At 67.8% G+C, this 57,671-nt stretch carries 30 protein-coding genes and 1 pseudogene (2 of these 31 only partly in view); 14 read left to right on the top strand and 17 right to left on the bottom strand.

Annotated features, from left to right (window positions below; all coding sequences use genetic code 11):
- The 3 genes from IX761_RS04985 to IX761_RS04975 all read right to left on the bottom strand — a co-directional run.
- On the bottom strand, nt 1–4,101 hold the 5' portion of the coding sequence (locus IX761_RS04985; protein WP_194788520.1) for a non-ribosomal peptide synthetase. It extends 7,260 nt beyond the left edge of the window; only the first 4,101 of its 11,361 coding nucleotides appear in the window; it begins with the start codon at nt 4,099–4,101; its stop codon lies beyond the left edge, outside the window.
- On the bottom strand, nt 4,098–17,009 hold the full coding sequence (locus tag IX761_RS04980) for a non-ribosomal peptide synthetase (RefSeq protein WP_194788519.1): 12,912 nt from the start codon (nt 17,007–17,009) through the stop codon (nt 4,098–4,100). Before IX761_RS04980 ends, IX761_RS04985 begins: the two co-directional genes overlap by 4 nt.
- 620 nt (nt 17,010–17,629) lie before the next feature.
- Nucleotides 17,630–23,947 carry a non-ribosomal peptide synthetase gene (locus tag IX761_RS04975; protein WP_228533234.1) on the bottom strand — a complete coding sequence of 2,106 codons (6,318 nt, stop codon included), beginning with the start codon at nt 23,945–23,947 and terminating at the stop codon, nt 17,630–17,632.
- Between the two features lie 424 nt (nt 23,948–24,371).
- On the opposite strand from IX761_RS04975, the gene IX761_RS04970 reads away from it, so the two are divergent.
- The 5 genes from IX761_RS04970 (at nt 24,372) to IX761_RS04950 (ending at nt 29,403) form a co-directional block, all read left to right on the top strand.
- Nucleotides 24,372–25,154, top strand: coding sequence for a helix-turn-helix transcriptional regulator (locus IX761_RS04970; RefSeq protein WP_194788517.1), 783 nt, complete (start codon nt 24,372–24,374; stop codon nt 25,152–25,154).
- 19 nt (nt 25,155–25,173) lie between these two features.
- Nucleotides 25,174–26,562: an efflux transporter outer membrane subunit gene (locus tag IX761_RS04965; protein ID WP_194788516.1), complete on the top strand. Its 1,389-nt coding sequence runs from the start codon at nt 25,174–25,176 to the stop codon at nt 26,560–26,562.
- A 212-nt stretch (nt 26,563–26,774) separates the two neighbouring features.
- Nucleotides 26,775–27,845 carry an enoyl-CoA hydratase/isomerase family protein gene (locus tag IX761_RS04960; RefSeq protein WP_194788515.1) on the top strand — a complete coding sequence of 357 codons (1,071 nt, stop codon included), beginning with the start codon at nt 26,775–26,777 and terminating at the stop codon, nt 27,843–27,845.
- A 16-nt stretch (nt 27,846–27,861) separates the two neighbouring features.
- Nucleotides 27,862–29,013: an acyl-CoA dehydrogenase family protein gene (locus tag IX761_RS04955; RefSeq protein WP_194788514.1), complete on the top strand. Its 1,152-nt coding sequence runs from the start codon at nt 27,862–27,864 to the stop codon at nt 29,011–29,013.
- Between the two features lie 15 nt (nt 29,014–29,028).
- Nucleotides 29,029–29,403 (top strand): DUF2784 domain-containing protein, encoded by a 375-nt coding sequence (locus IX761_RS04950; RefSeq protein WP_194788513.1) that lies wholly within the window; start codon nt 29,029–29,031, stop codon nt 29,401–29,403.
- On the opposite strand, the gene tam is transcribed toward IX761_RS04950, so the two are convergent.
- Nucleotides 29,380–30,156: a trans-aconitate 2-methyltransferase gene (gene tam, locus IX761_RS04945; RefSeq protein WP_194788512.1), complete on the bottom strand. Its 777-nt coding sequence runs from the start codon at nt 30,154–30,156 to the stop codon at nt 29,380–29,382. The genes IX761_RS04950 and tam overlap by 24 nt on opposite strands.
- A 252-nt stretch (nt 30,157–30,408) precedes the next feature.
- On the opposite strand from tam, the gene IX761_RS04940 reads away from it, so the two are divergent.
- Entirely contained in the window at nt 30,409–30,588 is a 180-nt protein-coding gene (locus tag IX761_RS04940; protein WP_194788533.1) for a hypothetical protein, read from the top strand.
- A 3-nt stretch (nt 30,589–30,591) separates the two neighbouring features.
- Here IX761_RS04940 and IX761_RS04935 read toward each other — a convergent pair whose 3' ends face one another.
- A complete protein-coding gene (locus IX761_RS04935) occupies nt 30,592–32,001 on the bottom strand; it encodes an amino acid permease (protein ID WP_194788511.1) in 1,410 nt (469 codons plus the stop codon).
- A gap of 440 nt (nt 32,002–32,441) precedes the next feature.
- Between IX761_RS04935 and IX761_RS04930 the strand changes: the two genes are divergently transcribed.
- Nucleotides 32,442–33,896, top strand: a complete 1,455-nt coding sequence (locus tag IX761_RS04930) for a PLP-dependent aminotransferase family protein (protein WP_194788510.1) — start codon at nt 32,442–32,444, stop codon at nt 33,894–33,896.
- A gap of 271 nt (nt 33,897–34,167) precedes the next feature.
- On the opposite strand, the gene IX761_RS04925 is transcribed toward IX761_RS04930, so the two are convergent.
- The 3 genes from IX761_RS04925 to IX761_RS04915 are packed head-to-tail and all read right to left on the bottom strand — an operon-like array spanning nt 34,168 to nt 37,763.
- Complete coding sequence (locus IX761_RS04925) at nt 34,168–35,190, bottom strand: histone deacetylase family protein (RefSeq protein ID WP_194788509.1); 1,023 nt, start codon at nt 35,188–35,190, stop codon at nt 34,168–34,170.
- Complete coding sequence (locus IX761_RS04920) at nt 35,190–36,431, bottom strand: Zn-dependent hydrolase (protein WP_194788508.1); 1,242 nt, start codon at nt 36,429–36,431, stop codon at nt 35,190–35,192. The genes IX761_RS04925 and IX761_RS04920 overlap by 1 nt, the downstream gene beginning before the upstream one ends.
- Before the next feature lie 27 nt (nt 36,432–36,458).
- Nucleotides 36,459–37,763 carry an MFS transporter gene (locus tag IX761_RS04915; protein ID WP_194788507.1) on the bottom strand — a complete coding sequence of 435 codons (1,305 nt, stop codon included), beginning with the start codon at nt 37,761–37,763 and terminating at the stop codon, nt 36,459–36,461.
- A 289-nt stretch (nt 37,764–38,052) separates the two neighbouring features.
- Between IX761_RS04915 and IX761_RS04910 the strand changes: the two genes are divergently transcribed.
- Nucleotides 38,053–38,964, top strand: coding sequence for a LysR family transcriptional regulator (locus IX761_RS04910; protein ID WP_194788506.1), 912 nt, complete (start codon nt 38,053–38,055; stop codon nt 38,962–38,964).
- 253 nt (nt 38,965–39,217) lie between these two features.
- Here IX761_RS04910 and IX761_RS04905 read toward each other — a convergent pair whose 3' ends face one another.
- The 8 genes and pseudogenes from IX761_RS04905 to IX761_RS04870 all read right to left on the bottom strand — a co-directional run bounded on the left by IX761_RS04905 (nt 39,218) and on the right by IX761_RS04870 (nt 51,696).
- Nucleotides 39,218–40,378 carry a GGDEF domain-containing protein gene (locus IX761_RS04905; RefSeq protein WP_194788505.1) on the bottom strand — a complete coding sequence of 387 codons (1,161 nt, stop codon included), beginning with the start codon at nt 40,376–40,378 and terminating at the stop codon, nt 39,218–39,220.
- A gap of 146 nt (nt 40,379–40,524) precedes the next feature.
- The gene (locus tag IX761_RS04900; protein ID WP_194788504.1) at nt 40,525–41,226 is read right to left on the bottom strand and encodes a DNA-binding domain-containing protein; all 702 of its coding nucleotides are present in this window, start codon (nt 41,224–41,226) and stop codon (nt 40,525–40,527) included.
- Complete coding sequence (locus tag IX761_RS04895; RefSeq protein WP_194788503.1) at nt 41,219–42,052, bottom strand: DUF692 domain-containing protein; 834 nt, start codon at nt 42,050–42,052, stop codon at nt 41,219–41,221. The genes IX761_RS04900 and IX761_RS04895 overlap by 8 nt, the downstream gene beginning before the upstream one ends.
- A 188-nt stretch (nt 42,053–42,240) precedes the next feature.
- Nucleotides 42,241–42,453 (bottom strand): annotated as a pseudogene (locus tag IX761_RS04890) (EF-hand domain-containing protein); the annotation flags it as partial.
- 169 nt (nt 42,454–42,622) lie between these two features.
- Nucleotides 42,623–43,177, bottom strand: coding sequence for a DUF4174 domain-containing protein (locus IX761_RS04885; protein ID WP_194788502.1), 555 nt, complete (start codon nt 43,175–43,177; stop codon nt 42,623–42,625).
- Between the two features lie 328 nt (nt 43,178–43,505).
- Entirely contained in the window at nt 43,506–47,999 is a 4,494-nt protein-coding gene (locus tag IX761_RS04880) for an NEL-type E3 ubiquitin ligase domain-containing protein (protein WP_194788501.1), read from the bottom strand.
- A gap of 76 nt (nt 48,000–48,075) precedes the next feature.
- Complete coding sequence (locus IX761_RS04875) at nt 48,076–50,436, bottom strand: DNA polymerase II (RefSeq protein WP_194788500.1); 2,361 nt, start codon at nt 50,434–50,436, stop codon at nt 48,076–48,078.
- Between the two features lie 63 nt (nt 50,437–50,499).
- On the bottom strand, nt 50,500–51,696 hold the full coding sequence (locus IX761_RS04870; RefSeq protein ID WP_194788499.1) for an MFS transporter: 1,197 nt from the start codon (nt 51,694–51,696) through the stop codon (nt 50,500–50,502).
- A 115-nt stretch (nt 51,697–51,811) separates the two neighbouring features.
- Here IX761_RS04870 and IX761_RS04865 point away from each other — a divergent pair, with 115 nt between their 5' ends.
- Nucleotides 51,812–52,723, top strand: a complete 912-nt coding sequence (locus tag IX761_RS04865) for a LysR family transcriptional regulator (protein ID WP_194788498.1) — start codon at nt 51,812–51,814, stop codon at nt 52,721–52,723.
- Here the strand turns inward: IX761_RS04865 and IX761_RS04860 are convergent.
- The gene (locus IX761_RS04860; RefSeq protein WP_194788497.1) at nt 52,704–53,624 is read right to left on the bottom strand and encodes a LysR substrate-binding domain-containing protein; all 921 of its coding nucleotides are present in this window, start codon (nt 53,622–53,624) and stop codon (nt 52,704–52,706) included. The genes IX761_RS04865 and IX761_RS04860 overlap by 20 nt on opposite strands.
- A 171-nt stretch (nt 53,625–53,795) precedes the next feature.
- Here IX761_RS04860 and IX761_RS04855 point away from each other — a divergent pair, with 171 nt between their 5' ends.
- The 5 genes from IX761_RS04855 to IX761_RS04835 all read left to right on the top strand — a co-directional run.
- On the top strand, nt 53,796–54,572 hold the full coding sequence (locus tag IX761_RS04855) for a YqcI/YcgG family protein (protein ID WP_194788496.1): 777 nt from the start codon (nt 53,796–53,798) through the stop codon (nt 54,570–54,572).
- 2 nt (nt 54,573–54,574) lie between these two features.
- Complete coding sequence (locus IX761_RS04850; RefSeq protein ID WP_194788495.1) at nt 54,575–55,204, top strand: LysE family translocator; 630 nt, start codon at nt 54,575–54,577, stop codon at nt 55,202–55,204.
- Between the two features lie 30 nt (nt 55,205–55,234).
- Nucleotides 55,235–56,323 (top strand): hypothetical protein, encoded by a 1,089-nt coding sequence (locus IX761_RS04845; RefSeq protein WP_194788494.1) that lies wholly within the window; start codon nt 55,235–55,237, stop codon nt 56,321–56,323.
- Between the two features lie 91 nt (nt 56,324–56,414).
- Nucleotides 56,415–57,143 carry a sel1 repeat family protein gene (locus IX761_RS04840; RefSeq protein ID WP_228533232.1) on the top strand — a complete coding sequence of 243 codons (729 nt, stop codon included), beginning with the start codon at nt 56,415–56,417 and terminating at the stop codon, nt 57,141–57,143.
- Nucleotides 57,144–57,217: 74 nt separating this feature from the next.
- Nucleotides 57,218–57,671 carry the 5' portion of an AzlC family ABC transporter permease gene (locus tag IX761_RS04835; protein ID WP_194788493.1) on the top strand. It continues 245 nt past the right edge of the window, so 454 of the gene's 699 nt are visible here — the first part of the coding sequence; its start codon is at nt 57,218–57,220; its stop codon lies off the right edge, out of view.

Here is a 57,671-nt window from a genome sequence, read left to right as displayed (position 1 = left end):
CAGCGCCAGGGCCCGCAGGCCGGCGCTCAGGCGCGGCTCCAGGCGGATCGCCAGGTGGGCGCCGGCGAACGATTGGCGCGCCGGGCGCGGCCGGTCCCAGGGCAGGGTCAGCAGCGCCGGTGCCCCAGCCAAGGTGCGCTGCCAGTAGTCGGCCTGCTGTTGCAGCACCTCGCCATCGAGCCAGCGCCGTTGCCACGCCGCATAGTCGGCGTACTGCACCGGCAGTGCCGGCAACGGGTCGGCCAGGCCCTGGCGCAGGGCCGGGTACAGCTGCGACAGCTCGGCGGTGAGTACCGCCAGCGAGCCGCCGTCGGCGACGATATGGTGCACGGTCAGGGCCAGCACATGGTGGTCGTCGGCCAGGCGCAGCAGGCTGGCGCGCAGCGGCAATTGGCGCGCCAGGTCGAACGGTTGCATCGCCATTTCGCCCAGGCGTTCGGCCAGGCGCCACGGCTCGGCGTGCAGGTCTTCGTGCACCAGCCAGCCAGGTGCTGGCGTGGCGTCGATCAGCACCCGCACCACCTCGCCCTCGGCGACAAAACGGCTGCGCAAGGTCTGGTGGCGCTCGACGCTGCGCAGCAGCGCACGCTCCAGCGCCTCGGCATCCAGCACGCCACGCAGCCCCAGGGCCAACGGAATGTGGTAGGCCTGCCCGGCCTCCTCCAGCTGCGCCAGGAACCACAGCCGCTGCTGGGCGAACGACAATGGCAGCACCTGCTCGCCGGCCAGTGGCAGGATCGGCGGCAAGGTACTGCGCCCGGCATCGGCCAGGCAGTGGGCCACGGCCGCCAACTCAGCGCTGGCGAACAGGGCACTGAGCGGCAGTTCCACGCCCAGGCGCAGGCGCACCTGCGCCACCATGCGCATGGCCAGCAGCGAATGCCCGCCCAGTTCGAAGAAGTGGTCGCGGCGCCCGACCCGCTCCACCTGCAGCAGCTCGCTCCAGAGCTGCGCCAGGCTGCTTTCCAGCTCGCCTTGCGGCGCCTCGTAGGCGCGCTCGAACAGAGCCGCACGGTCAGGCGCCGGCAGCGCCCGACGGTCGAGCTTGCCGTTGGCGGTCAGCGGCAACGCGTCCAGGCGCATGAAGGCCACCGGCACCATGTAGTCCGGCAGGTGGGCCTGCAACTGCGCGCGCAACCGCGCCGGCGCCGCCGCCTCGACCCCAGCTTGCGCGGTGAAGTAAGCCACCAGCCGTGGCTGGCCCGGTTGGTCCTCACGGGCCAGCACCAATGCTTCGTGGATGCCCGGCAGGCCATTGAGGCGGCTTTCGATCTCGCCCAGTTCGATGCGCACGCCACGGATCTTCACCTGGTCATCGTTGCGCCCCAGGTAGTCCAGGGTGCCGTCGGCCAGCCAGCGCACCAGGTCGCCGGTGCGGTACATGCGCCCGGGGGCGAAGGGGTCGTCGAGGAAACGTTCGGCGGTCAGTTCCGGGCGCCCCAGGTAACCCCGGGCAACGCCCGCGCCGCCGATGTACAGCTCGCCGGCCACGCCCAGCGGCACCGGCTGGCGTTGCCCGTCCAGCACGTACAACCGGGCGTTGTCCACCGGCGCACCGATGTGCGGCACACCGCCGGCCTCGACCACGCCGGAGCTGGCCACCACGGTGGTTTCGGTGGGGCCGTAGTTGTTGACCACGGTGAAGGTCTGGCCACGCTGGAACGGGCGCAGGCGATCACCGCCGACCAGCAGGGTGCGCAAGGTCGGGTGACCCAGTTGCTGGCTGAAGGCGTGCTCGGCCACCGGCGTGGGCAGGAAGCTCACGTCCAGCGGCTGCGCCTGCCACCAGCCCAGCAACGCGTCGAGGTCCTCGTTGGCCTCGGCAGGTGGCGCGATATGCAGGGTCGCGCCGCTGCACAGGGCCGGCCACAGCTCCCAGGCCATGGCATCGAAACCGAAGCCGGCCAGGCTCGAGGTGTGCCGGCCCGGGCACAGGCCAAAGGCGCGGCAGTGCCAGCCCACCAGGTTGGCCAGGGTGCGGTGTTCGACCATCACCCCCTTGGGCAGGCCGGTGGAGCCGGAGGTGTAGATCACGTAGGCCAGGTGGGCGGCGCCCAGGCCCTCGACTCGCGGGCTGTGGTCGCGGGCTGGCCAGTCGGGGTTGTCCAGGTTCAGCAGCGGCACCTGCACGGCCCCCAGGCGCCCGCGCAGGGCCTGCTGGGTCAGCACCACCTGCGGCGCACTGTCGGCCAGCAGGTAGGCGATGCGCTCGTCGGGGTGCGCCGGGTCGACCGGCACGTAGCCGGCGCCGGCCTTGAGCACGGCCAACAGGCCGACCAGGGTGTCCAGGCCACGCCGCGCCACCACCGCCACCCGCGCATCGGGGCGCACGCCGAGTTCGATCAGTCGGTGGGCCAAGGCGTTGGCCCGGCGGTCGAGGGTGGCGTAGTCCAGCTGCTGGCCCTGGCAGGTGGCGGCGATGGCCTCGGGTTGCAACAGTGCCTGGCGCTCCACCCAGCGGTGTACCGGCAGTTCGAGCTCATGTGGGTGGCCATGGGCGTTGAAGCCTTCCAGCAGCAGCGTGCGCTCTTCCAGCGGCAGCACTGACAGGCTGTGAAGCGCGGCCTGCCCATCATGCTCCAGGGCATCGAGCACACCGAGCATGGCTTGGCGCAGGTAGGCGCAGACCCGTTCCCCAGGCACTTGCGGGCTGGCCAGCAGGGTCAGGTGCAACGCCTCGCCCAGGTCGTCGACACTCAGGGTCAGCGGGTAGTTGCTGCGCTCCTCGGAGTGCAGCACCTCGATGCCAGCCCAGGCCGCGCGCGCCTGCTCACCGGCCTCGACGGCGCCATGGCGGTAATTGAACAGGCTGTTGAACAACGGCGTCGGTGCCACCACGCCGCTGCAACGCTGGGCCAGGGCCAGCGGCGCATGCTCGTGGCGCATCAGCGTGGCCAGGCGCTGGTGGGTGGCCTTGAGTGCGGCGGCAACCGCTTGCCCGCCCAGCTCGACCCGCAGCGGCAGGGTATTGATGAAGATACCCAGCGCCCGCTCGGTGGCTTCGGCGCCTTGCAGGCGGCCCATCAGCACGGTGCCGAACACCACGCTGCCTTGCCCGGTCAGGGCCCCGAGCACCTGCGCCCAGCCCAGGTGGAACAGGCTGGCCACACTGACACCCTGGGCCCGGGCCTGCTGGCGAATGCGTCGGCACAGGCCGGCGTCCAGGGCCAGGTGGTATTCACGGTTCTGCCCGCCGTCGGCCTGCACATCCTGCAGCTGATAGGCCAGGGTCGGCGCTTCCAGGTCACCGAGCATGGCGCGGAAGAACGCCTCGTGCTGGGCCTCGCTGACACCCCGGCAAGCCTGGGCCACATGGTTGCGGAACGGCACCGGCGTACCCAGTACCTCGCCCTCGCCGCGCAGCAACGCCTGCAACTCGTGGCGCACCACGTCCAGGGCGCTGTGGTCCAGGGCGATATGGTGGTAGTGCAGGCTGGCGAGGATCCGTGGGCTGTCGGGCTGGACGGTGTAGCGCAGGCGGATCAGCGGCGCCTGGGTCAGGTCGATCCAGTCATCGTCCTGGCCCTCTTCGACCCGTAGCTCGGCCTTGCGCCACACCACCTGCACCGGTTGCTCCAACCCCTGCCAATGCACCGAGGTGCGCAGGATATCGTGGCGGGCGATCACCCCACGCAGGGCCTCGGTGAAAGCCTCCAGGCGCTGGCGGTCGGCGAAGGCGAACTGCGCGCGCATCACGTAGGGGTCGCTGCCGGCGGCGCTGGCGTGGTGGTAGAGGATGCCCAATTGCAGCGGCGCCAGCGGGTAGATGTCCTGCACGTTGGCGGCCCCGCCGGGGATAGTCGCCAACAGGCGGTCGATGCTGGGCTGGTCGAGGTCGACCAGGGTCAGCATGGCCGGGGTGATGTGCGTGCAATCGGCCGCGATGCCATTGGCCGGCACCTCAACGGCGCCACGCGTGCCGGGCTGGTAGTCGCCGCTGGCGATCCGTGCGATCAACGCGGCCTTGTGCTCGCGCAGTTGCGCCACCAGCTGCGGGTCGCTCAGCGCCTGGCGATTGCCCTGCACCGCCAGCTGGCCATCCTTGAGGGCCAGCTGGATATCGTTGGCGGCCAGGGTGGCCAGTAGTCGTTCAATGCTCACAGGACGATCTCCATTCTGTCTGTGATGGCTGCGTAGCCGGCCACGGTGGGGTGTTCGAACAGCGCGCGCACGTCGGCCTCCAGGCCCTGTTCGCGCAGGCGGGCGGTCAGGGTCACCGCCAGCAGCGAGTGGCCGCCCAGCTCGAAGAAGTTGTCGTGCCGCCCTACCCGCTCCACCCCCAGCAGCTCGGCCCAGACCTCGGCCAACATTTGTTCGGTAGCGCCTTGCGGTGCCTCGTAAGGCTTGCTGGCCAGGGCCTCGGCGCCCGGCAGCGGCAGCGCCTTGCGGTCGAGCTTGCCGTTGGGGCTCAGCGGCAGTGCCTCCAGGTGCACGAACAGCGCCGGCACCATGAACTCCGGCAGGTGCTTGAGCAGCGCCGCACGCAGCACCTCCACCGGTTGTACCTGGCCGGTGTAGTAGGCCACCAACCGACGCTCGCCCGGCGGCATCTCCGGCGCCAGCACGGCGGCTTCCTGGATACCGTCCAGGCGGGTCAGCCCAGCCTGGATTTCGCCCAGCTCGATGCGCAGGCCGCGGATCTTCACCTGGTCATCGTTACGGCCGAGGTATTCGAGGGTGCCGTCGCTCAGGTGGCGTGCCAGGTCGCCGGTGCGGTACAGCCGCCCACCCGGGGTGAACGGATCGTCGAGGAAGCGTTCGGCGCTCAGCTCGGCGCGGTTGAGGTAGCCCCGCGCCACCTGCACCCCACCGATATACAGCTCACCCGCCACGCCCTGCGGCACCGGCTGGCCATGGGCGTCCAACACGTACAACTCAGTGTTGGCCACCGGCTTGCCGATCGGGGTGTTGTCCGGCGTGTGCTCCAGCGGCTCGGCGCAGTGCCAGGCGCTGACGTCCACCGCCGCTTCGGTGGGGCCGTACAGGTTGTGCAGCTCGACCCCGGCCAGCTGTGCCTTGAACCGGCGCACCAGGCTGCCGGGCAAGGCTTCGCCGCTGCACAGCACGCGCTTGAGCGCTGCACGTTCGGCTCCGCCGTGGGCGAGGAAGGCATCGAGCATCGACGGTACGAAGTGCAGGGTCGTGACCTGCTCGGCAGCGATCACCTGGCGCAGGTAGGCCGGGTCCTTGTGCCCGCCGGGGCGGGCCATCACCAGGCGCGCGCCGGTCTGCAACGGCCAGAAGAACTCCCACACCGACACGTCGAAGCTGAACGGGGTTTTCTGCAGCACCACGTCGTCGATTTGCAAGCCGTAAGCCTGCTGGGTCCACAGCAAGCGGTTGACCACGCCCCGGTGCTCGTTCATCACCCCTTTGGGCAGGCCGGTAGAGCCGGAGGTGTAGATCACATAGGCCAGGTGGCGCGGGGTCAGGCCGGCCACTTGCGGGTTGCTCGCAGGCAACGCCGCCCAGGCATCGTTGTCCAGGTCCACCAACGGCACTGTCGGGCCCTGCGGGACGTGGCGGGTAGCCGCATGCACCAGCACCGCCACCGGGGCGCTGTCGGTGAGCATGTGGGCGATGCGCTCGGCCGGGTAGTCCGGGTCCACCGGCACGTAGGCACCGCCGGACTTGAGGATCGCCAGCAGCCCCACCACCATCGACAGCCCGCGCTCGACGCAGATCGCCACGCGGTCGTCCGCTTTCACCCCCAGGGCGATCAGGTGATGAGCCAGGCGGTTGGCCTGGGCGTTCAGCTGGGCGAAGCTCAGTTGCCCCTCTTCGGCACGCACGGCGATGGCCTCGGGGGTGCGTTGCACCTGGGCCTCGATCAGGCCGTGCACGGTCTGCTCGAGGTCGTAGTCGACCGTCGTGGCGTTGTAGCCAACCAACAGACGTTCGCGCTCCTCGGGCTGCAAGGCACCAATCCGTTGCACCGGCAGCATCGGCTGCTGCTCCAGGGCCTGAACCAGGCCATCGAGCACAACGCGCATCTGCCCGCAGATTCGCCCGGCACCGACCTGCCCGGGTACCTGCGCGGTCAGGCGCAGGCCATCGCCGAAGTCGTCGACGTTGAGGCTGAACAGGTAGTTGGTGCGCTCCTCGCTGGCCAAGGTTTCGATGCCCTGCCAGGCATCGCGCTGCACCTGGCTGTCGGCCTCGCCGTGGCGGTAGTTGAGCATCGCGCTGAACAGCGGTTGTGGCGCGGCCACCGCGCTGCAGCGCAGGGCCTGCGCCAGCGAGGCGTGCTCATGGGCCAGCAGCGCGCTCAGACGTTGATGGGTGGCACGCACCGCCTCGCCCACACCTACCTCGCCCAGGTCCAGGCGCAGCGGCAGGGTGTTGATGAACATGCCCAGGCCATGGCTGGCCCCGGCCCCGCCTTGCATCCGGCCGAGCAGCACGGTACCGAACACCACCGTCGCCTTGCCGCTGGCCGCCGCCAGCAGGCGCCCCCAGGCCAGGTGCAACAGGCTCGCGGTGCCCACACCTTGCTTGCGGGCCTGCTCGCGCAGCCGGCGCTCCAGGGCGGCGGGCAACATTACCTGTGCTTCTTCGATAGCACCGGCCACCCCGTGCAGCGGGTTCAGGCCATAAGGCAGGGTCGGCTCGTCGATAGCGCCCAGCTGTGCACGGAAGAACGCTTGGTGCTCGGCTTCGCTGACACCCAGGCGTGCCTGGGCCACGTAGTTGCGGTAGGGCACCGCCGTTGGCAGTGGCGCGTCCCGCCCGTCGAGGTGAGCGAGCATTTCAGCGCGCACCACGTCCAACGCCGTGTGGTCGAGCACCGTATGGTGGAATTGCAGGGTGGCAAGGATCCGCGGGCTGCCTGGAGTACGGCTGAAGTACAGGCGAATCAGCGGTGCCTGGGCCAGGTCGAGCCATTGCTCAGGCGCGCCTGGCTGCTCGCTCACCTGCAGCTCGGCTTGGCGCCAGACTACCTGCACCGGTTGTGGCAGCCCTTCCCACAGCACCGAGGTGCGCAGGATGTCATGCCGGGCGATGACCTTGCGCAGCGCAGTGACGAAGCCGTGCAGGCGCGCCTCGCTGGCGAACGCCAGGCGCGATTGCAGCACGTAGGGGTCGCTGCCGTCGGCGCTGAGGTGATGGTAGAGAATGCCCTCCTGCAACGGCGCCAGGGGGTAGATGTCCTGCACATTGGCGGCGCCGCCCGGCACGCTGGCGACGATGCGTTCGATGTGTCGGGGCTCGAGGTCCACCAGGCCGAGCATGTCCGGGGTGATGTGGGAGCAACCCGCAGGAATGCCGTTGGCCGGCACCACCACTTGGCGAACCGCCTCCTGCGTGGCGGCCAGGGCGGCGACGCTCGGCTGGCTGAACAGCAGCCGCACATCGCACTCCAACCCCTGCTGGCGCAGCTGGTCGATCAGGTTCACGGCCAACAGCGAATGGCCACCCAGCTCGAAGAAGTTGTCATGGCGCCCTACCCGCTCCACCCCCAGCACCGCGGCCCACACCCGGGCCATGGCGACCTCACGCTCGCCTTGCGGGGCCTCGTAGGCCTGGCTCGCCAGGCTCGTCGGGTCAGGGTCGGGCAATGCGCGGCGGTCGAGCTTGCCATGGGGCGTCAGGGGCAAGGCGTCGAGGCGAACGAACGCTTGCGGCACCAGGTGCGAAGGCAAGCTCGCCTGCAACGCCTGGCGTACGGCGTCGGTGGTCACTTCACCGGCCGCGCAGTACCAGGCCAACAGCCGCTCGCCACGCACCAGCACGGCGGCATCTGCCACCCCGGGCACGGCCGCCAGCGCCGCCTCGATCTCGCCCAGCTCGACCCGCACCCCGCGCACCTTCACCTGGTCATCGTTGCGCGCCACATAGTCCAGGGTGCCGTCGGCCTGCCAGCGCACCAGGTCGCCACTGCGGTACATGCGCCCGGGGGCGAACGGGTCGTCGAAGAAGCGGTCGGCGGTCAGGTCCGGGCGGTTCAGGTAGCCACGGGCGACCCCGGCGCCACCGATGTACAACTCGCCCACCGCGCCCACCGGCACCGGCTGGCGCTGGCCGTCGAGCACATACGCCCGGGTGTTGGCGATCGGCCGGCCGATGTGCGCCATGGCGCCCGCCGCCACCTGGCCGGAGGTGGCCACCACGGTGGTTTCGGTGGGGCCGTAGTTGTTGACCACGGCAAAGCCTGGGTCGGCGCTGATGGGGCGCAGGCGATCACCGCCGGTCAGCAGGGTGCGCAGGGTCGGGTGCCCGCTGCCTGCGCGCAGCACCTGCTCGGCCAGCGGCGTAGGCAGGAAGCTGACCTCCAGCGGGGTGGCCCGCCACCAGTCCAGCAGCGCCTGGACATCCTCACCCGCCACCTCGGCCGGCGGCAGGTGCAGCACGGCGCCGGCGCACAACGCCGGCCACACTTCCCAGGCCATGGCGTCGAAGCCGAAGCCTGCGACGCTGGACACTTGGCTGCCTGCCCGCAGGGCAAAGGCTTCGGCGTGCCAATGGATGAGGTTGGCCAAGGTCCGGTGCTCGACCATCACCCCCTTGGGCTGCCCGGTGGAGCCGGAGGTGTAGACCACGTAGGCCAGGTCGTCGGCGCTCAGGCCGGGCACCTGCGGGTCATGCTCGGGTGCGCCATGCCAGCCGCCGTGATCCAGGTCCAGGCGGGCGATGCCGTAAGGCAGGCGCGGGTTGCCCGACTCGGCCAGCACCAGGGCCGGCGTGCTGTCCTGCAACAGGTAGGCGATGCGTTCGGCCGGGTAAGCCGGGTCCACCGGCACATAGGCGGCGCCGGCCTTGAGCACCGCCAGCAACGCCACCAGGCGCTGCGGGGTACGCGGCAGGCACAACGCCACCCGCGCGCCCCGCTGCACACCCAGGGCTATCAGCTGATGGGCCAGGCGGTTGGCGGCGCGGTTCAGTTCGGCATAACCGATGACCTCCTCGCCCTGCACCACGGCGCGGGCCTGGGGCGTGCGGGCGGCCTGGGCCTCGAACAGGGCGTGTACGGTGTGGCCCTCAGGGTAGCGGCGCGCGGTGTCATTAAATTCGACGAGCAGATGCTCGCGCTCTGCCTCGGCCAGCATCGACAGGCACTCGACCGGGGTGTGCGGCGCCTGCTCCAGCGCCTGCACCAGTTGCCCCAGGGCGGTGGCCATCCAGCCGGCGACACGCCCGGCACCGATGCCGGCCAGGGCCAGCACGGCCAGGTCGAAGCCTTCGCCCAGGTCATCGACGCTCAGGGTCAGTGGGTAGTTGCTGCGCTCCTCGCCGCCCAGCAGGCGCACGCCCTGCCAGATGCCCTCGCCGTCACGCCGCGCGTCGGCGGCGCTGTGGCGGTAGTTGAGCAAGGCGCTGAACAGCGGCAGGCCCGCAGGCACGGCGCTGCAGCGCTGGGCCAGGGCCAGCGAGGCATGCTCGTGCCCCAGCAGCGCCGACAACCCGATGTGGGTGGCGCGCACAGCGGCCTCCACCGGCGCCGTGGTGTCGACCCGCAGCGGCAGGGTGTTGATGAACACCCCCAGCGCCCGGTCAGCGCCTTCGCCGCCTTGCAGGCGCCCCATCAATACGGTGCCGAACACCACGTCGCTGCGGTTGGCCAGCACTCCCAACAACCGTGCCCAGGCCAGGTGCGCCACGCTGGCAGCACTCACGCCCAGGCGCCGCGCCTGTTCGCGCAGGCGCCGGGCCAAGCTGGCGTCCAGTGCCAGGCGCGCCTCCTCGATGCCATGGCCTTCACCCTGCACATCGTGCAGGCCAAACGGCAGGGTCGGTTCCTCGACATCGCCGAGCATCGTGCGGAAGAACGCCTCATGGCGCTGCGGGTCGTCGCCCAGGCGGGCCTGGGCCACATAGTTGCGGTATGGCACCGGCGTGCCCAGCCCCGCACCGCCGGCGAACAGCAGCGCCTGCATTTCCGCACCGACCACGTCCATGGCGGTGTGGTCCAGGGCCAGGTGATGGAACAGCAGGATCGCCACCACCTGGCGATTGACCGGGTCGTGGGCGTAGACCAGGCGCAACAGCGGCGCCTGGCCCAGGTCGATACGCTGTTGGCGGGCGTCGAAACGGGCCTGCAACTGGTCGATGGCCGGGGTCGATGCCGCCGGCTCCACGGCGACCTCATCGACGGCCAGGCGGGCCTGGCGCCACACCACTTGTACCGGTTCGTCCAGGCCCTCCCACAACAGCGCGGTGCGCAGGATGTCATGGCGGTCGATGACCTGTTGCAAGGCGCCGGCCCAGGCCCGCAGGCGTTCGAGGCTGTCGAAGGCCAGGCGCGATTGCAGCAGGTACGGGTCGCCCTGGGCGGCGCTGCGGTGGTGGTAGAGGATGCCCGCCTGCAACGGCGCCAGGGGGTAGATTTCCTGCACGTTGGCCGCCCCGCCCGGCACCGTGGCGACGATGCGTGCGATGGCGGCCGGGTCGAGGTCGATCAGGCTGAGCATGGCCGGGGTGATCTGCCGGGCATCGCTGGGCACGCGGTTCTCCGGAACCTGCACTTCACGGCCGCTGCCCACCGCTGCGGCCAGGGCCGCCAGGGTCGGTTGGGCGAACAGCACACGCACGTCGGCGCCAAGGCCGGCCTTGCGCATGCGCTCCACCAGGGTCACCGCCAGCAGCGAATGGCCGCCAAGTTCGAAGAAGTGATCGTGACGGCCGACCCGCTCGACCTTGAGCAGCTCGGCCCAGATCTGCGCCAGGGCGGTTTCCACGTCCCCTTGCGGCGCGGCGAACGCGCGGCTGACCACGGCGGCCTGGTCGGGCGCCGGCAAGGCGCTGCGGTCGAGCTTGCCGTTGGCGGTCAACGGCCACTGGGCCACGGCGACATAGGCCGCCGGCACCATGTAGTCCGGCAACTGGCCCTGCAACTGCTCGTGCAGCGCATGGATCGCGGGGGCCTCGCCCTCGGCACTGAAATACGCCACCAGGCGCTTGTCGCCCGGCACGTCCTCGCGCACCAGCACCACGGCGTCACGCACCCCCGCGCAGGCAGCCAGGCGCGCCTCGATTTCGCCCGGTTCGATACGGAAGCCCCGCAGCTTGACCTGCTGGTCGCTGCGCCCGTGGTAGCGCAGGGTGCCATCGGCCTGCCAGCTGACCCGGTCGCCACTGCGGTACATGCGCGCCCCAGGGACTGTGCTGAACGGGTCGTCGAGGAAGCGCTCGGCGGTCAGTTGCGGCTGGCCGAGATACCCCAGGGCCACCCCGTCCCCCCCAAGGTACAGCTCGCCCACCGCGCCCACCGGCAGCGGCTGTTGGCGGGCATCGAGCACGTAACAGCGGCTGTTGCCGATTGGCCGGCCAATGGGGATGGCACCCTCGCCCACCGCGACGATCGCGTGGGTGGTGCTGAAGGTGGTGGCCTCGGTGGGACCGTAGCCATTGAGCAGGTGCCGTGGCGCGCCGTCGCGCAGCACCCGGGCGACCACCGCCGGGTCAAGCACGTCGCCGCCCACCATCAGGTAGCGCAGGGTGCGGAAGATCGGCAGCAGCTCGCCGGCGTACTGGTGGAACAACCCGGCGGTCAGCCATAGCACCGTCACACCGCCGTGGAGCAGCGCCTGCCCCAGGCTGTGCGGCGCCAACACCTGATGCTGGTCGATCACCACCACGGCGCCACCGTTGAGCAACGGTGCCCAGACCTCCAGGGTGCTGGCGTCGAAGGCCGGGTTGGAGGCGAAGGCCACCCGGTCGCTGGCGCTGAAGTCGGCGAAGCCATTGTTGATGACCAGGCGGACAATGGCTCGGTGCGGCACCTGTACCCCCTTGGGCGTGCCGGTGGAGCCAGAGGTGTACATGACGTAGGCGACATCGTGCGCGGCCACCGGGATATCCAGCAGGTGGTCGGGGTAGGCGTCCAACGCCAGCGTGTCCAGTTCGACCCGCAGGCCAAGGCCCAGCCTTGGCTGGTCGGTGTGGGTCAGCAGCAACGCGGCGCCGCAGTCGTCGAGCATCCGCGCCAGGCGCTCGCCGGGCGCATGGGTATCCAGCGGCACGTAGGCCGCACCGCACTTGCTCACAGCCAATTGCGCGGCCAGCAAGTCGAACCCACGCGGCAGCAGCAGCGCCACCCGCTCGCCGGGGCGCAGGCCCAGGTCCAGCAGATGGCGGGCCAGGCGGTTGGCGTGGCGGTCGAGTTCACCGTAGCGCCACTGTCGCTGGCCATGAATCACCGCCACGGCATCAGCCGCGGCTGCGGCGCGGGCCTCGAACAGTGCATGCAGCGGTTGCTGGCGCGGGTAGTCGCGCTCAGTGGCGTTGAAGCGTTGCAACACCCGGTAGCGCTCGGCCGATGACAGGCTGCTGACGCTGTGCAGGGCGCTGCCGGGGGCCTGTTCCAATGCCTGGGCAAGATGTTCCAGGGCGCAGGCCAGCAGCGCGCAGACCTGCCCGCCATCGACCTGGGGCACTGCCTGTACGGTCAGTGCCAGCCCTTCGCCGAGGTCATCGACGTTGACCACCAGTGGGTAGTTGCTGCGCTCGCGCGATGCCAGCAGCTCGATACCGGCCCAACCCAGGCCATCACCCGCCGCCCGTGGCGTGCTGTGGCGGAAGTTCAGCAGGCTGGTGAACAACGCCTGCGCAGCCGGCACGCCGCTGCAACGCAGGGCCTGGGCCAGCGAAGCCTGTTCATGCCCCAGCAGCCGCGCCAGGCGCTGGTGGGTGCGGCGCACGCCCTCGGCCACGCTTAGGCCATCGACGCTCACCCGCAGCGGCAGGGTGTTGATGAACATGCCCAGCGCCCGGTCGGCCCCGGCGCCGCCTTGCAGGCGGCCGAGCAGCACAGTACCGAACACCACCTCGTCGCGCCCGCTCAACTGGGCCAGCACCTGGCCCCAGGCCTGGTGCACCAGGCTGGCAAGGCTCACCCCCAGTTGCCGGGCCTGCACCCGCAGGCGCCCGGCCAGCGCGGCATCCAGCGCCTGGTGGCTGTCGCGCACGGCAACGCCGTCGCCCTGCACATCGCGCAGGCCGAACACCTCGGTCGGCGCGTCGATATCGCCCAGCAGTTCGCGGAACATCGCCTCGTCCGCCGCCGGGTCGGCGCCCAGGCGGGCGCGGGCCACGTAGTGGCGGTACGGCACGCTGTCGAGCTCGAGGGCACGGCCCTGCAACACCGCACCCACCTGGGCCACCAGCAGCTCCACGGCGGTGTGGTCGAGCAGGATATGGTGCAGCAGCAGGGTCGCCTCCAGCCGCTCGCCTTCGGTGTGGCGCACCAACTGCATCAAGGGTGCCTGGGTCAGGTCCAGGCGCTGCAGGTCGGCCTGCTCGACCACGCGCAGCTGCGCCTGGCGGTGCACCACTTGCACGGCCTCCTCCAGCCCGGCCCAGTGCAGGCTGGTGCGCAGGATGTCGTGCTCGGCGATCACCGCGTCCAGGGCGGCGACGAAGCCGCGCAGCTCGGCGTCGCCGGCGAAGGCGAAGCGCGCGCGCAGCACATAGGGGTCGGCCCCGGCACTGGCCAGGTGGTGGTAGAGGATGCCCTGCTGCAAGGGTGCCAGGCCGTAGATGTCCTGCACGTTGGCGCTGCCGCCGGGGATGCGCGTCACCAGGTCGTCGAGGGCGGCCTGGTCGAGTTCGGCCAGGGGCAGCATGTGCGGCTCGATGCGGGTGCAGCCGGACGGGATCCGGTTGGCCGGCACCGGCTGCGCGGCGTGCGGGCTGACCGTGGCGGCCAGCGCGGCCAGGGTCGGCTGGCCAAACAGCACGCGCACATCGGCGGCCAGGTCGTGCTGACGCATGCGCTCGACCAGCTTGACCGCCAGCAGCGAATGGCCACCCAGTTCGAAGAAATTGTCATGCCGACCGACCTGCTCGATGCCCAGCAGTTGCTGCCAGAGCTGCGCGATGCGCTGCTCCGTCTCGCCCTCGGGGGCCTCGTAAACGCGGCGGGCGAAGGCTTGGCCATCGGGCTCGGGCAGCGCCTTGCGGTCAAGCTTGCCGTTGCCGGTCAGCGGGAAGCTGTCCAGGCGCACGAAGGCGGCCGGCACCATGTACTCGGCCAGGTCCGCGAGCAGCGCCTGGCGCAGTGTGTTGGCACTGGGCGCGGCGCCCGTCTCGGCCAGCCACCAGGCGACCAGGCGCGGCTCGCCGGCACTGTCGCGGCGGGCCAGCACCACGGCTTCACGCACACCGGGGCAAGCCGCCAGGCGGGCCTCGATCTCACCCAGTTCGATACGGAAGCCACGGATCTTCACCTGGTCGTCGTTGCGGCCCAGGTAGTCCAGGCTGCCGTCGGCGGCCCAGCGCGCCAGGTCACCGGTCTTGTACAGGCGCCCGCCCGCCACGAACGGGTCGGCGATAAAGCGCTCGGCGGTCAGTGCGTCACGGTTCAGGTAACCCCGGGCAACCCCCGCGCCACCGACATACAGCTCGCCGGCGACACCCGCCGGCACCGGTTGGCGCCGGGCATCGAGCACGTACAGGCGCAGGTCGGGGATGCGCATGCCGATGGGGCTTGCGCCGAGCAGCTGGGCATCGGCGGCCTGCAACGGGCGGTAGGTCACGTGCACGGTGGTCTCGGTGATGCCGTACATGTTCACCAGGCGGGTGCCGGCGTTGTCGATGCGTGCGTACCAGGGCTTGAGCGTGCCCGGCTCCAGCGCTTCGCCACCGAAGATCACCTGGCGCAGCGAATGCTGCAGGGTGCTGCGGCCCTGGGCGGCGATCAGCTGGCGGAACGCGCTGGGGGTCTGGTTGAGGATGCTTACGCCGCTCTGGCACAGCAACGCGTAGCACTCATCGGGAGCGCGGCTGATGCGCTGCGGCACGATCAGCAACTGGCCGCCGTAGGCCAGCGCGCCCCAGATCTCCCAAACCGAGAAGTCGAAGGCGAACGAATGGAACAGCGCCCAGACGTCCTGCGGGTTGAAGCCGAACCAGTCGTGGGTGGCGCTGAACAAGCGGCTGGCATTGCCATGCTCGACCATCACGCCCTTGGGCAGGCCGGTGGAGCCGGAGGTGTAGATCACGTAGGCCAGGTGCGAGGGCAACAGGCCCTGCGGCCGTGGGTTGCCGTGGGCCTCATCGGCAAGCGTAGGGTCGTCCAGGTCGATCACCGGCACCGACGGCGTGCCCAGCAGCGCGAGGCAGTCGGCCTGGCTGAGTACGGCCCGCGGCGCGCTGTCGGCCAGGGTGAAGGCGATACGCTGGGCCGGCGCGGCGGGGTCGATGGGTACATAGGCGGCGCCGGCCTTGAGCACCCCGAGCAGGCCGACGATCATCGCCGGGCCACGCTCGACGCAAATCGCCACCCGTTGGTCAGGGCCAATGCCCAGGCCGATCAGGCGGTGGGCCAGCTGGTTGGCGCGGCGGTTGAGCTCGCCATAGCTCAGAGTCTGCTGTTCGAAGATCAGCGCGGTGGCCTCGGGGCGCGCCTCGGCGTGTACTTCGAAACGCTGGTGCAGCAAGGGCGTCAGCGGTGCCGCCAGCTGTGGGGTGTTGCAGCTGTGCAGCCGTTGCTCGCGTTCCGCAGGCGGCAGCACGGGCAGCTCATGCAGGGCCGTGTTCGGCGCCTGCTCCAGCGCCTCGACGAGCTGCCCGAGGGTGTGCGCAAGATAGCCAGCGACCCGTTGCGCGCCGAGGGGCTCAGCCACCAGCGCGGTGATACGGAAGTCCTCGCCCAGGTCATCGATGTTCAGGGTCAGCGGGTAATTGGTGCGCTCCTGTGCGCCCAGCACGCTGATGCCCGGCGCCACGTCGATCACCTCGGCGGCATCGCCGGCGGCGCTGTGGCGGTAGTTGAGCACCGTGTTGAACAGCGCGGTCGGCGCGGCCACACCGCTGCAACGCTGGGCCTCGGCCAAGGATGCCTGTTCATGGCCGAGCAGGCCGGTGAGGCGCCGGTGGGTGGCCAGCAGCCCGTCGCGCACCGCCGTCGCGCCGACATCCACGCGCAGCGGCAGGGTGTTGATGAACAGGCCCAGCGCCTGCTCACCCCCCGCGCCAGCCTCCATGCGCCCCAGCAGCACGCTGCCGAACACCACCGCCTCGCGACCGGACAACACCCCCAGCACCCGCGCCAGGCCCAGGTGCATCAGGCTCGCCGGGCTGACCCCGAGCTGACGCGCCATCGCCCGCAGGCGCAGGCTCAACTCACGGGGCAACGTATGCCGGGCCTCCTCGACTTCAAGGCCCTCGCTTTCGGGCAGGCCGAAGGCCAGGGTCGGCTCGTCGATGTCGGCCAGCATCTCGCTGAAGAACGTTTGCTGCGCCGCGTCGTCGCGGGCCAGGCGCGCTTCGGCCAGCAGGTCGCGGAATGGCACTGCGGCGCCCAGCTGCCCGGTCTGGCCGGTGAGGTGGGCGTGCAGCTCGTGGCGCACGATGTCCAGCGCGGCGTGGTCCATCACCGTGTGGTGGAACAGCAGCAGGCCAGCCACCTCGCCCCCCGCCCCCGGTGCGTGCACCAGGCGCAGCAGCGGCGCCTGGCCCAGGTCGAGGCGGAAGGTGCGGGCGTCGAAGCGTGCCCGCAATTGCGCCAGGGCATCGCCCGGGCCGTCCAGCGGCACTGCCTGGCACACCAGCGGCGCCTCGCGCCAGACCACCTGCAGCGGTTCGTCCAGGCGCTCCCAGACCAGCGCTGTGCGCAGGATGTCGTGGCGCTGGATCACCCACTGCAGCGCTTCGCAAAATGCCTCGAGGTGCGCGGCGCTGGCGAAACGCAGCTGCGCCTGCAACAGGTACGGGTCGCCGGTGCGGGCGCTGAGGTGGTGGTAGAGCATGCCCTCCTGCAACGGCGCCAGGGGGTAGATGTCCTGCACGTTGGCCGCGCCGCCCGGCACCGTGGCGACGATGCGGTCGATGGCGGCCTGGTCCAGGTCCACCAGTCCGAGCATGTCCGGCGTGATGCGCAGCGCCGGGCTCACCCAGTCGTCGCCCTGCCCGGCCAGCAGTGCCAGCAGCGCTGCCTTGTGGTCGGCCAGGGCCTGCCACAGGTCGTCGTCCAGGGCATCGTCGGCGCCCAGCACCACAAGGTCGTCGGCGTCACGCTGCAGACGGATCGCACGGGTGGAGAGCACAGCCATCAATTCGCTCAGGGGCATGGGTAAGCATCCTGCTTTGCCAGTCAATGAAGTGGTCGTGAAGCTAATGGATCGGGGGGGATGGGGCTGACAGGGGAAGGGGGGACAATGCGCCGCGGTCCCCGCACCACCTCGATACCGCGGCGTACAAACAAGGCGGACGGTGGAGACCTCACAGACATAACTGGCCCGAAACAAACTGTGGGAGCCGGCTTGCCGGCGATGCGCCGCNCGNGCGGCGCTCGATCTCAAGAGCGCTGCAAAAACACCGGCAGGCACCTGGTGCCCCTCACCCGATATTCAGACATGCGCCCACATGCCACCGCGCAATTCTGATTTCCCAAGGACCGCAGCGTGGCACCCAGGCGCCTGTCTTGGGATCGCATGTAGCCCACCAGGTGCCTGCCGACAGGTTTTCAGCGCTCTTGAGATCGAGCGCCGCCCGCGCGGCGCATCGCTGGCAAGCCAGCTCCCACATCTGTTTCGGGCCAGTTATGCCTGTGAGGTCTCCACTGTCCGCCTTGTATGTACGACGCGGTTTCAGCATGGGCGCTGATGTCGCACCACCAGACTTGAGTCATGTGGGGCAGCGGTAGCGTCCATGTGAGGTCTCCGCCGCCCGCCTTGTTGGCATGGCGCGGTTACAGCCTGCGCCGTGCCCCCAGGCCCGGGATCGTCGTGCGCGGCACCTCTACCTTGGCCTGCTGCAAGCGGGTACTGGCCGCAAGGCCAGCCAGGGTCGGCTGGCTGAACAGCGTGCGCGCGTCGGCATGCAAGCCGGCCTGGCGCATGCGCGCCACCAGGCTCACCGCCAGCAGCGAATGCCCGCCCAGCTCGAAGAAGTTGTCGTCGCGACCCACCTGCTCGATGCGCAGCACCTCACCCCAGATCTGCGCCAGGGCCGTCTCCAGCTCACTCTCGGGGGCCACGTACTGGCGGGCGATCACCGACTCCGCGCCCGGCTCGGGCAGGGCCTGGCGGTCGACCTTGCCATTGGGGCTCAACGGCCATTGCGCCACGGCGACGAACGCCGAGGGCACCAGGTACGCCGGCAGGCGCGCCAGCATATGACTGCGCAACACCTCCAACCCTGGCGCCGGTTGGCCATCGCGGCAGGTGAAATAGGCCACCAGGCGCTCATCACGCATCAGCACCAGGGCCTGGTCCAGGCCTGGGCAACCGGCCAGCTGTGCCTCGATCTCACCCGGCTCCACCCGCAACCCGCGCAGCTTGAGCTGGAAGTCGTTGCGGCCGAGGAACTCCAGCTCGCCATCGTCGCGGTAACGCGCCAGGTCGCCGCTGCGGTACAGCCGGTCGCCGGCCACGAACGGGCTGGCGATGAAGCGCTCTGCCTGCAACGCCGGCAAGCCGAGGTAACCACGCGCCACACCAACGCCGCCAATATGCAACTGGCCGACCGCGCCGAACGGCACCGGCCGGTCATGGGCGTCGAGCAGGTACAACCGGGTGTTGCAGATTGCCCGGCCGATCGGTGGTGCGCTGGCGGGCAGCGGTTGGTCGGGCTCCAAGGTCCAGGCGGTGCTGTCGACCGTGGCCTCGGTCGGGCCGTAGACATTGTGCAGGCGCACCCAGGGCAGGCGTTCACGTACCGCCGTGGCCAAAGCCAGGGTGAGTTCGCCGCCCCCGCAGAAGAGATCGCGAAGGCTGGTGCAACGCGCCACCCCCTCGACCTCGATGAACTGCTGCAGCAGGGCCGGCACGAACTTGACGGTGGTCACCGCGCGTTCACGGATCAGTTCGACGAGGTACGCCGGGTCGCGGTGGCCATCCGGCCGCGCCAGCACCAGGCGCAAACCCGCCGCCAGCGGCCAGAACAGCTCCCACACCGCACCGTCGAAACTGAACGGCGCTCGCTGCAACAGGGCATCGCCAGGGCGCGGTGGACATAAGCCCGAGCCCCAGTGCATGAGGTTGCACAGGCCACGGTGCTCGACCATCACCCCCTTGGGCGTGCCGGTGGAGCCGGAGGTATAGAGCACATAGGCCAGATGCCCGGCATTGAGTTCGACCTTAGGTGCCGCGTCTGGCAACTGCGTGCCGATATCGCGGTCGAGGTTGACCGGCGTCACGCCGGTATCGCCCAGCAGACCAGCGGTGGCATCGTGTACCAGCACCGCCAGCGGCGCGCTGTCGTCGAGCATGTAGCGCAGGCGTTCGTCGGGGTAGCCCGGGTCCAGTGGCACATAGGCGCCGCCGGCCTTGAGGATGCCCAGCAGGCCGACCATCAGCGCCAGGCCGCGCTCGACGCAGATCGCTACCCGGGTGTCGGGGCGCACGCCCAGCGCAATCAAGTGGTGGGCCAGGCGGTTGGCTTGGATATCGAGCTGGCGGTAGCTCAGGCTGGCGTCGCCGGCCTGCACGGCGATGGCGTCGGGGCTGCGTTGCACCTGCTCGGCGAACAACGCCGGCCAGGTCTGCTGCACCGGGCTGGCGGGATCCTCGGTGGCGTTCAGCGCCTCCAGCAGGTGGTGCAGTTCGGCCGCCGGTACACTGCACAGCTGGGCCAGGGGCTTGTCGCCCGCGTGTTCGCACAGCCCCTCAAGGGTCGTCAGCAGGTAATCCAGCAAGCGTTCGACGCCCAGGCTGCACGGTGCGCGCAGACTCAGGCGCAATGCCTCGCCGTGGTCGTCGACCGCCAGCATCAGCGGCTGGCTGACCACCTCGCTGGCACTCAGCAGTTCGACCCCCGTCAGCGCCGCCTGCCCCTGCTGCGCGCCCTGGCGGAAGTTGAGCAGGCTGTCGAACAGCGGCACACCGGCCGGCAACGCACTGCAGTGCTGGGCCAGCACCTGGGGCGCATCCTCGTGGGCCAGCAGCGCGGCCAGGCGCGCGTGGGTCTCGGCCAGGGCCTGGTCAAGCGTGCGCCCGGCCAGGCTCACCCGCAGTGGCAAGGTGTTGACGAACATGCCCAGCGCTCGCTCGGCGCCCTCGCCTGCGGCCAGGCGCCCGAGCAGCACCGTGCCGAACACCACGTCATCGCTGCCCGACAGGCAGCCGAGCACTTGGGCCCAGGCCAGATGGAACAGGCTGGCCAGGCTCACATCGGCACCGCGCGCCAACTGCCGCAGGCGCAAGGCCTGCGGCGCCGGCAAAGGGTGATCGAGGGTTTGCAGCGTGTCGGGCGGCGTGGGCTGGCCGGCCACCCCGAGTACCTGGGTGGGTGCCTCGAGGTCGCCAAGCATCTGCTTGAAGAACGCCTGGTGCTGCCGTTCACGATCCGGTGCGCTGTGCCCTGCGGCGAAGTGGCGATACGGCACCGGCTCGGGCAACGCCTCACCCTTGCCCTCCATCAGGGCGCGCAGCTCGGCCATCAAAAGTTCGAGGGAAACCGCGTCGTTGACCAGGTGGTGGAAGCGCAGCAAACCCAACCAGCGGCCCTGCCCTGGCGCCTCGGCGACGCCCAGGGCCATCATCGGCGCACGGCGCAAGTCCAGCGGCTGGCAATGGGCCCGCAGGCGCGCCTCGGCATCGTCGCCGGCAGGCTGCACCGCGATCGGCAGCTGGGCGTGGCGCCAGACCACCTGCTGCGCCTGGGGTTGGGCCTCCCAGGCCAGGCTGGTGCGCAGGATGTCGTGGCGATCGATCACCTGTTGCAAGGCTGCGGCGAACGCCTGCATGGCGGCACGGCTGGCGAAGGCGAACAGGGCCTGCTGCTGATAGGGGTCGCGCGCCTCGGTGATGTGGTGGTACAGCAGGCCTTGTTGCAGGGGCGCCAGCGGGTAGATCTCCTGCACATTGGCAGCGCCGCCTGGCACCGCGGCGACAATGCGGTCGATGGCCAGCTGGTCCAGGGTGGTCAGTACCAGCATGTCCGGCGTGATACGTGGACATTCGGTGGGGACCCGGTTGCCCGGCAACGCCTGCGCGCCGGCCGCATGGGTCGCGGCTGCCAGGCTGGCCAGGGTCGGCTGGCCGAACAGTACTTGCACGTCGGCATGCAGGCCCTGGGCGCGCATGCGCTCGACCAGTTGCACGGCCAGCAGCGAGTGGCCGCCCAGTTCGAAGAAATGATCGTGCCGCCCTACCCGCTCGACCCCCAGCAACTCGGCCCAGAGCGCCGCCAGGCGCTGTTCGTTCGGGCCTTCGGGGGCGCTGTAGGCGCGGCGGAGGCTGGCCTGCGCCGTAGGTGCCGGCAGGGCCTGGCGGTCAAGCTTGCCATTGGCCGTCAGCGGCCAGCTGGCCAGCGCCACGAAGGCGCTGGGCAACAGGGCCGCCGGCAGGCGCGCGGTCAGGTAGTCGTGCAGCGCGCGCGGCGCCACCTCGGTCGTGGTGATGAACCAGGCGACCAGTTGCCCGCCCTGCAACTGCACCACCGCTTCGCGCACCGCTGGGTGGCTGGCCAGCGCGGCCTCGATCTCGGCCAGTTCCACGCGCACGCCACGGACCTTGACCTGGTCATCGTTACGGCCCAGGTATTCCAGGGTGCCGTCGGCTTGCCAGCGCACCAGGTCGCCGCTGCGGTACATGCGGGCGCCCGGCGCGGCGCTGAAGGGGTCGTCGAGGAAGCGTTCGGCGCTCATCGCCGGGCGGCCGAGGTAGCCGCGGGCGACACCCCGGCCGCCGATGTACAGTTCGCCCGCGACACCTGGCGGTAGCGGACGTTGCCGGGCGTCGAGCACATACAAATGCGCATTGTCGACCGGCCCGCCGATATGCAGCGGCTGACCGGCGCGCACGGCGCCGTAGCTGGCCACCACGCTGGCCTCGGTGGGTCCGTAGTTGTTCACCACCGCATGGCGCGGATCGCGCGCCAGGCCGCGCAGTCGGTCGCCGCCAATCAGCAGGGTGCGCAAGGTCGGGTGGTCCGGACCGTGGGCAAAGGCATGCTCGGCCACTGGCGTGGGCAGGAAGCTGATATCCAGCGGCTGGGCGCGCCACCAGCGCAGCAGCGCGTCGATGTCCTCGGCACCCTGGCGCACCGGCGCCAGGTGCAGGGTGGCGCCACTGCACAGCGCCGGCCAGACCTCCCAGGCCATGGCGTCGAAACCGAAACTGGCCAGGCATGACACCTGGTCGCCCGCACGCAGGGCGAAGGCCCGGCAGTGCCAGTCGACCAGGTTGCCGAGCATGCCGTGCTCCACCATCACGCCCTTGGGCTGGCCGGTGGAGCCGGAGGTGTAGATGACGTAGGCCAGGTGGTCGGCGCCCAGCCCCGCCACCTGCGGGTTGGCCGACAGGCCTTGGGCGCTGCGGTCCAGTTCCAGCAGTGCCAGGCCTTTGGCTGGTAGCCTTGGCACCAGCGCGGACAGGGTCAGCAGCACCTTCGGCGCACAATCCTCCAGCAGGTAGGCCAGGCGCTCTGGGGGGTGGGCCGGATCCAGCGGCACGTAGGCCGCGCCGGCCTTGAGGATGGCCAGCAGCCCGACCAGCGTGTCCAGGCCACGCCAGGCACAGATCGCCACGCGATCCTCGGGCTGCACCCCTAGGGCGATCAGGCGTTCGGCCAGTTGGTTGGCGCGGCCGTTCAGCTCGCCGTAGCTGAGGCTGTGGCCGTCATGCCAGGCGGCGATGGCCTGGGGCGCGGCGGCGGCCTGCTGCTCGATGCGCCAGTGGATGCAGCGCCTATCGGCCGGGGTCTGCCGGCCCATGCCGAAGGCGCGCAACCGTTGGTGCTCGGCGGCAGTCGGCAGGTCGAAATCGGCCGCAGCCAGGCCGGGCCTCGCCAGCCCTTGGGCCAGCACATGCAGGAGCCGCGTGGCCAGGCCCTGGACCTCGTCGGCACCGAACCAGCCCAGGTTGTACACCAAGTGCAGCCAGGCCTTGCCGGTCTGGCGGTTGTGGCGCAGGTGCAGGGCCAACGGGGACGGTTCGTGGCCGTTGCTCACCTTGACGCTGTGCCCCGGCACCTCGCCGTAGCGCAGCGCGTCGCCCTCCTCCTCGTATGACACGCTCAGTTCGAACAGTTGCTGGCGGTCTTCGCGCAGCAGGCCCAGGGCACGGTTGAGTTCGCTCAAGGCAAAGCGCTGGTGGCGAAAGTCCTGGCGCAGCGCATCGCGGATCGCCCGCACCAGGTCGGCGAACGGCCGTTCGCGGCCAAAGTCCATGTGCAGGGCACTGACCTGGGCGAACAACCCCAGGGTTGCCTTGAACTGCGCACTGGCGCGGTTGCGTACCGGCACGCCGACCACCCATTCGTCACGCTGCCAGGTGCGCACACAGCAGACGTGCAGGGCCGCCAGCAGCACGTGGAAGGACGAGGCCTGAAGTTCGCCGGCCAGTTGCCCCATGCGCGCCAGCAGGTCGCCGTCGAACGGCAGGACCAGGGCTTGGCCCGGCGTGGCTGTGGTGCTGTCGCCCTGATCGCGCGGCAGCACCAGGGCATCGGGCAGCGACGGGTACCTGGCCAGCCAGTAGGCGCGGTCGCGGGCGTGGCGTGGCGAGGCCTGGTAGGCGACGTCGTCACTGATGAAGGCCCGGTAGGAAGGCGCCGTCTCGGGCAGCGGCCGCCCCTCGGCGAGCAGCCCGTAATAGCGACCCAGCACGTTGAACAGGTGGTCGAAGCCCCAGCCATCGATGATCAGGTGGTGGGCCTGGCCGGCCAGCAGATGGCGCCCTGGCCGCACCCGCACCAGGAAGAAACGCGCCAGCGGCCCGCCCAGTAGCGTGAAGCACTGGCCCATGCGTTCGCGCATCAAGGCCTGCGCGCAGGCTTCGGGGTCGGGACGCTCGCTCAGGTCGATGACCGGCAGCGCCAGGGCCAGATCGCGGTCGAAGCGTTGCCGCGGCAGACCGTCAGCCCCTGGCAGCAGCACCGTGCGCAGGCTGTCGTGCACGGCCACCAGGTGGTCGAAGGCCTGGCCCAGCAGGCGTGCGTCGATGGCACCGTCGAGCTCGATGTAGCCCCCGATGTTGTACAGCGGCGAGTCGCCATGGCTGATCTGGTCCAGCCAGATGTCGCGCTGGGCGCAGGTCAGGGGGAAGGCGTCGGTGGCAGACATGGGCCGGGGCATCCTTGCGGTTGATCGTCCGCGGATTCAAGCATCGCCCCTGGCCGACTGTATGGCCCCCGAAACCCGGACAGCACCGAGGCCTGATTTTTTCCGACTCAAGTGGCTGATTTTTCTGTAGGAAAATCGCTAAAGCAAGGCGCCGCCGCCCACGCACGCCCCATAGCGCTGACGTAAAAATCCGACAAATCACGGCGTATTGACGTCAATTCGCCGACTTCCTGCTCGCTCCCCTGTTCGCCCTTACGATCACAGGCCCGTGGCCAACGCGACGCACATGGCGTTTTCTGTCCCCCTATTCCATTACAGACGCCCCCTACCCCCTCGGTTTGAATACCGCCACCCCATCACCGCAGGAGAGGACTCGACCACGAGACCACCCACCGAATACCGCGAATCAAGGAAGAACACCTCTATGAAGCTGACCGACAGCCTGACGCGACACCCAGCCCCGCACCTGTACCTGCAACTGGGCGAACTGGTGGCCAGCAGTGGCGACGATGACTTTGCCGGGCAGATGCTCCAACTGGTCGATGCCCTGGTGCCCATCCATCGACTGGACCTCAGCGAATGGACCCTCGACAGCCGCGAGGCCCGGGTCGAACACATCAGCCTGCTGGGCTGCGCCGGCACGGGCGACCCCTGCGATCCGGGGGATGCCCCGCACCCGGCCTTGCTGCCGAGCATCCTTGAGATGCATGACCCGGTGCTGGTCCACACCCGTCGCCCGCTGGGCCGCCAGCACCTGGGGCACAGCGCCCACCAGTGCCACCTGGTGTCCAGCAACGGCGACCGTCGCTGGGTGATCCGCTGCCACCGGCTGCTCGCACAGCGGGCCTTCACCCTGAGCGAACTGTCGCTGCTCAAGAGCCTCTCCGACACGCTGCTGCCGCTGCTCGAACAGCACGCCCAGGACCTTCGCGACCAGCAACCGCGCCACCTTGGCCAGGCCCTGCCTGACCTGGCGCAGGATGCGCTGCGCGTGGCGTTCGGCGCACGCCTGGCCCGCGGCGCGATCAGCCTCTCGGCGCGCGAGCAGGAAGTCTGCCTGGGGCTGCTGACCGGGGGCACCGTGCCGCAGATGGCGCAACGGCTGAACGTCAAGAACAGCTCGGTGGAAACCTACCTCAAACGCGCCACGGCCAAGCTCGGTGTCAGTGGCCGCCACGGGCTGGCCAGGTGGATGGCCGGCGCCTGAACTTTCAAGAGAGTGCGCCATGCGTGGATTGACCCTCACCCTGCTGGCCGCGGCCCTGGCCGGCTGCAGCCTGATACCCGACTACCAGCGCCCGCCAGCCCCCATGGCAGGCCAGTACCCCGGTGGCCCGGCCTACCCCGCAAGCGATCGCGGCGAGGTACCGGCGCAGGTGTTCCAGGACCCGGCGCTACGCCAGCTGATCGAGGCGGCACTGGCCAACAACCGTGACCTGCGGGTGGCGTTGCTCAACGTCGAGGCCAGCCGCGCCCAATACCGTATCCGCCGCGCCGCGCTGCTGCCGGCGGTTACGGCCAATGCCAACGGTCAGCGCCAATACCTGCCACGGCGCGTGACCGGCCGCGACGGGATGATCAAGTCGACCTACACCGCCAACCTGGGCGTCAGTGCGTATGAGCTAGACCTGTTCGGCCGAGTGCGCAGCGCCAGCGAGCAAGCCTTGCAGACTTACCTGGCCACCGACGAGGCCCGCCAGGGCGCACAGCTGAGCCTGGTGGCGAGCGTGGCCACGACCTACCTGACCTGGCGCGCCGACCAGGAGCTGCTCGACCTGGCCCTGCGCACCCTGGCCGCCGACCAGCAGAGCCTGCGCCTGACCACCCGCCAGCGCCGTGCTGGCAGCCTGTCGGCGCTCGAGCAGATCCAGGCCCAGACCCGGGTCGACAGCACCCGCGCCGCCGTGGCCCGTTACCGGCGCCTGGCCGCACAGGACCTCAACCAACTGACCCTGTTGGTGGGCGGTGAGGTGGCGCCGGACCTGCCCGGCATGACCCTGGCCAGCGAGCAGGTCGCGCAAGTGCCGGCCGGGCTGCCTTCGCAGCTGTTGCAGCGGCGCCCGGACATCCGTCAGGCCGAGCACCGCCTGCTGGCGGCCAATGCCGACATCGGCGCGGCACGGGCGGCGTTCTTCCCCAGCATCAGCCTGACCGCCAATGCCGGCAGCTCCAGCCTGGCGTTGTCCGGGTTGTTCGACGGCGGTTCGGGGAGCTGGCTGTTCCAGCCGCAAGTAAGCCTGCCGCTGTTCAACGCCGGCAGCCTGAAGGCCAGCCTGGACTATGCCCGGCTGCAAAAGGCGATCCAGGTGGCCCAGTACGAAAAGGCCATCCAGGCAGCGTTCCAGGAAGTGGCCGACGGCCTCGCCGCGCGTGCCACCTACCAGCGCCAACTGCAGGCCCAGCGCGACCTGGTGGCGGCCAGCCAGCGCTACTACGACCTGGCGCAGAACCGCTACCGCACCGGCGTTGACAGCAGCCTGACCTTCCTCGATGCCCAACGCGAGCTGTTCAGCGCCCAGCAGGGGCTGATCGGCGACCGGCTGGCGCAGCTGGTGGCCGAGGTGAACCTGTACACGGCACTGGGCGGTGGCTGGGAACAGACCGCCACCCGCTGATGCGCTTGCCACGCATGAGGAACCTGTTGCCTGTGGGCGTTCCAGGGTTAAAGTGAGCCGACCGGCCCGGAGGACGCTCATCAGACAAAAATGCAGTTTAGCCCTGCATATTTGCCGATTGTGCAAGGCAAATTCGCATGACAGGATCCTGCGATCCGCCCGCGCCCTCCAGACTTCATCTGGAAAATCAATAACAAAGCAGGGAGACCGCGATGACCGCGCACGCTCAATCCTCGGCAACGGATCAGGTACTGGCCGAGGTCCGCAACCATATTGGCCACCTCACCCTCAACCGCCCCGCCGGGCTCAACGCCCTCACCCTGGACATGGTCCGCAGCCTGCAACAGCACCTCGACCGCTGGGCGCAGGACCCACAGGTGCAGGCGGTGGTGCTGCGCGGCGAAGGCCCCAAGGGCTTCTGTGCCGGTGGCGACATCCGCTCGCTGCACGACAGCTTCAAGGCCGGTGAAACACTGCACGAAACGTTCTTCGAAGAGGAATACGCCCTGGACCTGTGTATCCACCGCTACCGCAAGCCGGTGCTGGTGCTGATGGACGGCTTCACCCTGGGCGGCGGCATGGGTCTGGCCCAGGGCTGCGACCTGCGCATCGTCACCGAACGCAGCCGCCTGGGCATGCCGGAGGTGGGCATCGGCTACTTCCCGGATGTCGGCGGCAGTTACTTCCTGTCTCGCGTGCCCGGTGAGCTGGGCATCTACCTGGGTGTCAGCGGTACCCAGATCAAGGCCGCCGATGCCCTGTACTGCGGCCTGGCCGACTGGTACCTGGGCAGCGACCAGCTGGCCGCGCTGGATGAAGGCCTGGACCGCCTGGTGTTCGGCGAACACCCACTCAAGGACCTGCAAGGCCTGCTGGCCAAGCTCGGCACCCAGGTGCTCGACGACGCGCCGCTGGCAAAGCTGCGCCCGGTGATCGACCACTTCTTCGCCCTGCCCGACCTGCCCAGCATCATCGAACAACTGCGTGCGGTGAGCATCGGCGACAGCCATCAATGGGCGCTGGACACTGCCGACCTGCTGCAGACCCGCTCGCCGCTGGCAATGGCGGTGACCCTGGAGCTGCTGCGCCGGGGCCGGGCGCTCACGCTGGAAGCCTGCTTCGCCATGGAGCTGCACATCGACCGCCAGTGGTTCGAGTACGGCGACATCATCGAGGGCGTGCGCGCCCTGATCATCGACAAGGACAAGCAGCCGCGCTGGAACCCGCCGACCCTGGCGGGCCTGAGCCGCCAGCGGGTCGACCAATTCTTCGAGGGGCTGTAGGCCCGGGAGTACGCAGATGCAAGACCTGGAACTGAGCGAAGAGCAGATCATGATCCGCGACATGGCCCGGGATTTTGCCCGCGGCGAGATCGCACCGCATGCCCAGGCCTGGGAGAAGGCCGGCTGGATCGATGATGACGTGGTGCGCAAGATGGGCGAACTGGGCCTGCTCGGCATGGTCGCGCCGGAGCAGTTCGGCGGCAGCTACACCGACTATGTCGCCTATGCCCTGGCGGTGGAGGAAATCTCCGCCGGCGATGGCGCCGTCGGGGCGCTGATGAGCATCCACAACTCGGTGGGCTGCGGCCCGCTGCTGGCCTATGGCAGCCCCGAACAGCAGCAGGCCTGGCTACCGAAGCTGGCCAGCGGCGAAGTGATCGGCTGCTTCTGCCTGACCGAACCCCAGGCGGGCTCCGAAGCCCACAACCTGCGCACCCGCGCCGAGCTGATCGAGGGCCAGTGGGTGATCAACGGTGCCAAGCAGTTCGTCAGCAACGCCCGCCGGGCGAAGCTGGCCATCGTGTTTGCCGTGACCGACCCTGAGCTGGGCAAGAAAGGCCTGTCGGCGTTCCTGGTGCCCACCGACAACCCGGGGTTCAAGGTCGACCGCAGCGAGCACAAGATGGGGATCCGTGCCTCCGACACCTGCGCCGTGACCCTGGACAACTGCCGCATTCCGGCGGCCAACCTGCTGGGCGAGCGTGGCAAAGGGCTGGCCATCGCCCTGTCCAACCTCGAAGGCGGGCGTATCGGCATCGCTGCCCAGGCGCTGGGCATCGCCCGTGCAGCGTTCGAGGCGGCGCTTGCGTACTCGCGCGAGCGGATTCAGTTCGGCAAGCCAATCAACGAGCACCAGAGCATCGCCAACCTGCTGGCGGACATGCAGGTGCAGCTCAACGCCGCGCGCTTGCTGATCCTGCATGCCGCGCGCCTGCGCACGGCGGGCAAACCGTGCCTGTCAGAGGCCTCGCAGGCCAAGCTGTTCGCCTCGGAGATGGCCGAGCGGGTGTGCTCGATGGCGATCCAGGTGCATGGCGGGTATGGGTACCTGGAGGACTACCCGGTGGAGAAGTATTACCGGGATGCGCGGATCACCCAGATCTACGAGGGTTCCAGCGAGATCCAGCGAATGTTGATTGCCCGGGAGCTGAAGCATTATTCACTGTGAGGACCAGGGGGCGTCATGACCTATCGCCTGGCCGCTGATGCGCTGGTCCTGCTCCACCTGAGCTTCATCCTGCTGGTGCTGTTCGGCGGCCTGCTGGTGCTCTGGCGCCGCCGCGCACTGCTGGTCCACCTGCCAGCCCTGGCCTGGGGCCTGGCCGTGGAGGGGCTGCACCTGGAATGCCCGCTGACCGACTGGGAGAACCGCATGCGCGCCGCCGCTGGCAGCGCCGGCTACCAGGGCGGCTTCGTCGAGCACTACATCTGGCCGCTGATCTACCCCGCCGGCCTGACCCCGGGGGTTCAACTGTGGCTCGGCGCCCTGGTATTGGCGCTCAACCTTGGCGTGTATGGCTACGTGCTCTGGCGCCTAGCGCGTCGCCACCACGAATAACCGCGGGAACGGCAACAGCACCTTGCCATCGGTGGCTGCGGGGTAGTCGCGCTGCATCGCTTGCAGGTACAGCTGCAGGAAGTCTGCCTGCTCCTGCTCCTCCAGCCGCGCCAGGTATGGCCGCAACGCCGAACCCTTGAACCACTCCACCACCGCCTCGGCGCCACCTGGCAGCGGGTGGTGATAGGTGGTGCGCCACACATCCACCCGCGCGCACAGCGGGCTGAGCAGGTCGTAGTAGAACGCCGCGTTGTGCCGCGGCGGCAAGCTGAAATCGGCGAATCTTTCGGCCCAGGGCCCCTGGCTGGCGATCTCGCGCAATTGCCGGTGGGCGGGTTCGTCGAGGTTGTCGGGGGTCTGCACGGCCAGGCTGCCACCCTCGCTGAGCTGGCGCACCAGGTGCGGGTACAGTGAACCGTGGTCGGGCACCCACTGCAACGAGGCGTTGGCCAGGATCAGGTCCTGCGGTTCGGGGGCGGACCAACCTGCGATGTCGGCAATCTCGCAGCGCACCCGCGGGATATGCAGGCGCTTGCGCTCGCGGGCCTTGTCGATCATGTCCTTGTCGCTGTCCAGCGCAGTCACCTGGGCGTCCGGGCAGCGCTGCAACAGCACTTCAGTGGAGTTGCCGGGGCCGCAGCCCAGGTCGGTGGCATGGCGCACCGGGCGTGGGGGGACGGCGGCCAGCAAGTCGCGCACAGCGCGGGTACGTTCATCTTCGAACAGCGAATACTGGGTGGCGGACCAGGCCATGGGCGGCTCCTTTTGGCGGGCAGTGGGTGGAGCATACGCCAAGTATCGGCTGCGCGGACCCTATCGCCTGTAGGAGCGGCCTTGTGCCGCGATAGGGCTGCAAGGCAGCCCTGCAATGTTTGGTACATCGCTGAAGTCTGGGGCCGCTTTGCGCCCCTTTCGCGACACAAGGCCGCTCCTACAGAGGTCTCGCAAATTCAGTTGGGCCCATCGCATCGGAACCGATCACCTATGCTGGCAGTCACCTCCTGTATGCGCGCCCCCATGAAGACATTCCTCGTCCTGGCCATCCTCGCCTTGATCGCTGCTGCCGCCCTGCTCGGCTCGCCCTGGATGAACCAGCGGTTTCACATGCCGACGGAAAACACCCCGGTCCAGCAACGCGAAACGGCCGGGTCCACAAGGACGCCGGCCGTTTTGGCAAGCGAATGACGCTTAGTGCTGCTTGGCGCTACGGATCTGGTGCACCACGCCCATGGCCACCACCACGGCGGCAGCAATGCCGGTGGAGATCACCAGGATCTGGTAGTCAGGCATGAAGGCCATGGTCACCAGGGCGGCAACGATGAAGGCGATCACCAGGTAGGTCAGCCACGGGAACAGCCACATCTTCAGGCGTACTTCCTTGCCCTCGGCGATCAGCTTGCGGCGCATGCGCAGCTGCGAGAAGGCGATCACCAGGTACACCAGCAGGGCGATCATGCCGGTGGTGTTCATCAGGGTGTCCAGCACGTCTTTCGGGCGCAGGGTGTCGCTGAAGTTGATCAGCGCGCAGAACACGGCCACCAGGCACGAACCGATGATCGCGTTCACCGGTACGCCGGTGCCGGTGCGGGTGAACTTGAACAGGCGCGGCGCGTCACCACGCTGGGCCAGCGAGAACAGCATGCGCGAGGCGGTGTAGTGGCCGGAGATCAGGCAGCTGCTCACCGAGGTCAGCACCACGAAGTTCATCAGCAGCTCGGCATAGGGCACGCCCAGCAGCTCCAGGGTGCGGCGGTAGGCGCCATAGCCGGAGACGCCCAGCTGCGGGTCGTTCCACGGCACCAGGCAGACGATCAGGAAGATCGAACCGACGTAGAACAGGCACACCCGCCACACCACCGAGTTGGTCGCCTTGACGATCTGGGTGGCCGGATCCTTGGCTTCGGAAGCGGCGATGGTGACGATCTCGGCACCGAGGAAGGCGAACATCACCCCCAGCAGCGCACCGATCACCGTGGTGATGCCATTGGGCATGAAGCCTTCGGCGGTCAGGTGGGTGATACCGCGCACTTCACCGAACTGCCAGACGTTCATCACCGCCGCGGTGCACACCACCAGGAAGCAGACGATCGCCACCACCTTGATCAGCGCGAACCAGAACTCGAACTCGCCGTAGTGCTTGACGTTGAAGAAGTTGACGGTGATCAGCAGCAGGGTCGTGGCCAGCACGAACACGTTGACGCTGACGTCGGGGAAGAAGCCATGCAGGATCTTGCCCGCCACGTAGGCTTCCCAGGCCATGAGGATCACCCAGTACCACCAGTACAGCCAGCCGATGGTGAAACCGGCCCAGCGGCCAATGGCGCGGTCGGCGTAGGTGGAGAACGAGCCGGTGTCCGGCGAGGAGGTCGCCATTTCGCCGAGCATGCGCATGATCAGCACCACCAGGATGCCGCCAGCAAGGTATGCCAGGACGGCTGCCGGGCCGGCGCTGTGGATGACGCTGCCGGAACCGACGAACAGTGCGCCGCCGATCACCCCGGCGATGGACATCATCGTCAGGTGGCGCGATTTGAGCGAGGCACTGAGCTTGCTCTCATGCCCGCCGTTCGCGGTGGTGGATGTGGATGTTGCGTCCATCAGTTATTTACCCCGTGCTTCTTTTTATCCAAGGAAAAACTGTGAAACCCCGATGGTTATCGGTCTCACCTGTACATCAGTGCAAAATGCGGGCAGGGAGGTGTGCACGAGCACACGCAGGCCATCCGTGGCGGCCTGCTTACGCGGCCAGAGGTAACCCTCTGGACGAACTGAACCATGCTGGGGCCGAACCAAAGGCGGCCGACCGGGCAGAAAGAAGGTGCGAGGCGAACCCCGACGGTAAAGCAGCGATTTTGTGATTATTCATGACGCTGGTTCGTGCTGTGTTGGCGATTTCTGACACGTAATGTAAAAATGTCGAACACTTTGAGCCATGCACAGCGGTGCGAAATCTGCACTGCACTGTACAGGCCGCCGATGCAATACACCCCGAATTCCCGGCCGGCGCTTGGCGTTACGCACCCCCGAAGGCACCCCGAATGCTCCAGCTACACCCGGACTCCTCAACCCCGCTGGTCAATCAGATCATCGACGGGCTGCGCGCGCTGATCGACAACCAGACCCTCAAGCCCGGCGCGAAGGTCCCGTCGATCCGTGCCTTCGCGTCCACCTATTCGGTGAGCACCTTCACCGTGGTCGAAGCCTACGACCGGCTGGTGGCACAGGGCTTGCTGGTGAGCAAGGGTAATGCAGGCTTTTTCGTCAATCGTGCGGCGAACGAGCTGTTGGAGGTGCAGAATGTCGAAGCCGACAGCAGCCGCCCGACGTTCAACTCCGAGTGGTACCTGCAACAGATCTTCGAGACCCGCCAGCTACCATTCAAGCCGGGTTGCGGCTGGCTGCCCAATGACTGGATGTACGAAGAAGGCCTGCGCCGTGGCCTGCGCCAGGTGGCCGGCAGCCCGCTGGAACTGTCCGGCTACGGCGACCCGATGGGCCTGCCGGAATTGCGCGCACTGACCGCACAGAACCTGCAACAGGAACTGTCGATCGTGGCCAACCCGGCGCAGTTGATGCTCACCCACGGCGCCAGCCAGGCCCTGGACCTGGCGGTGCGCACCCTGGTACGCCCCGGCGACGTGGTGCTGGTGGACGACCCCGGCTACCCCAACCTGATGAGCATCCTGCGTACCCAGGGCGCGACACTGGTGGGGGTACCGCGCACCCCGGCCGGCTATGACCTCGACCAGCTCGAACGACTGTTGGCGCACCACACGCCCACGGCCTTCTTCACCCAGCCGCACCTGCACAGCCCGACCTGCTCGCGCACGCCGCTGGCGCAGTTGCACCGCCTGCTGCAGCTGGCCAGCCAGCATGGCTTCCGGCTGGTGGAGAACAACCTGTACGCCGACATGATCGCCGACCCGCTGCCCTGCCTGGCCAGCCTCGACCACTTGCAGCAGGTGGTGTATGTCGGCAGCTATTCCAAGAGCATCTCGCCCAACGTGCGGGTCGGCTACCTGATGGCCAACCCTGAGCTGATGCAGCAGTTGCTGCACCTGAAGATGCGTTCGGGCCTGACCACCTCGCAGGTGATGGAGCGGGTGGTGTACGCGGCGATTATCGACGGCCGCTGGCGCAAGCACCTCAAACGCCTGCGCCAACGCCTGGCCGAAGCGCATCAGGAAGTGGGCCGGCACCTGCATCGGCTGGGGTTCGAGCTGTTCATCGAGTCGGATGAAGGCATGTACATCTGGACCCGCCACCCGGCGATCCCGGACAGTGCGGCGTTGCTCGACGATGCGCTGGAGAAAGGCATCATGCTCGGGCCTGGGCAGTTGTTCATGGTCGATGCCAAGGCGACCGGGTGGATGCGCTTCAATGTGGCGTTCAGTACGGATCCGGCGATGTGGGAGTTGCTGGAGAAGGTGCTGGTGAAGCATGTGCGGCGCGCGGGCAGCGCCTCGCTTGCGGGGATGCATCGCTCGGGATAGGTGTTGGCCTGTCGGCGCCTGTCGGGGTATCGGGTGAAGGCCACCAGGGGCTTGCCGGTGTTTTTGTAGCGCTCTTGAAATCGAGCGCCGCCCGCGCGGCGCATCGCTGGCGGTCCGCACACCCTGAGCGCGCCATTCTCAAGGCTTGCGGGGTAACCTGTAGGAGCCGGCTTGCCGGCGAATCGGGCACCACGGTGCGTGGCACCGGCTAGGCCGGTGTTCGCCGGCAAGCCGGCTCCTACGGGGATCGTGTTAGCTTTGTACCGCGCCGTTACCTCCAGTCTGCCGGCTCGGCAAAGAACGCCCGCGCATTCGCCTCCAGGCTCTCCAGGTGATACCCCCCCTCCTGCACGATCAAGCAAGGCAAGCGCAACGCGCGGATCTGCTCGCCCAGGCGCGCGAACCCTTCGGTGGCCACCGCCACCTTGCTCTGCGGGTCCAGTTCGTAGATATCGAAGCCCAGCGACAGCACCAGCACCTCGGCACCGAAGTCCTTCACGGCATCCAGCGCCACCTCCAGCTGCGCCATGAAATCGGCCTCGCTGGCGCCATGGGCCATGGGCAGGTTGAGGTTGTACCCCTCCCCCGCGCCACTGCCGCGCTCGTCCTCAAACCCGGCCACGCCGGGGTAGAAGTTGGTCGGGTCGCCATGCACCGAGACATACAGCACATCGTTGCGATCGTAGAAGATCTCCTGGATGCCCTGTCCGTGGTGCATGTCGGTATCGAGGATCGCCACCCGGCTGTACCGGCTGCGCAGGGCCTGCGCTGCGACAGCGGCATTGTTGAGGTAGCAGAAGCCACCGGCGGCGTCGTAGCGGGCATGGTGCCCAGGTGGGCGGCACAGGGCATAGGCGGCGGGCTCGCCGTCGAGAATGGCCTTGGCCGCGGCGACGGCGCTCTGCGCCGACCAGTAGGCCGAGCGCCAGGTGTGTTCGCCCACCGGGCAGCTGCCGTCGGCCAGGTAGCGGCCGGCCTGGGCGAGGATCCCGCGCAGGGCGTTGGGTTCGCGGACGAAGATGTTCGACATCACTTCGTCACCCCAGTCCTCGGGCACCTCCTTCCAGCGCGCATGGGCCTCGTCGAGAAAGCGCAGGTAGGCCTCGCCATGCACAGCCTTGAGCGGCGCAAGGCCGGCGTCGGCGGGCTGGCGGATGTCGAAGCCCAGGCCCTTGGCCGCCTGCAACAGGCGCTGGGCACGCTCGGGCACTTCCTGCGGGGTGCGCATGGCACCGCGCGAGTAGTAGCTGCGCGGATGATGCAGCAGTTGTTCGGGGTGGAAATAGCAACGCATCAGGCGTCTCCTTCTACGGCCTGGCCGGCGCGGGCCAGCACGGCATTGAGCAGTACGTCGGCGCCCTGGCGGGCGTCGTCGGGCAGCACGTCTTCGGCTTCGTTGTGGCTCAGGCCACCGACACAAGGGATGAACACCATCGCCGTCGGGCAGTAGCGCGCCAGCAGGATGGCATCGTGGCCGGCACCGCTGACGATGGCCTGCTGGCTGTAGCCCAGGCCATCCACGGCCTGCTGCACAGCTGCCACGCACTGGGCATCGAAGGGCGTGGCCGGGCTGACCCAGTGGCGCTCAAGCGTGACACGCAAGCCGCGCGCCTTGGCGATGGCCTGCAAGCGCAGGCCGACATCGCGCTCCATGGCCTCGATGGCCTCGTCGCGGTGGTGGCGCAGGTCAACGGTGAAACGCACCAGCCCCGGGATGGTATTGCGCGAGGACTTGGCGATGTTCAGTTCGCCGACGGTGGTCAGGCCTTCGGGGGCGTAGTCGGCGGCCAACTGCTCGATGGCCTGGATCATCGGCGCCACACCATACAAGGCGTCCTTGCGCAGCGGCATCGGTGTGGTGCCAGCGTGGGCGGCCATGCCTTCGACGGTCACGTCGAGCCAGCGGATGGCCTGGCCACCACTGACCACGCCGATGCACTTGGCGTGGTCTTCGAGGATCGGGCCTTGCTCGATATGGGCTTCGAAGTAGGCATCCACTTCACCGCCGAGCTTGCGTTGACCGGCAAAGCCGGTGCGCTCGAGCTCATCGGCGACGCTGATGCCATCGGCATCGCGGATAGCCAGGGCCTGTTCCAGCGGCAAGGTGCCGGTAAAGACTGCCGAGCCGAACATGGCCGGGGTGAAGCGGGCGCCCTCCTCGTTGGTCCACACCGCGATTTCCAGCGGTTTGCGGGTGCGAATACCCAGATCGTTCAAACGACGAACCACTTCGAGCCCGGCCAGCACACCGTAGACACCATCGAACCGCCCGCCTTCGGGCTGGGTATCGAGGTGGCTGCCCATCATCACCGGGGCGGCCTCGGGGTCCGTGCCTTCGCGGCGGGCGAACAGGTTGCCGATGCCATCCACGCTCAGGCTCAAGCCCGCCTCGCGGCACCAGTGGCTGAACAGGTCGCGCCCGGCCTTGTCCTCGTCGCTCAGGGCCAGGCGGCAGCTGCCGCCACGGGCGGTGGCGCCGACTTCGGCCATGGCCATCAGGCTCGCCCACAGGCGCTCGCCATTGCTTTTCAACATTGCAGGTACTCCAGAGAATTCGCGATATCAGGCCAGTTCCAGTTGCTGGCTGCGGGTGTATTGGCGCGCCAGGGCCAGCACGCACACCAGGGAGATCGTGGCGATCAGGCTGTAGAACAGCGCCATGGGCCACCACTGGCCGGGGAAACCATGGGCCAGCCAGGTACCGATCAGCGGCGTCAGGCCGCCGGCGATGGCGCCGCACACCTGGTAGGCCATGGAGATCGCGGTGTAGCGCACCCGGGTGTCGAACATGCCGCTGACGTAGCCGGCGATCACCGCGTAGAACGAGGCCATGCAGGCCGCCGCCAAGGCGATGCCGAGCACGATCAACGGCCCTTCGCCGCTGCTGACCAGCACGAACATCGGGTAGGGCGAGGCCACGGCCAATAGCGCCATCAGGGCCAGGAAGCGGGTGGCGCCAATTTTTTCCGACAGCCACGCGGCCATGGGCTGCACGCAGAACTGGATGACCGCCACGAAGAACAGGCATTCCAGGATCAGCGAGCGCTCCAGGTGCAACTGCTGGGTGGTGTAGCTGATCATGAAGGTGTTGGTGAAGTAGACCCCGGCGATGCCTAGGGTGTTGGCGCCGATGCACAGCAGCAGCGGGCGCCAGGCGGTACGCAGCACCTCCAGCACCGGCGCCTGTTCCTTGCGCGTGGCCTTTTCGGCCTGCTCGCGGCTGGCGAGAAACTCGGGCGATTCGTTGACCCCCAGGCGAATGGCCAGGCCGACCAGCAACAGCAAGGCACTGGCCAGGAAGGGTACACGCCAGCCCCAGCTCATCAGTTCTTCCTCAGGCAACCGGGTGACTGCGCCGAAGGCCAGCAGCGAGAGGATCAGGCCGGCCGGGCTACCCAGCTGGGCGAACGAGGCGAAGAAAGTACGCCGACCCTTGGGGGCATGTTCGCCGGCCATCAGCACCGCCCCGCCCCACTCGCCGCCCACAGCGATGCCCTGGACGATCCGCAGCAGGATCAACAGCACCGGCGCCGTGGCGCCGATCTGCGCATAGGTCGGCAGCAAACCGATACCCACGGTGACCACACCCATCATCAGCAGGGTGATCACCAGCGACTTCTTGCGCCCGATGCGGTCACCCACATGGCCGAAGACCAGGCCACCCAGCGGCCGGGCGAAGAACCCCACGGCGAAGGTGCCGAAAGCGGCCATGGTGCTGAACAGGCTGTTGTCGGAGGGGAAGAACAAGGCACCGAATACCAGGGCGGCGGCGGTGGCATAGATGTAGAAGTCGTACCACTCGATCATGGTGCCGATGAACGCGGCGGCGGCGGCACGGCGCGGTTGAGGCGAAGCGGCGGGCTTCATGGGGTGGCTCCTTTGTTTGTTGTTCTGGCAGGAGTTGTTGAAATCCTGGGCGCTCTTGGGGCGCTTCAGTGGCGGTAGCCGGATGGTTCGGTGCTGCGCCCTTCGCGGGTAAACCCGCTCCCACAGGACTGGCACTGAGCTTGTGGGAGCGGGTTTACCCGCGAAGGAGGCGCCGCCGACAGGACTGACACAACCTTCGCTGACTGCGATTTATCGGCCCGCCCCTATGATTAGTCAATTTTCTATTTATTATTCGCAGTATTAGCCGTGCTTATCATCGAGTCCCGCCATGCCCGACCGCCTGCTCAACGACCGCCTCGACTGGAACCTCCTGCGCACCTTCCGGGTGATCGGCCAGGAGCTGTCGATCAGCCGCGCCGCCGCCCGCCTGCACTTGACGCAACCGGCCGTGAGCCAGGCGCTCAAGCGCCTGGAGGAGCAGCTCGGGCGCCAGCTGATCGCCCGTCGCGGGCCGCGCTTCGTGCTCACCGAGGTGGGCGAGCAGCTATTTGCGCTGGCCGGTGAGGTGTATGGACAGATGTCGCAGATCGGTGGCCTGCTGGAGCAACCGACGGACGAACTGGTGGGCAAGGTGCGCTTGCTGATGATCAGCCGCATCGTCTGCGCGCGCTTCGACGACCTGCTCGCCGACTTCCACCGCCAGCACCCGCGGGTGGAGCTGGAGATCGATGTCATGCGCAGCTCCGACATCGTCGCCGCACTTCAGGAAAAAACCGCCACCGCAGGGCTGAGCTTGAATCGTCGGCCGCAGCCGCGGCTGGAGCAGCGGCTGTTCCTGCGTCAGCGCTACGCGTTCTTCTGCGGCAAGCACCATGCCCTGTTCGGCCAGCAGCAGGGCGACTTGCAACGGGAGAATTTCGTCAGTTTCACCAGCGACCAGATCGGCGGCATGCTCTCGCCACTGACCATCTTCCGCGACCAGCAGGGATTTGCCGGGCGTATCGTCGCCTCGTCACCGAGCCTTGAAGAGGTTCGCCGCCTGGTGATCGCCGGTTTTGGTATCGGCTGCCTGCCCGAGCATGTGGTGGCGGCGGATGTGGCGGCGGGCCTGTTGTGGAAGCTACCGCCGCTGGAAGGGATCGCCGATGTGGACATCCACTTGCTGTGGAACCGGGACCAGCGCCTGAGCCGGGCGGAAAGTGTGTTCATCGACGCGCTGCAGCAAAGCCTGGCTTCCTAGGTGCACGTAACCGACCGTTTTACGGCACCTGTGGGGGCAATTGTCTTGCACAGGTCTTCTGTAGGAGCGGCCTTGTGTCGCGAACGGGGTGCGCAGCGCCCCCAGGATCTCGAGTACGCCCAAGATCGCTGGGGCCGCCTCTGCGGCCCATTCCGACCGGTCCGGCGCCCCGGCAAGGCCGCTCCTACAGGTACACTGCAAGCCTCGAGAATGGCGCGGTCTGGGTGGTGGTACGCTGAAAAAGCGCACGCCATTACACGATGCTGCGCGACCCCTCCATCAATTGCAGGCTGTTGCGCCCGGCGCGCTTGGACGCGTACAGCAGCACATCACCCTGCTCGATCAGCGCCGCCAGGCTGGCCGGTGGGTGGTCGAACAGATGGGCACCAATGCTCAGGGTGACCGCTTCAGGGGTGGCGCAGGTGTGCGCCGCGGTGTGCTGGAACTGCTGGCGCAGCGCCGCGGCCAGCGCTTCGATGTGCGGGCGCGAGGCGTCGCTGAGCAGGATCACGAACTCGTCGCCGCCAAGACGCGCAGCAATCGCCCGCTCCGGCAGCAGCGCGCGGATCATCTCGCTGAGGGCGATCAGAAGACGGTCACCGGCGGCATGCCCGTGCAGGTCGTTGACCAGTTTGAAATGATCGATGTCGATCAGCAGCAAGGCGCCGAGGCGCTCGGGTGAAACCCCCTTGAACAACGCCGGGGCACGCACCTCCAGGGCGCGGCGGTTGTACAGCGCGGTCAGCGGATCGCGCGCGGCCAGGTGCTCGATGCGCTCTTCGCGGCGATTGCGCACAGTGCCGGTCATCGACAGCGCGATCAGCATGATCGCCATCGCCCCTTCCACCAGCGACACCTGGATGATCTGGCCACGAAACGCGGCCAGGTCGAGCACGGTGCCGGGGATCAGCGCCGGCAGGGTCTTGGCCAGGTAGAACAGGCCGTGCATCAGCAGGATGACACGCAGTTGCGTAGCGCCCACGCCCAGCGACTTGCCATGGGGCCGCAGCAACCAGCTGGCCTGCAGGGTGAACAATGCGATCAACGACGACTGCACCACCAGCAAGGTCCTGGACCAGGTTGGCCAGTCCGGCAACAGCAACATTGCCAGCCATACCGCAATGGCCAGGTACCACACCCGCGACAGGCGTGTTTCGGTGAAGCGCGACACCCCCAGCAGGAACAGCCAGTGGGCTGAAATCAGCATGCCGTTGGCGAACCAGACCCCGATGAACAGGTAGCCGCTGCTACGCAGCAGCGCCAGCGACGAGCCGACACTGATGATGGCGAAGCTGGCGCTCCAGCACAGTAGCGAGGACTCGCGCACGCTGCGCCACTCCACCGCCAGGTACAGGGCGGAGGCGGCCGCAAGGGCGATGCTGAGGGTGAGGATGGTGGACGCGTCGAACGCCATGAGTGGGGCAGCCTGTGTCTTACTTTTCCAAGGTGAGGAATTGTATGCGTTCACAGGGGATTTGGCAGGTGTCAGTGCCATTCAAATGATGGCACCCGTCCGATTCGACTATTCGATCAAATGCGCCGTCAATGAGCGGGCTGGGATCAAATGCGGGTTCCGACGATGATCCCCTGCCCGCGAAGTTGCTCAAGCAGCGCTAGGCCATCCGCTTCATCCTTGCCCAGCGCGCGCAGGCGCTCACGGCCAGTGCCAGGCAAGCCGACCAGCAACTGCCAGGCCAGCGGCGCCAGGCGAGCGAAACGTACCTGCAGGTCGATATCGCGATACACCAGCAACAAGGTCGGCGCCTCGGGTGGCTCGCTCGGCTGGAAGTCCGGGCCGATGCGCTCCACCGGCCAACGATAGGCCAGCACACGCGCTACACAGGACAGCAAAGGCTCGCCCGCCAGCAGGTCACCGTCGGGATCATGGGCCGGGTCCTGGGCATCGCTCAGGTACAGCTGCGCCTCGACCCATTCGTAATGCGCCAGCTCCAGTTGCCAGGGTGCATCGGCGTCGATGCCCTGCAAGTAGTCGATAAACGCTTCGGCGATTTCAGTGAACAGGGGCGTCTGGCTGCGATAGTTGGCATAGAAATCCCGAACCCGGGCATGCCAGCGCTGCTCGCCGAGGGTGTGCCGCAGTACCGGGAAGCTGCCTGCCAGCAGGCCTTCGATGGCACCGTAGAACAGCTCGCGATACACCTTGAGCCGCCGTTCCTCGATGCCGGGCGGAGGCGGATTGGCGGCTGGGTCGCGCAGGTGCCGGGCCAGGGTGAACTGTTGATCACGCAGGGTCTCAGGCATGGCAAGGCGCTCCATGGGACTGTTGCAAGACGCGGATATGCGCGGTTTCGGCCAGCAGTTCGTCCAGCGGCGGATAGTTGAAGTCGCGCTCGAGTACCGTCGGCTGCACGCCGAAACGCTGGCAGGCCTGGGCAAACAGCTGCCAGACCGCTTCTTTGACGGGGGCACCGTGAGTATCGACCTTGAGATCCTCGGCCTCATCGTAATGCCCCGCCACGTGCATACCGACCACCCGCGCACGGGGGATGCCGGCGAGAAACGCCTCGGCGTCGTAACCGTGGTTGCAGGCATTGACGAAGACGTTGTTGACATCCAGCAGCAGGTCGCAGTCGGCCTCGTCGAGCACCGCGCGGATGAAATCGAGCTCGCTCATGGCCTGGTAGGGTGCGGCGTAATAGCTGATGTTCTCCACGGCGATGCGCCGCCCCAGGACGTCCTGGGCCTGGCGGATGCGCGCGGCGACATGGCGCACGGCCTGTTCGGTGAACGGTATCGGCATCAGGTCGTAGAGATGACCGTCGTCACTGCAGTAACTCAGGTGCTCGCTGTACAGGCGCACCTGATGACGGTCGAGAAACTGCCGGGTCTGGCCAAGAAAATCGAGGTCCAGTGGCGCGGTGCCGCCCAGCGACAGCGACAGGCCGTGGCAGGCAATGGCGAAGCGTTCGGCCAACTGCGCCAGGCCTTGGCCGAAAACACCGCCCACGCCGATCCAGTTCTCCGGTGCGCATTCGAGGAAGTCGACTGCCCCAGGCTGCATCGACAGCAGTTCGGGCAACAAGCCGCGACGCAGGCCGAGGCCGGTATGCAGGGGTTGCGGATTCATGAGTCGGGCTCCAGAAAGCGCGTGGTGCCGCAAGGCACCACGCTGTACGAAGGGGATCAGGCTTTGCCTTTGCCTTCGCCGCCGCATTTGCCCTCGCCGCACTTGCCTTCGGCCTTGCCGGCCTTGGCCTCGGCGCCACACTTGCCTTCGCCGCACTTACCTTCGGCCTTGCCGGCCTTGGCTTCGGCACCGCACTTGCCTTCGCCGCACTTGCCTTCTGCCTTGCCGGCCTTGGCTTCGCCGCCACATTTACCCTCACCGCACTTGCCTTCACCGGCGGCCTTGGCTGCGGCCAGCTGATAGCCCTGGCTCAGGGGTTCGACGGCAAAGGCGCTGTTACCCAGCAGCATGCCACCGAACAGGGTGGCGCCGAGCAGGCCGAGAGTCTTGGTGGTTTTCATGGTGTCGCTCCACTTGTGGTTGGAAAGTGGAGCCATTGAAACGTCGCGGTGTGTCGTGGGTGTATCGCGACGAACGGTGTTTTGTATGGAAGTCGGTCCTGGGGGGAGGCAGATACACAGTGATACAGAGAAAGGCCCCTTGCAGGTGCAAAGGGCCAAGCCAGAGCGGTCAGTCTTCCAGTGGCTTGGGCGGCGCGGCGGGTTTCGCCGGTTTGCCTGGCTTGCTGTCCTTGGCCTTGGGTTCGGCCGGTGCCACTGCTACTGGCTCCGGCGCCGTGACGGCCTTCTCGCTCGCCGGTAGCTCATCGACGGCCTTGAAGATCACCTGTGGGTCGAGCTTCTCGCCGCTGTCGTCGTCCTTGAGCACGTGACGCTCGCCGTCCCTGCCCACCAGGATCACCTTGGTGCCCTTGCTGGCGCCCAACTTGAGCTCGCGGATCAGGGCCATGGTGGTCTGCTGCTCGAGGTTCTTGTCTTCGCGCTTGCCCATCATGTTGGCAACGCTGTACAGCACCAGCCCGCGCTCGGTGAAGCCGGCCTTGGTGGCCGGGTCTTCGAGCGCCTGGTTGAGGCCGCGCAAGGTCGGGTCGGCACTGCTGGGGGCGATCACCACCAATGGCCGCGCCTTGCCCAGTTCCTTGGCCAGGGGCGCATCGGCATCGGCGGCCAGCACGGGGCCAGCCAAGACGAACAGGGTGGCGAGGGTCAGTGACCTGACGAGCATGGGCATCTCCTTTGAATTCTCAAGACTACAGATCCTTGCGAAAAATCTGACACGCGAGCCTAAACCACCGGACCCAGCCAACATCGCAGGTTTAAGTAACTTGCGATGTCCGGGATTGAGCACGGCGCGACACCCTGAGCATAGCCCAAGCGCCCACGGGCCAATGGCTGGAGCCGTCATGACGGCACATGCAGGCTCCGACCCGTTTACATTCAGTAAGCAATAACTGTGAGCGGGGCTCCCCCATCCACGCGATCCAAGCGGTTGCTGTGATCGCCCTGCACACGCCAGGGTTCCTGCTCGCATCAGTTTTTTCGCCACTGCCCCCTTACTTGTCTGCCCTCTCGCGCAATGCGTGCTCGGTCAGCTCGAGCAACAGCACCCGCCGTGCAGCCTGCTGCTCATCGCGTATCTGGTCGGCCTGGGTCAACAAGTCGCCCTCGCCGCCTGGCCCGCCCTGTGCCTGGTCCATCAACGTGGCCATGCGCTGCTGATAAGGCTCGTCCAATGCTGCAAAACGCTCGCCATGGGCTCGCTCCAACCACCGCTGCCAAAATTCGCGATCCACCAGCGAATCGGCCAGTCGTTCGTCGTTCTCGGCCGCGAGCACCTGCGCCTGGGCCTGGTCGAGCTGCATGGCATCGATATTGGCAATGTCGGCAAACGCCATGTCGTCCGGTTGTGCCGGCAGGTCCAGGGCTTCGCGCAGGCCAATCCGGTAAGCCAGTACCACTTCGATCTGGTCGGCATCGCGCCCATCGCGCGCGCGGGCCTGGATATCCGCCAGGGCAATCCGTTCAACCTGCTCCAGCCGCCACAGTTGCCTGCCCAGGTGCAGCAGCGCGGCCTGCTCGCCCCCCGCGCCGGCCTCGACGGTGGCCTGCCACACCAGCAGGTGCAGTTCCAGCCCACTGAAGCTCAACGCCACGCTGTCCTGGCAGGTCAGGGTCAGTTGCGCCTGTTCGAACAGTGCCTCACGCAGGTCGGTGTGGGCGCGCATGGCCCTGAGCATGACGAACACCCGTTCGGCCAGGGCTGCTGGCCGTTGCCGATAGTCGCTGGTGCCCGGCAGGCGCCCGAGCAGGCCAAAGAAGTCAGCGGCGCCCTCCTCGGCTTCCAGTGCGTCCCAATCCTCGCCGTGCTCGGCCCTGGCGTTGTCGCCAAGGGCCAACAACCACTGCTGGCGTGCAGAAGCCGGTGCAGCGGCCGCACCTTCGCCTGCCGCCCAATGGCTGCGCATGTGCAGTTCGAAACGCAGGGCGGTCTCTTCCTCCAGCGGGTTGTCCTCCAGGAGGATGGTGCTGCTGATCCACAGTGGCGTCTGGAAGAACCGCTCGGGCAAGCTGCTGATGCGGTTATCACGCAGGTCGGCGATCACCAGTTCCAGCCGGCCCAGCAGGGCCGTCGGCAGCCTCGGCAACTGTGCGGCGCGCAGGTTGAGGTTACGCAGGCGGCCCAGGCGGCGCACCGAGAAGCTGCGCCCAAGCGGGTTGAACGACAGGTTCAGGTACTGCAGGTGCTCGCACTGTTCCAGCATGCTCACTTGTGCCGTATCGAGGACGATCTGGTTGTCGTACAGGTCAAGCTCGGCCAGTTCACGAAGCCCATCGAGCCCCTCAGGCAGGCGTTCGAGGCGATTGCCGCTGAGTTCCAGCACCCTCAGGCCGGGGAAAGCCCGCATGAACGCACGCGGAACCCGGCGCAGCCCCATGCCCCGGAACGACAGTTCGCGCACGTGGGCAAAGCTGATGCTCTCGGGCAGCTCAGGCAACGACTCCAGGTTGATGCCCAGCAGGTTGAGGCGATAGCCCGACACTTCGATGCTGTCGCCGATGATCCGTGGCCCCATGCGTTGCCAGCCGCGTACCAGGGCTTCGGCGAAATGACGTCGCTCCCCCTGTTCGGCCCGGTTGCCGACAACACCGGCCCAGTCACGCAGCGTAGCCTGCAAGGTCGACAGCTCCGCAGCCAGACGTGCCAGCTGCGCTTCGACGTGTTGCCCGGCCTCGTGCACCCGACGGGCCCAGTGTTCGATCTCAAGGTCCTCATAGAGCGGATACAGCGCGCGAACCATGGCGTACAGCGCCCGTGGCCGACCGCGCCCCGCCCCACGCCCGTTCAGGGGATAACCCACACGCCCGTCGGCCAGCCGTTGCGGGGGACGGAACCAGCCCTGTGCGGCCACACGCCCAAGCAGGCGCTCCAACCGTGTACGGTCGCTGGCCGCCAGACGCCCCAACAAGACCCGCAGGTTATGCCCGAGCGGGTCGCCCACGCCCAGCGCATCACGCTCGGTATCGGTGAAGCCCGCCGCCAGGGTGTCAAACAGCTCGCCCGGTGCCGAGGTCAGGGCATTGCCCTGGCCGTCGAACAGCTGGAAACCATCAACGCCATGCAGCAGCTCCAACGGACGCGCATCGTCGGCGGCAGCCGTTTCCAGCAAGGGTGCAGTGGCGAGCAAACCGTCGTACAGACGCCAGGCCTGGCCACCCATTGCCCCCGGCAGATGCTTCAACAGGCCGAGGGCGACACGGGCAAGGTCGAGGGTTTGCGCTGTATCGAAATGAAAGGCTTCGTACACCCTTGCCACACGGCTGCGCCATAACGCGTCGCGCGCCGCCTCGGCCAGCGCAAGCGGCACACGCCCGGTAGTTTCCAGGCGCTGGCGCAGGATGGCTTGACTGGTGTCGAGCAGTGCCTGCGCCAGTACCTGGGGCAGCCGGGGAAAGGCTCGCCGCAGTATCGCCACTTGTGTGTTTTCGGTGTCCTGGATACTGGAGTAAAGGCGCTCGAGCAATGCCCGGCGCTGCGCCCAGGCAAGCTCTGCCAACGCTTGATCGGTCAGGCCTTGCGCCCCTGGCAAAGCCTGAGCATGGGCCAGCACCGTGGTATCCGTGACTCGCTCGCCACCCCGCAGGCTTGCGACCAGGATGCGAATTCGCCCGTCCAGGACTGCGTGTTGAGTACAGTCGCGCAGCAACGCATCCACCGGCGTGCCCTGCACGTGCGTCGCCAGCAGGTGCTCGGCCTGGGTGTCGGCGGCCTGCAGGACCTGCTCGATGTCTTCGTCCTCCAGGTAAAAGCGGGAGATGCCCAGGCGCCGGAACAGCCGCAGCCTGTCCCACTGCCGTGGCTGCTCCGACCACAGGCGCCAGGCGCCGCTACCATTGCCCACCAAGGCCGGGGCATGGCCGCCGCGCGCAACCAACTGCCAGCCTTCGCCACTGCCCTGCCGCTCGACCGCATAGAAGCGCTGGTCCAGCTGGACCCAATGACGCTCCGCCAACTGCCAGACACCGGCCTGATCGCGCAACGCCTGCGCTGGCAATGTGTCGTCCGGGTGATCGGCCAGATCAACCTGGCCCAGGCGCACCCGGCCATCGGTCAACCTGACCGGCAGCAGTTCATCGACCAGCGTGGCGCGGGTCCATGCAGCCCGCACGGCGGTGACCGCAGTTGCGGTGGTTGCCAGCAGCGCCAGGTCGGTGGCCACCCGGCACAGGTGATCGAGGGCTGCGCTGCGGTCGCCCTCGTGCCAGGCTTCGATGCCGTCGAAGACCTCGCCCAGCAACTGCCAAGCGGCCACCCCCAGCAACGCCAGGCCAAGCCCTGGCACGAACAGCCCCGCCAGGCCGAGCAATGTCCAGCCCTCTGCGGCCAGACGCTGGTCATGGGCCAACTGAACCTCGCGATCGAGCTGCGCCACAGGCGTGGCGAGCTGCGCGGCGTCATCCTTGATCTGCTCGATGCGTGAGCGGGCAAGATTGTCGAACAGCGGCGCGGCCCAGTCGGTCATGTGTTCCTGCAGGTCGATGTTGGCCAGATCGCTCACCCCGGCATAGCCACCGATCACCGCCGAGAAGAACGCCTGGCCGTCACGCCTGCGCACGAAGCGGCTGAAGAAGCGCTGGTACGCAGTCGTGCGCAAACGCTTGCCCAGGTCGTTGGCGAAGTGGCGCAGGCTCGGGTAAGCGCGCAGCGGCACCAGCGGATCGCCTGGGATGTACGCGATGATCCGCCGTGACGAGGTGTACAACGGGCTCCAGTCTTCATCGCGGGCATCCAGCACGACGATCTGCTCCAGCGTGCAGCCCAACAGGCGCAAGCGCCTGGTCCGCACGGGATCGCCGCGCAGTTTCAATGCTGGCCCTCCTGCGCACAGATCGACCAGCAGCTGGTGTTCCTGGCGGTCTATCGTGCCCTTGATCCAAGCGCTGTGCGCGTCCACCAGCAACCCCTGACGCTGATGCTCGGCCAGCAGCGCGATGACCTGCCGGCCTGCTTCGCCCGCAGGTTGCAGCACATCGGCCAAGTGCCGCTGGTACTGGCCGCCGAGGTCCAGGGTGCGGCAAAACCCGGCGAAGCGCTGGGCGCTGGGTAGATCGCCCGGCCTGCCAGCGCTGTCGACCAGCCGGTTGCCGGCCAGTTGCCGACCTTGGGCCTCGTCCTGGGTGAAGTTGCGCAAGGCCGCTTCGAGCAGCGAAACGTTGCTGTACACCGCTTGGGTCACCGGCCAGCCGATTGGCTGGGAGGTCACGACCGGTTCCTTGCGCCCGACCCGAAAGCTGCTGGTCCGGTCATCCAGCCCACCTAGCTGATCCATCAGCGCCTGTCGCAGCAGGGGCTGGGTGAACGCCTCGACGCCGCGCAGCCTGGCCATCAGCGCGGCACAGCGTTCACGCGCCTGCAGGCTGGCGACCATGGCCGCGCGCAGTAGGTCGATCTGCTCCGGCGTGGCTGTTCGCAGCCATGCCGGCAACGCGTTGCCGATCAGCTGGTCCTGGAAATGCTCGGCGATGGTTTTCTCGTGTGCAGGCGCCATTGCCCGTCCTCCCTGATTGGTTGAAGGCAGGCAGGTTAAGTGCGCGGACATTCGCGCCTGAGGTGGATATGTATGCTCAGAACAGCGGCAGTTGCTGGTCGATCAGAGCGCTGAAGTCATCCCCCACGAACGGCAGGATGGCATCTGCCACGGGCTGCAGTTGCCGGCCCAGGTAGTGCTGATGGTCGATGGGCGACAGGCGGTTCTCCAAAGGCTCCGGCCCTGAGGTGGTGATCACATAGCTGATCCAGCCGCCGTTCTGGTACTGCTTGGGTCGCCCCAGGCGCGCGTTGTACTCGTCGGCCAGGCGGGCGGCGCGCACATGGGGCGGCACGTTGCGCTGGTAGTCGGCAAGCGGCCGGCGCAGACGCTTGCGGTACACCAGCAAGCCGTCCAGCTCGCCCGCCAGCAGGCGCTGCACCGTATCGCACACATAGTCGCGGTACGGCTGGCCGCGGAACACCCGGCCGTACAGCGTCTGCTGGAACTGCCTGGCCAGCGGCGACCAGTCGGTGCGCACCGACTCCAAGCCCTTGTAGACCATCTCCTCGCTGCCATCGGCGCGTTGCACCAGGCCGGCGTAGCGTTTCTTGCTGCCTTCGTCGGTGCCACGGATGGTGGGCATCAGGAAACGCCGGTAATGCGTTTCGAACTGCAGCTCCAGGGCACTGTCCAGGCCCAGGTTTTCGCGCAGCTGCGCGCGCCACCACTGGTTGACCTCGGCCACCAATGCGCGACCGATACTCGCCGCCGCCTCTTCGCCGTGGGCCCCCTTGAGCCAGACGAAGGTGGAGTCGGTGTCGCCGTAAATCACGTCGTAGCCGCGGGCCTCGATCAATGCCCGGGTCTGGCGCATGATCTGGTGGCCCCGCATGGTGATTGACGAGGCCAGGCGTGGATCGAAGAAGCGGCAGCCGCTGGAGCCGAGCACACCGTAGAAGGCGTTCATGATGATCTTCAGCGCTTGCGACAGCGGCGCGTTGCCGGCCCGCTTGGCGGCCTCGCGCCCCTGCCACACACGCTCGACGATGGCCGGCAGGCAGTGCTCGCTACGCGAGAAGCGTCCGCCACGGAAGCCCTCCACCGAATGCGTGTCATCGGGTTGGCGCAGGCCCTCGACCAGCCCGACCGGGTCAATCAGGAAGGTGCGGATGATCGACGGGTACAGGCTTTTGTAGTCGAGCACCAGCACCGAGTCGTACAGCCCCGGCCGCGAATCCATGACGAAGCCGCCGGGGCTGGCTTCGTCGGGGCGGCTGCCCAGGTTCGGCGCGACGAAGCCCAGGCGGTGCATGGGCGGGATGTACAGGTGGCAGAACGCAGCCACCGAGCCGCCGCTGCGGTCCACCGGCAGGCCGGTGACGCTGGCGCGTTCCAGCAGGAACTCCAGCAGCCGGGTGTGGGCGAAGATCCGCGTGACCAGTTCACAGTCCTTGAGGTTGTAGTGGGCCAGGGCCGGCTTGTCCTCGGCGAACAGGCGGTTGATCTCGTCCATGCGCTGGTACGGGGTGGCGATGGCTTTGCCCTCGCCAAGCAACTGCTGGGCGACGTTCTCCAGGCTGAACGAGGGGAAGCTCCAGGTGGCCGAGCGAAGTGCCTCGATGCCATCGATCAGCAGCCGCCCCGGCGCCTCGGCGAAGAAGTGGCTGCGGCTGCCATGTTCACGCAGGTGCAGCGGTGCGCCGTCACGGCCCAGACGCAGGGGCATGTTCAAGCGCTGGGCGTGTTCGTGCAGCAGGCGCAGGTCGAACTGCACCAGGTTCCAGCCGATGATCGCGTCCGGGTCGTGGCGCGCCAGCCACAGGTTGAGGCCGTCGAGCAGCCCGGCGCGGTCCGCACAGTAGTGCAGCTCGAAGTCCACCTCGCGTGCATCGCCATTGGCCGGGCCGAGCATGTACACCGTGCGCTGGCCGCAGCCCTCCAGGGCGATGCTGTACAGCTCGCCGCGCTCGCTGGTCTCGATGTCCAGCGACGCCAGGCGCAGTGCCGGACGGTAGTCGGGGTCGGGCTTGAGCTGGGCGTCGAGCAGTGTGCCCTGGGCATCGGGTTGGCCATCGAAACGCACCGGGGCGGTGATGAAACGCTCCATCAGGTAACGTTCAGGTGGGCGGATATCGGCTTCGAACACCTCCACGCCGGCCGCGCGCAGGCGCTTGTCGAGGGCGATCAGCTGGCGGTGTTGGCGGCAGTACAGGCCGAGCACCGGGCGATGGTCGAAATCACGCAGTTGCAGCGGCTTGAGCTCGACACCTTCTTCGCCAGCCAGCAGCAACCGGGCGTGCTCGGCCTGAGCGACGGGGATGAACGCCACCGACGGTTGCGGTGCCAGGCGCAGGCGGCGTGGGCCTTGGTCGGTGGCCAGCCAGAATTCCACACAGGTACCTTCGGGCGTGTCGTGCCAGTGGCGGGTAAGGACAAAGCCCTGTTGCAGCTGCACCGCGGGAACCTCGAGTCATGGTTTCAAGAGCTGGACAGCGATTCTACACGGTGCGGGGCATGCTCAGCGCACCCCTGCCGCGAAACCGGCGCGCTGCCCGCTCAGCACGGCCAGCCAGGCCAACGCGACCAACCCCAGTACCACGGCACCGAATACCGTGACCCCGGGGCCGGTCAACAGCAGCCCGCCAATGATCCCGCCCAGGGCGATGGCGCTGTTCCACACCGTCACCAGCATCGATTGCGCCACGTCGCCGCCCTCGCCCGCCGCATCGGCGCAGGCGGTCTGCAGCAAGGTCGGCGCGCCACCGTAGGTCAGCCCCCACAATGCCACGCTGGCGTGCATCAACCACACCGAGCCCTGTACCTGACCCAGCGCCAGGGTGGCCAGGGCGAAACCGGCCAGGCACAGCAACACCAGGCCGCGCAAGTGGCGGTCGACCCACAGCCCGACCAGGGCGATACCGGCCAGCGATGCCAGGCCGAAGGTCATCAGCACCTGGCCGACCTGCGTGGCCATGCCCGCCGCCGCCAGCAGTGGCACGATGTAGGTGTACAGAATGTTGTGGCCAAGGATCCACGCCAGGATCACCAGCAATACCCGGGCCACCCCCGGCGTGCGCAGCACCCCCATCGCCGCCGGGCGCTTGCCCGCAGGCTGGCCGGGAAAGTCCGGCACCGCCCGCACCACCCAGCCTGCCAACAGCAGCGCGGCCAGGGTCACTACCGCGAACGTGGCACGCCAGCCCAACCAGGTACCCAGCCAGGTGGCGATGGGCAGCCCCAGCGACAGTGCGATGGGTTGGCCGAGCATCGCCACCGCCATGGCCTTGCCCTGCTGTGCCGGCGCCACCATGCGCCGCGCATGCCCGGCAATCAGGCCCCAGGCCAGCCCGGCGGCGGCACCGGTGAAAAAGCGCAGCAGCAGGGTCAGGTGGTTGTCCGTGGACAGTGCGGTCAGGCCGTTGAACAGCACGAAGCCAGCAATGGCCATCAGCAACGCGCGTCGGCGGTACCAGCCCTGGGTGAGGGTTACCAGCGGAATCGCGGTGAGCAGCGAACCCACGGCGTAGGCCGTTACCCATTGCCCGGCCATGGCCTGACTGATCTGCATGCCATCGGCGATCTGGTCGAGCAGGCCGGCGGGCAGGGTTTCGCTGAGGATGGCGATGAAACCGGTCAGGGCCAGCGCCAGCAACCCGCTCAGGGGGAGGCGTGCGGTGCTGGCCGAGGCTTGGGGGGCGGTCAGTAGGGAGGTCATCGGTAATACCTGGTCAAGGGTCGAGGCAGGCATCTTGCGACGCCACGCCATTGCGGAAAAAGACGGGTAGAATTCCGCTCAACCAGGACAATAATGTCCGTAATCGGAATACAACATGGACAGCCTCAGCGGTTTCGTGGTTTTCAACCGGGTTGCCGAAACCCGCAGTTTCGTCGCTGCCGGGCAGTCGCTGGGGATCAGCGCCTCGGCGGTGGGCAAGCGTGTGGCGCGGCTGGAGAGCCGCCTGGGTGTGCGGCTGTTCCACCGCAGCACCCGCAGCATCACCCTGACTGCCGAAGGCGCGCTGTTTCTTGAGCGCAGCCGGCGCATCCTCGCCGAGATCGAAGCCACCGAGCAGGCCCTGTCCCAAGCCAGCGTAACCCCGCGTGGGCGCCTGCGGGTAAGCCTGCCGCAGGTGACCGGGCTGGTGATGCCGGCGCTGGCGGAGTTCATGGCGCGCTACCCCGAGGTCGAGCTGGACCTGGACTTCAGCGATCGCATGGTGGATATCGTCGCCGAGGGCTTCGATGTGGTGATGCGCGGCGGCCAGCCGCAGGACTCGAGGCTGAACGCCAAGTTCCTCGGCCATTTCCAGCACCGCCTGGTGGCTTCCCCCACCTACCTGCTCGAGCGTGGCACGCCCCAGCACCCACGCGATCTGGCCGGGCACAGCTGCCTGCACTACCGCTTCCCCAGCAGCGGCAAGCTGGAAACCTGGCCGCTGCGCCGGGAGCACCTGGAACAGGCCTACGACATCCCCATCTCGATGGTCTGCAACCACGTCGAGACGCGCGTCTGCTTCGCCCTCAACCACCGTGGCATCACCTGCCTGCCGGACTTCAGCGTGCGCAAGGAGCTGGCCAGCGGCAACCTGGTGAGCGTGCTGGAAGGCTTCATGGAGCGCCGCGGCAGCTTCTACCTGTTGTGGCCGTCGGGGCGACAGGTGCCACCGAAGCTGCGGGTGTTCATCGATTTCATGCTGGAGCGGGTGTTCCCGGGCGATCCCTTCAGCCGTACAGGTAGCTGACGCCCGGGTGCGTCAGCGGTGGCACGCGGGCCAGCAGGAAGTCGCGCAGCTTGTGCATCTGCGCCGCCTTGGGGCTGGCCTTGAGCCAGGTCATGTAGTAACCGTCGCCGCTGGCCACGGCCTGCGGGAACGGCGTGACCAGGTGACCCGCGGCCAGGTCGGTGCTGGCCAGCATCAGGTCCACCACCGAGATGCCCAGGCCTTGCTGGGCCGCCGAGATGCCTTGGTCGAGGGTGTCGAACACCTGGCCGCGGTCGATGCCGATCTCCCGTGCGTCCAGGCGCGCCAGCCAGCGCCGCCAGTCGCGCCGGTCCGGCGAGGGGTGCAGCAGTTCACAGCGCTCCAGCGCCGCAAGCTCGGGGCTGGGTCCTGGCAGGTAGTCGGGGTGACAGACCGGTATCAACCATTCGTCGAAGAGCTTGAGGCTTTCCACTTCGGCAGGGAAGCGCCCGTTGCCCAGCAGGATGGCACAGTCGTAGGGCTCCGAGTAGAAGTCCACGGCGTCGATGTCCATCCACACGCTGGACAACTGCACCGGGCAGCTGTTGTCGACTTTCTTGAACCCGTCCAGGGCCCGCAACAGCCAACGCACGCTCAAGGTCGACGGTGCTTTGAGGCGCAGCCCATAGCGGTCCTGGCGCAACAGCGCGCAAGCGTTCTCGATGATCTTGAAACCCACCTTGAGCTCCTGGGCCAGCAACCGACCATGCTCGGTCAGGCGCAGCCTGGGGCCGCGCCGCTCGAACAGGTCGCAGCCGAACAGGGCCTCGAGGGTCTTGATGTGGTGGCTGACCGCGCCCTGGGTCAAGGCCAGTTCCTGCGCGGCGCGGGTGAAAGAGCCATAGCGCGAGGCGACTTCGAAGGCGCGCAGAGCATGCAAAGCTTGAATCCGTTCCGACATGGGGCTGTCCAAAGCATGAGCGAGACTAATAGTTGGTCATAGTTCCAAGCGTTTTACAACCTGTAACCCTTCTCGGAAAATGCAGCAAAACAATCATCAAAGAGTCCGAACCGCATGGATATGACGGCAACAGCACTTTGATACCGGGTTCACAAAACCCTTGGGGAAATCATGTTTACGGGTTATGGAAACTGCTATCGCCTGGATGCGCTGGAGCTGTCCGATGAACATGTCCAGAACAAGCAGCACTGGACGCACAAAACCCTGGAGCAGTTCAAGGAGACCCTCGCCAACCCCGACTTCCCCTGCCTGTTCGGGCGCAAGGCGGTGACTGCGCGCAGCTGTCACATCGTGTTCGCCCGCGCCGAGCAGTTGGCCGACGATATCGCCCTTGGCCTGGCCGAATACATCGCTACGCTGTCGGCAATCCCACTCAAGCAACGTATCGGCAACCCGTTGCTGGTGTTCCTGCAAACCGCCGCCGACACTTCGCTGCAGCAGCAGCAGGCCCAGGCCTGGGATGTGCTGCGCCAGGTACATGCCCGTGACCCGAGCCCTTGGCCGGCCGACGTACCACTGGACCCCCACGACAACCAGTGGTCGTTCTGCTTCGCCGGCATGCCGCTGTTCATCAACATGAGCTTCCCGGCGCATCGGTTGATGAAGAGCCGCAACCTGGGCAAGCACATCACCTGGGTGATCAACCCGCGGGAAAGCTTCGACGAGGTGGCCAGTGCCAGCACCGAAAGCGGCCAGCGCATCCGCGCGCGCATCCGCGAACGGGTGCATCACTACAACGACGGCGTGATGCCGAACGCGCTGGGTTTTTTCGGCCAGCACGACAACTACGAATGGAAGCAGTACCAGCTCCAGGAGCCCGGTTCACCCGGCCCGGCGCGCTGCCCGTTCCATACCCACACGACCACCGCCCCACTGATCGAGAACTGAACGTGAACACCGCCCTGACCGCCACCTACGCCCTGACCGTCCTGCTGCTGATCGCCACCCCCGGCCCCGTCGTGGCGCTGATCGTCAACACCGCCGCCGCCGCAGGTTCACGCAAGGCCCTGTTCACCGCCATCGGCACCAACTGGGCGTCGCTGGTGCTGATCGGCGCCGCCGCCTGGGTGATCATGACCAGCGCGGCCATCGACAAGACCTGGCTCAACGGCATGAGCCTGCTGGGCTGCCTGTTCATCGGCTACGTTGCCCTTGGCACGCTGCGCGAGGCACTCCAGGCACCCGCCGAAGCCCCTGAAACCACGCCTGCCCCGCCAGCCACCCGCGGCGGTCTGTTGCAGGGCTTCATGGTGGGGATCTCCAACCCCAAGGACATCATCTTCTTCATCTCGTTCTTCCCCCAGTTCATCCAGGTCACCGAGTCGTTCGGCAAGAGCATGGTGGTGCTGTCACTGCTGTGGATCGTCATCGATTTCGCCGTGCTGAGCCTGTACATCTTCGCCATCGGCAGGATCGCTTCGCAGCGCAGCAGTCGCCTGATCAGCCTGGCATCCGGGGTCGCCCTGCTGCTGATCGCGGTGGTCGGCCTGGCCTACAACCTCAAGGCGCTGGCCGCCTGAGGCCACGCGGCACACCGCCAAGGAGCGTCCATGACCGTGATCGATACCGCTTCGGCCCTGGCACAACCGCTGCCAGACGACTACCAGCGTTTCCTGCGCCTGGGCAGCCGCCGCGCACCGCAGACCCTGTACGTGCACGAACGCGGCTATCGCTCCGCCACCATCAATACCGACGCCCTGGGCATGCGCTACAGCCATGGTGCCGGCAAGCGCTTCTCGCTGGCCGAGCGTGGCGGTGCGGCGCGGGTCAACCTGCTGGTGGGCGGCTCTACCGCCCTGGGTATCGGCGCCAGTGGCGACGCCCACACCGTGGCCTCCTACCTGTCGCAACTGACCGGCGAAACCTGGTTGAGCCTGGCCGGTTGCGGGCTCAATGCCACGCAGGAACTGTTGATGTTCCTCACCCACCAGCACCGCCTGGGCCAGATTGGCCATGTGGTGCTGCTCAGCGGGTTGAACACCCTCGCCCAGGAAGCGTTGGTGGAAATCCTGGCTGGCGCCGAAGACCCGCCTCGGGCCCAGGCCTACCAGGACTTTCTCAACCGCTTCAACGAGGGCGTGCAGGCGTGCCTTCCAGAGCGTCAAGCGTCGCTCTGGCAGCGTCTGCGCCAGGCCCTCGCGCCGCGTCAGGGCGAGCAGTGGCCGGCACTCGAGGCCTTGCCATCACCCGAAAAACGCCTGATCCGTGCGGCCGACAGCATCGGCCGCACCCTGTGCCAGTGGGATCGGCTGTTGGCCGACGGCCATGCCGCCCTCACCTTCATCCTCCAGCCGCTGCTGCCCTGGTGCCGCGATACGCTGCCCGCAGGTGAACAGGCGATGCTCGATACACTCGAACGCCACCCTTCGAATTTCGATCGTTTGCTCGGCGACACCTATGAAGCGCCGTTGCACCAGGCGTTTTTCCGGCGCATCAGGAACCAGGCCGGCCCCGTCCCCTGCTATGACATGAACTGTATGCTGGGCAGCTCGCCGGCCTTCGCCGACACACTGTTCGTCGACCGCCTGCACTTCAACGACCAGGGCAACAAGGCACTGGCCAAGGTGATCACCGCCAAGCTTGGCCTGGCCCAGGAAAAGTACGAGCACTGCCGCACGCCCTCGGTCAAGCTCGTCTGATAGGGGAATCCCGGACTTTCGGCCAATGGCCGTGGCTGGCTAGAATACGCTGTCGTCGCTCCCGATCCCCCGAGGCACACGCGTTCCCGTCATGACCATCGTAGCCACACCCTCTCGTCCGGCGTTACGCGGCATTCGCGTGCTCCGTGCCGCCTGCCTGCTGCCATTGCTGACGACACTCGGCGCCCAGGCCTTGGACGTACGCATCGATCCCCACGCCGACCTGCTCTACCGCCAGGCGCTACCGCTACTGGAGCAAGCCGACCGCACGGATGACAGCCCCAGCCCATTGCGCACGGCCAGCAACGACCCCGAGCTCAGCCGTCAGGGCCAGGCCATGGCGCGCACGCTGCCCACGGCGGTGGCGCTGCTGGAAAAGTCCGTAGCATTGAACCACCCCGTCGCACAGTACCGCCTGGCGCTGTACTACACGACTTACCTGCCAGCTGCGCAGATTCCCGACGCTGCCTGCCCGTTGCTGGAGGCCAGCCTGCAACAAGGCTTCGCCCCTCCGGCCCTAGCCATCGCCCGCTGGTGCCCGCCTTACAATGCCAGCCCCGCTTATCGCCAGGCACTCGAGGCGGTCCCGAGCATGGCCACCTTGTACGCGGCGTACTACCCGCAGCCGGCCACTCGCCTTGCGTGCAGCCGCAGCCGCCCGCAAGGCCTGGAAATGCAATGGGGCCGCCAGCGTGACTACCAGGCCGAGGTCTACCGCCTGCTTGGCGACCTCGACCCGCAACAGCGCCAGGCGCTACTGCACAAGGCAGTGGAGATCAATGGCTGCGTCACGGCGCAACAGCACCTGAGCAATCGCTGAGCAGCAAGATCGTTCAAGCCAGCCGCAGGCACCTCTGGCATGCTGGTTTGCCCTGTCGATTCGTTGTCATGCCCATGCCCAGTACTCTTCTCGCCCGCCAGGCGTTCCTCCGTGGCGCCATCGCCATCCTGCCGCTGTCGCTGGCGGTCGCCCCTTGGGGCCTGCTCGCCGGCTCCATGGCCATCGAAGCCAACCTCAGCGCCTGGCAAGGCCAGGGGCTGTCGGCGATCGTCTTCGCCGGTGCCGCGCAACTGGTGGCCATCGGCATGCTCAAGGGCGGTGCCAACCTGTTCTCGATCCTGCTCACCACCCTGCTGCTGACCTCCCAGCACCTGCTCTATGGGCTGTCGATGCGCCCGGTGCTGTCCGGCTTGCCGACCCGCTGGCGGTTGGGGCTGGGCTTTCTGCTCACCGACGAATTCTTCGCCCTCACCAGCCACCACGACCAGCAGCAGTTCAACCGCTGGTACGCCCTGGGCGTGGGCCTGACCTTCTATGTGGCGTGGAACCTGTTCACCCTGGCCGGCA

This window comes from Pseudomonas sp. UFMG81 (assembly GCF_015354575.1).
GTDB lineage: Bacteria > Pseudomonadota > Gammaproteobacteria > Pseudomonadales > Pseudomonadaceae > Aquipseudomonas.
This window is presented reverse-complemented; position numbering and strand designations above follow the sequence as displayed.

Coding starts and splice junctions, on each gene's coding strand:
- IX761_RS04980 (WP_194788519.1), bottom strand. CDS start 17,009: ATGCCCCTGAGCGAATTGATGGCTGTGCTCTCCACCCGTGCGATCCGT.
- IX761_RS04975 (WP_228533234.1), bottom strand. CDS start 23,947: ATGTCTGCCACCGACGCCTTCCCCCTGACCTGCGCCCAGCGCGACATC.
- IX761_RS04970 (WP_194788517.1), top strand. CDS start 24,372: ATGAAGCTGACCGACAGCCTGACGCGACACCCAGCCCCGCACCTGTAC.
- IX761_RS04965 (WP_194788516.1), top strand. CDS start 25,174: ATGCGTGGATTGACCCTCACCCTGCTGGCCGCGGCCCTGGCCGGCTGC.
- IX761_RS04960 (WP_194788515.1), top strand. CDS start 26,775: ATGACCGCGCACGCTCAATCCTCGGCAACGGATCAGGTACTGGCCGAG.
- IX761_RS04955 (WP_194788514.1), top strand. CDS start 27,862: ATGCAAGACCTGGAACTGAGCGAAGAGCAGATCATGATCCGCGACATG.
- IX761_RS04950 (WP_194788513.1), top strand. CDS start 29,029: ATGACCTATCGCCTGGCCGCTGATGCGCTGGTCCTGCTCCACCTGAGC.
- tam (WP_194788512.1), bottom strand. CDS start 30,156: ATGGCCTGGTCCGCCACCCAGTATTCGCTGTTCGAAGATGAACGTACC.
- IX761_RS04940 (WP_194788533.1), top strand. CDS start 30,409: ATGCGCGCCCCCATGAAGACATTCCTCGTCCTGGCCATCCTCGCCTTG.
- IX761_RS04935 (WP_194788511.1), bottom strand. CDS start 32,001: ATGGACGCAACATCCACATCCACCACCGCGAACGGCGGGCATGAGAGC.
- IX761_RS04930 (WP_194788510.1), top strand. CDS start 32,442: ATGCTCCAGCTACACCCGGACTCCTCAACCCCGCTGGTCAATCAGATC.
- IX761_RS04925 (WP_194788509.1), bottom strand. CDS start 35,190: ATGCGTTGCTATTTCCACCCCGAACAACTGCTGCATCATCCGCGCAGC.
- IX761_RS04920 (WP_194788508.1), bottom strand. CDS start 36,431: ATGTTGAAAAGCAATGGCGAGCGCCTGTGGGCGAGCCTGATGGCCATG.
- IX761_RS04915 (WP_194788507.1), bottom strand. CDS start 37,763: ATGAAGCCCGCCGCTTCGCCTCAACCGCGCCGTGCCGCCGCCGCCGCG.
- IX761_RS04910 (WP_194788506.1), top strand. CDS start 38,053: ATGCCCGACCGCCTGCTCAACGACCGCCTCGACTGGAACCTCCTGCGC.
- IX761_RS04905 (WP_194788505.1), bottom strand. CDS start 40,378: ATGGCGTTCGACGCGTCCACCATCCTCACCCTCAGCATCGCCCTTGCG.
- IX761_RS04900 (WP_194788504.1), bottom strand. CDS start 41,226: ATGCCTGAGACCCTGCGTGATCAACAGTTCACCCTGGCCCGGCACCTG.
- IX761_RS04895 (WP_194788503.1), bottom strand. CDS start 42,052: ATGAATCCGCAACCCCTGCATACCGGCCTCGGCCTGCGTCGCGGCTTG.
- IX761_RS04885 (WP_194788502.1), bottom strand. CDS start 43,177: ATGCTCGTCAGGTCACTGACCCTCGCCACCCTGTTCGTCTTGGCTGGC.
- IX761_RS04880 (WP_194788501.1), bottom strand. CDS start 47,999: ATGGCGCCTGCACACGAGAAAACCATCGCCGAGCATTTCCAGGACCAG.
- IX761_RS04870 (WP_194788499.1), bottom strand. CDS start 51,696: ATGACCTCCCTACTGACCGCCCCCCAAGCCTCGGCCAGCACCGCACGC.
- IX761_RS04865 (WP_194788498.1), top strand. CDS start 51,812: ATGGACAGCCTCAGCGGTTTCGTGGTTTTCAACCGGGTTGCCGAAACC.
- IX761_RS04860 (WP_194788497.1), bottom strand. CDS start 53,624: ATGTCGGAACGGATTCAAGCTTTGCATGCTCTGCGCGCCTTCGAAGTC.
- IX761_RS04855 (WP_194788496.1), top strand. CDS start 53,796: ATGTTTACGGGTTATGGAAACTGCTATCGCCTGGATGCGCTGGAGCTG.
- IX761_RS04845 (WP_194788494.1), top strand. CDS start 55,235: ATGACCGTGATCGATACCGCTTCGGCCCTGGCACAACCGCTGCCAGAC.
- IX761_RS04840 (WP_228533232.1), top strand. CDS start 56,415: ATGACCATCGTAGCCACACCCTCTCGTCCGGCGTTACGCGGCATTCGC.